This is a genomic window from Staphylococcus sp. HMSC063A07 (assembly GCF_001836955.1).
Taxonomy (GTDB): Bacteria; Bacillota; Bacilli; order Staphylococcales; family Staphylococcaceae; genus Staphylococcus; species Staphylococcus lugdunensis.
Genome location: NZ_KV830932.1, coordinates 345189 through 388676, shown reverse-complemented (window position 1 = coordinate 388676; position 43488 = coordinate 345189). Strand labels below are relative to the sequence as shown.

At 32.5% G+C, this 43488-nt stretch carries 48 protein-coding genes and 1 riboswitch; of the genes, 40 read left to right on the top strand and 8 right to left on the bottom strand.

Translation table 11 applies throughout. From position 1 onward, the window contains the following. Nucleotides 1-233 precede the first annotated feature (233 nt). Both lnsA and tsaT read right to left on the bottom strand, forming a co-directional pair. Nucleotides 234-797: a lipoprotein N-acylation protein LnsA gene (gene lnsA / locus HMPREF2597_RS11820; RefSeq protein WP_002479309.1), complete on the bottom strand. Its 564-nt coding sequence runs from the start codon at nt 795-797 to the stop codon at nt 234-236. A gap of 246 nt (nt 798-1043) precedes the next feature. Next, the gene (gene tsaT, locus HMPREF2597_RS11815) at nt 1044-1232 is read right to left on the bottom strand and encodes a type II toxin-antitoxin system toxin TsaT (protein ID WP_002459666.1); all 189 of its coding nucleotides are present in this window, start codon (nt 1230-1232) and stop codon (nt 1044-1046) included. 447 nt (nt 1233-1679) lie between these two features. Here tsaT and HMPREF2597_RS11810 point away from each other — a divergent pair, with 447 nt between their 5' ends. After that, nucleotides 1680-1883, top strand: a complete 204-nt coding sequence (locus HMPREF2597_RS11810; protein ID WP_002459665.1) for a YozE family protein — start codon at nt 1680-1682, stop codon at nt 1881-1883. Here HMPREF2597_RS11810 and HMPREF2597_RS11805 read toward each other — a convergent pair. Beyond that, on the bottom strand, nt 1875-2117 hold the full coding sequence (locus HMPREF2597_RS11805; protein ID WP_002459664.1) for a hypothetical protein: 243 nt from the start codon (nt 2115-2117) through the stop codon (nt 1875-1877). The genes HMPREF2597_RS11810 and HMPREF2597_RS11805 overlap by 9 nt on opposite strands. A gap of 235 nt (nt 2118-2352) precedes the next feature. Here HMPREF2597_RS11805 and HMPREF2597_RS11800 point away from each other — a divergent pair, with 235 nt between their 5' ends. Then, nucleotides 2353-2937, top strand: coding sequence for a histidine phosphatase family protein (locus HMPREF2597_RS11800; protein WP_070817310.1), 585 nt, complete (start codon nt 2353-2355; stop codon nt 2935-2937). 225 nt (nt 2938-3162) lie between these two features. On the opposite strand, the gene HMPREF2597_RS11795 is transcribed toward HMPREF2597_RS11800, so the two are convergent. Both HMPREF2597_RS11795 and HMPREF2597_RS11790 read right to left on the bottom strand, forming a co-directional pair. Further along, nucleotides 3163-3672 carry a GNAT family N-acetyltransferase gene (locus HMPREF2597_RS11795; RefSeq protein ID WP_002479307.1) on the bottom strand — a complete coding sequence of 170 codons (510 nt, stop codon included), beginning with the start codon at nt 3670-3672 and terminating at the stop codon, nt 3163-3165. A gap of 307 nt (nt 3673-3979) precedes the next feature. Then, nucleotides 3980-4402, bottom strand: coding sequence for an organic hydroperoxide resistance protein (locus tag HMPREF2597_RS11790; protein WP_002459661.1), 423 nt, complete (start codon nt 4400-4402; stop codon nt 3980-3982). Nucleotides 4403-4544: 142 nt separating this feature from the next. Here HMPREF2597_RS11790 and aroD point away from each other — a divergent pair, with 142 nt between their 5' ends. Next, the gene (aroD, locus tag HMPREF2597_RS11785; protein WP_002459660.1) at nt 4545-5276 is read left to right on the top strand and encodes a type I 3-dehydroquinate dehydratase; all 732 of its coding nucleotides are present in this window, start codon (nt 4545-4547) and stop codon (nt 5274-5276) included. Nucleotides 5277-5338: 62 nt separating this feature from the next. Beyond that, on the top strand, nt 5339-5878 hold the full coding sequence (locus tag HMPREF2597_RS11780) for a nitroreductase family protein (protein ID WP_002479306.1): 540 nt from the start codon (nt 5339-5341) through the stop codon (nt 5876-5878). A 52-nt stretch (nt 5879-5930) separates the two neighbouring features. On the opposite strand, the gene HMPREF2597_RS11775 is transcribed toward HMPREF2597_RS11780, so the two are convergent. Beyond that, a complete protein-coding gene (locus HMPREF2597_RS11775; protein WP_002459658.1) occupies nt 5931-6254 on the bottom strand; it encodes a thioredoxin family protein in 324 nt (107 codons plus the stop codon). Between the two features lie 142 nt (nt 6255-6396). On the opposite strand from HMPREF2597_RS11775, the gene HMPREF2597_RS11770 reads away from it, so the two are divergent. From HMPREF2597_RS11770 to HMPREF2597_RS11730, 9 genes are all read left to right on the top strand, one after another. Next, on the top strand, nt 6397-6753 hold the full coding sequence (locus tag HMPREF2597_RS11770; protein WP_002479305.1) for an arsenate reductase family protein: 357 nt from the start codon (nt 6397-6399) through the stop codon (nt 6751-6753). A 124-nt stretch (nt 6754-6877) separates the two neighbouring features. Then, complete coding sequence (gene gcvH, locus HMPREF2597_RS11765) at nt 6878-7258, top strand: glycine cleavage system protein GcvH (protein WP_002459656.1); 381 nt, start codon at nt 6878-6880, stop codon at nt 7256-7258. A 222-nt stretch (nt 7259-7480) separates the two neighbouring features. After that, on the top strand, nt 7481-7867 hold the full coding sequence (locus HMPREF2597_RS11760) for a toprim domain-containing protein (protein WP_002479304.1): 387 nt from the start codon (nt 7481-7483) through the stop codon (nt 7865-7867). Continuing rightward, nucleotides 7860-8159, top strand: a complete 300-nt coding sequence (locus HMPREF2597_RS11755; RefSeq protein WP_002459654.1) for a thioredoxin family protein — start codon at nt 7860-7862, stop codon at nt 8157-8159. The genes HMPREF2597_RS11760 and HMPREF2597_RS11755 overlap by 8 nt, the downstream gene beginning before the upstream one ends. Nucleotides 8160-8213: 54 nt before the next feature. Beyond that, nucleotides 8214-8322: riboswitch (SAM riboswitch) on the top strand. Between the two features lie 85 nt (nt 8323-8407). Then, nucleotides 8408-9433, top strand: a complete 1026-nt coding sequence (locus HMPREF2597_RS11750; RefSeq protein ID WP_002479303.1) for a methionine ABC transporter ATP-binding protein — start codon at nt 8408-8410, stop codon at nt 9431-9433. After that, the gene (locus tag HMPREF2597_RS11745) at nt 9426-10121 is read left to right on the top strand and encodes a methionine ABC transporter permease (RefSeq protein ID WP_002479302.1); all 696 of its coding nucleotides are present in this window, start codon (nt 9426-9428) and stop codon (nt 10119-10121) included. Before HMPREF2597_RS11750 ends, HMPREF2597_RS11745 begins: the two co-directional genes overlap by 8 nt. A gap of 21 nt (nt 10122-10142) precedes the next feature. Then, nucleotides 10143-10955 (top strand): MetQ/NlpA family ABC transporter substrate-binding protein, encoded by an 813-nt coding sequence (locus tag HMPREF2597_RS11740; RefSeq protein WP_002459651.1) that lies wholly within the window; start codon nt 10143-10145, stop codon nt 10953-10955. A gap of 189 nt (nt 10956-11144) precedes the next feature. Beyond that, the gene (locus tag HMPREF2597_RS11735; RefSeq protein ID WP_070817309.1) at nt 11145-12062 is read left to right on the top strand and encodes a metal ABC transporter solute-binding protein, Zn/Mn family; all 918 of its coding nucleotides are present in this window, start codon (nt 11145-11147) and stop codon (nt 12060-12062) included. 467 nt (nt 12063-12529) lie between these two features. Next, nucleotides 12530-12733 (top strand): CsbD family protein, encoded by a 204-nt coding sequence (locus HMPREF2597_RS11730; RefSeq protein ID WP_002459629.1) that lies wholly within the window; start codon nt 12530-12532, stop codon nt 12731-12733. A gap of 30 nt (nt 12734-12763) precedes the next feature. Here HMPREF2597_RS11730 and HMPREF2597_RS11725 read toward each other — a convergent pair whose 3' ends face one another. Further along, the gene (locus HMPREF2597_RS11725; protein WP_002479300.1) at nt 12764-13651 is read right to left on the bottom strand and encodes a polyprenyl-phosphate transporter PopT; all 888 of its coding nucleotides are present in this window, start codon (nt 13649-13651) and stop codon (nt 12764-12766) included. Between the two features lie 314 nt (nt 13652-13965). Between HMPREF2597_RS11725 and sufC the strand changes: the two genes are divergently transcribed. The 9 genes from sufC to HMPREF2597_RS11685 all read left to right on the top strand — a co-directional run bounded on the left by sufC (nt 13966) and on the right by HMPREF2597_RS11685 (nt 21894). Beyond that, nucleotides 13966-14727, top strand: a complete 762-nt coding sequence (gene sufC / locus HMPREF2597_RS11720; RefSeq protein ID WP_002459627.1) for a Fe-S cluster assembly ATPase SufC — start codon at nt 13966-13968, stop codon at nt 14725-14727. Between the two features lie 117 nt (nt 14728-14844). Next, nucleotides 14845-16152, top strand: coding sequence for a Fe-S cluster assembly protein SufD (sufD, locus tag HMPREF2597_RS11715; RefSeq protein WP_002479299.1), 1308 nt, complete (start codon nt 14845-14847; stop codon nt 16150-16152). Nucleotides 16153-16281: 129 nt separating this feature from the next. Further along, a complete protein-coding gene (locus tag HMPREF2597_RS11710) occupies nt 16282-17523 on the top strand; it encodes a cysteine desulfurase (RefSeq protein WP_002459625.1) in 1242 nt (413 codons plus the stop codon). Next, a complete protein-coding gene (gene sufU / locus HMPREF2597_RS11705) occupies nt 17513-17977 on the top strand; it encodes a Fe-S cluster assembly sulfur transfer protein SufU (RefSeq protein WP_002459624.1) in 465 nt (154 codons plus the stop codon). The genes HMPREF2597_RS11710 and sufU overlap by 11 nt, the downstream gene beginning before the upstream one ends. 127 nt (nt 17978-18104) lie before the next feature. Beyond that, nucleotides 18105-19502: a Fe-S cluster assembly protein SufB gene (gene sufB, locus HMPREF2597_RS11700; RefSeq protein WP_002459623.1), complete on the top strand. Its 1398-nt coding sequence runs from the start codon at nt 18105-18107 to the stop codon at nt 19500-19502. A 316-nt stretch (nt 19503-19818) separates the two neighbouring features. Continuing rightward, the gene (locus tag HMPREF2597_RS13040) at nt 19819-19920 is read left to right on the top strand and encodes a DUF5083 family protein (RefSeq protein ID WP_158309368.1); all 102 of its coding nucleotides are present in this window, start codon (nt 19819-19821) and stop codon (nt 19918-19920) included. A 37-nt stretch (nt 19921-19957) separates the two neighbouring features. After that, on the top strand, nt 19958-20377 hold the full coding sequence (locus tag HMPREF2597_RS11695; protein ID WP_002459622.1) for a cystatin-like fold lipoprotein: 420 nt from the start codon (nt 19958-19960) through the stop codon (nt 20375-20377). A 14-nt stretch (nt 20378-20391) separates the two neighbouring features. Next, a complete protein-coding gene (locus tag HMPREF2597_RS11690; RefSeq protein WP_002459621.1) occupies nt 20392-20805 on the top strand; it encodes a DUF4064 domain-containing protein in 414 nt (137 codons plus the stop codon). Nucleotides 20806-21084: 279 nt separating this feature from the next. Then, nucleotides 21085-21894, top strand: a complete 810-nt coding sequence (locus HMPREF2597_RS11685) for a DUF5084 family protein (protein ID WP_002479298.1) — start codon at nt 21085-21087, stop codon at nt 21892-21894. A 229-nt stretch (nt 21895-22123) separates the two neighbouring features. Here the strand turns inward: HMPREF2597_RS11685 and HMPREF2597_RS11680 are convergent, their stop codons facing one another. Continuing rightward, nucleotides 22124-23038, bottom strand: a complete 915-nt coding sequence (locus tag HMPREF2597_RS11680; protein WP_002479297.1) for a CHAP domain-containing protein — start codon at nt 23036-23038, stop codon at nt 22124-22126. A 229-nt stretch (nt 23039-23267) separates the two neighbouring features. Between HMPREF2597_RS11680 and HMPREF2597_RS11675 the strand changes: the two genes are divergently transcribed. From HMPREF2597_RS11675 to HMPREF2597_RS11585, 18 genes are all read left to right on the top strand, one after another. After that, entirely contained in the window at nt 23268-23561 is a 294-nt protein-coding gene (locus tag HMPREF2597_RS11675) for a WXG100 family type VII secretion target (protein WP_002459618.1), read from the top strand. Between the two features lie 80 nt (nt 23562-23641). After that, entirely contained in the window at nt 23642-26662 is a 3021-nt protein-coding gene (esaA, locus tag HMPREF2597_RS11670; protein WP_002479296.1) for a type VII secretion protein EsaA, read from the top strand. After that, entirely contained in the window at nt 26662-27096 is a 435-nt protein-coding gene (gene essA / locus HMPREF2597_RS11665; protein ID WP_002459616.1) for a type VII secretion protein EssA, read from the top strand. Before esaA ends, essA begins: the two co-directional genes overlap by 1 nt. Next, nucleotides 27093-27335, top strand: a complete 243-nt coding sequence (locus HMPREF2597_RS11660) for an EsaB/YukD family protein (RefSeq protein ID WP_002459615.1) — start codon at nt 27093-27095, stop codon at nt 27333-27335. The genes essA and HMPREF2597_RS11660 overlap by 4 nt, the downstream gene beginning before the upstream one ends. A 13-nt stretch (nt 27336-27348) precedes the next feature. Further along, complete coding sequence (gene essB / locus HMPREF2597_RS11655) at nt 27349-28662, top strand: type VII secretion protein EssB (protein ID WP_002459614.1); 1314 nt, start codon at nt 27349-27351, stop codon at nt 28660-28662. A gap of 21 nt (nt 28663-28683) precedes the next feature. Further along, on the top strand, nt 28684-33114 hold the full coding sequence (gene essC / locus HMPREF2597_RS11650; RefSeq protein ID WP_002479295.1) for a type VII secretion protein EssC: 4431 nt from the start codon (nt 28684-28686) through the stop codon (nt 33112-33114). Nucleotides 33115-33126: 12 nt separating this feature from the next. Then, nucleotides 33127-34209 carry a hypothetical protein gene (locus HMPREF2597_RS11645; RefSeq protein ID WP_002479294.1) on the top strand — a complete coding sequence of 361 codons (1083 nt, stop codon included), beginning with the start codon at nt 33127-33129 and terminating at the stop codon, nt 34207-34209. Between the two features lie 3 nt (nt 34210-34212). Next, complete coding sequence (locus tag HMPREF2597_RS11640; protein WP_002479293.1) at nt 34213-34503, top strand: hypothetical protein; 291 nt, start codon at nt 34213-34215, stop codon at nt 34501-34503. Between the two features lie 11 nt (nt 34504-34514). Continuing rightward, nucleotides 34515-35777, top strand: coding sequence for a T7SS effector LXG polymorphic toxin (locus tag HMPREF2597_RS11635; RefSeq protein WP_002479292.1), 1263 nt, complete (start codon nt 34515-34517; stop codon nt 35775-35777). Between the two features lie 13 nt (nt 35778-35790). Continuing rightward, complete coding sequence (locus HMPREF2597_RS11630) at nt 35791-36204, top strand: YwqH-like family protein (RefSeq protein WP_002479291.1); 414 nt, start codon at nt 35791-35793, stop codon at nt 36202-36204. 296 nt (nt 36205-36500) lie between these two features. After that, nucleotides 36501-36884 (top strand): cystatin-like fold lipoprotein, encoded by a 384-nt coding sequence (locus HMPREF2597_RS11625; protein ID WP_002479290.1) that lies wholly within the window; start codon nt 36501-36503, stop codon nt 36882-36884. Nucleotides 36885-36895: 11 nt separating this feature from the next. Then, the gene (locus tag HMPREF2597_RS11620; protein WP_002479289.1) at nt 36896-37693 is read left to right on the top strand and encodes a DUF5084 family protein; all 798 of its coding nucleotides are present in this window, start codon (nt 36896-36898) and stop codon (nt 37691-37693) included. A gap of 250 nt (nt 37694-37943) precedes the next feature. Beyond that, nucleotides 37944-38438: a TIGR01741 family protein gene (locus tag HMPREF2597_RS11615; RefSeq protein WP_002479288.1), complete on the top strand. Its 495-nt coding sequence runs from the start codon at nt 37944-37946 to the stop codon at nt 38436-38438. 701 nt (nt 38439-39139) lie between these two features. Further along, entirely contained in the window at nt 39140-40156 is a 1017-nt protein-coding gene (locus tag HMPREF2597_RS12495) for a TIGR01741 family protein (RefSeq protein ID WP_012990911.1), read from the top strand. A gap of 54 nt (nt 40157-40210) precedes the next feature. Further along, complete coding sequence (locus HMPREF2597_RS11600; RefSeq protein ID WP_002478481.1) at nt 40211-41422, top strand: DUF5080 family protein; 1212 nt, start codon at nt 40211-40213, stop codon at nt 41420-41422. A gap of 221 nt (nt 41423-41643) precedes the next feature. Beyond that, complete coding sequence (locus HMPREF2597_RS11595) at nt 41644-42015, top strand: cystatin-like fold lipoprotein (protein ID WP_002459601.1); 372 nt, start codon at nt 41644-41646, stop codon at nt 42013-42015. Nucleotides 42016-42100: 85 nt separating this feature from the next. Beyond that, complete coding sequence (locus HMPREF2597_RS11590) at nt 42101-42307, top strand: hypothetical protein (RefSeq protein WP_002459600.1); 207 nt, start codon at nt 42101-42103, stop codon at nt 42305-42307. 596 nt (nt 42308-42903) lie between these two features. After that, nucleotides 42904-43368, top strand: coding sequence for an LptM family lipoprotein (locus HMPREF2597_RS11585; protein ID WP_002478480.1), 465 nt, complete (start codon nt 42904-42906; stop codon nt 43366-43368). The last annotated feature ends 120 nt before the right edge of the window (nt 43369-43488 follow it).

The window sequence follows — 43488 nt, the reverse complement described above, 5'->3', positions numbered from 1 at the left end:
GATTGAAAATACGCTTATATCAAGCTTTTTTCATCCATTTTTCGGCTGTTTTATATGTAAAATGTAAATATATATTAAAAGAAAAAGAACTTAAATACAAGATATATACGGGTAATATAGGAGTGATATCTTGAACGTTAATTTAATGTATATGATTATGTAAAGCATATGAATACTGCAAACTAGCTTTAATGTATCGCCATTATATCACTAAAAATATGCCTTTATATTTTTTAATAATCATAAACGAGTTTCAAGCGATAGTCTTTGGAAAAATTGTCTACAAGTGCATAAGGGGAAATAATTTTTAAGCCTTGGTCATTAATTGCATTGTCACTAACACCATATTTATAAGCTTGATAGATAATTTTGGTACAATATGTATAATTTTCACTCTTCAAGTTTAATGTTACGAGATAGGTTTTATCGCTGTCTTTGTAATGCGCTTTTGCCCATTGTGCTGCTTTGATACCAGCGCCTGGTTTAACACTACGATAAACCTTTATCCAGTCATTTTTTCCGTCGCCAAACCGATGTTTAAATGATTCAAAAGATTCCACAATTGGTTTGTCACCAGGTCCTTCAATCTGGAGTACAGTATCATGGTCTATGGCAATACTTGAATGTCCAAAAAAGCCGAATAAAACAGGACCTTTTGTTAAAATAATATCGCCTGGCTGCAGCTTGAAATCTTTATTGTGTATACGAGTGTTTTGAGTCTCAGTAGCTGGTATTAAGCTGACAAAAAACAAAATAACACCAACAATAATAAATATATTTAATCTTCTTAAAACCAACTCAACAAACACCTTCTATCTATCTAATAGTTTACCCAATTATAGCAAACAATCGACGGGCCCCCAAGCACAGAATAACTGGCTAAAATAGTTTTTTAACAAAACAAGCTGGGGTGGTTGAAGCTGTCTTCTAAACAAGCGAGCTTAAATATATAAAGAAGCACAAAGATGACTTATTTTAAACCATCTTTGTGCTATTATTTTGGGAATGATGTCCCAGTTTGTTTTGTTCATACAATAGAGCTTCTATAATACGCCAAATATTAAAACATATATGAGAAGTGCAATACCAAATATATAGAACACCACTGTAAAGCCAAGATATGATTCTTTTTTTGAACCAGCTTTTGTTCGAAGCAATTTAAATAGTATCAAAGATGCAGCAACGACAAAAATGATGCCTAACCATAATAAAATTGTTAAATGTGTGCTCATCTTAGCCACCTCCTATAGACAATTAACTTTATACATTATTCTATGATTAATTTTAATTCATTATAACACTTAATAGAAAGATGTATAAAAGCCAAAGCTAAACTAATGATGGAAAGAATCACTCTTGAAAATATAGTCGTTCTATCATAGCAATTGCAATGAAATATTTTATTTCACAATTTAGACACATTTATCAAAATATAATTAATTTTGTGAAAAAATATACTTTTAAAGGTGATTAATGTCGATATATGTGGATTAGTAAAGCCATTGATGATGTGAAATTATTTTCACCTTTACTAAGAACAATGATATAAGCGCACAACACTATTAAAATTGTATGAAAATAACATGCATAATCTTTAGTAATCTGCTAAGATATAATAAAATAAGAAAGTAAGTTTTAATAAACCTAATAATCAAAAGAAATTAAGGGGAGGTATAACGATGACATTTTATGACTTTATCATCGATTTTAGTAATGATGATACGCCATTAGGCTATTTAGCAAACTATATTTTGAATGATTGCGAATTCCCAAAAGATGAAAAAAATAACAAAATTATTCGCGAATATGTGATATCAAAATATGCCAATCAGCAACTGATTGAAAGTACTAATAGAGCCATTAGCTTGTATAAATTAGTTTGATTGTGTGTAGTACCAATTCTGTTCATGTAAAGCTTGCCATACATCCCGTGTTTTAAAGTTAATTTCATTCCCTTTAATGGAATATGGTTGGATGATTTCATTATCAATCCAACTGCTAATGAGTTCATGTGGTACGCCGTCAAGCACCATGTCACTCTTGCTAACAATTAAACATTCCCATTCTAATGAGAGATTATTAGGATTAACATACTTGTATTCACTTTTAGTAGTCATCACAAACACTCCTTAGAAATTGTAAATCCAATGTTAAGTTATACCCGTATATATTTAAGTCAAACACAACCTAGTCATTTTTATTGTGATAGTAAGCAAGCTGCAATGATAATAAAGTGCTAAGATAATTAATGATACATGTGGAATCGTGATAAAATAGAACTATAGACCTAAACCGTTACGTTGATGTGACGGTTTTTATTACATCATATGTTGCAGGGTTAGGAGTGTTTTTATGGAAAAAATATTATATTTAATGCGACATGGACAAACATTATTTAATTTAAAAGGTAGAATCCAAGGTTCAAGCGATTCGCCATTAACTGACTTAGGTGTACAACAAGCACAAGCAGCGGGTCATTATTTCACGCAACATCAAATTAAATTTGATAGCGCAGTGTCATCTACACAAGAACGTGCATCGGATACATTAGAACATGCAATTCCTGGGCAACCATATACGCGACTTAAAGGGTTAAAAGAATGGTCATTTGGTTTATTTGAAGGGGAGAGTATTCAATTACTACGCAAAATTAAACAGCCAGGTGTACTATATGGAGATTATGTTGTACCGTTTGGTGGTGAGGCAAGACAAGCAGTACAGACGCGTATGATAGAGACATTAACACAGGTGATGGAACATTATAGCCAAGGATGTACATTAGCAGTGAGTCATGGGAGCACAATTGGGGTCTTTTTAGATTATTGGGTTGAACGCGAGCAGTTTTTCGAAGCGGGAAATTGCCATATCTTAAAATTTTCATATAAAGATGGCGCATTTAAGTTTATTGAAGTGATAAATCCTATTAATGATAATTGAAAAATTAACAATATGTTGAGGTATTATTACTAGAGAAATTAGAAAGTGGGACAGAATTTATTTTGAATTTGTATTCTCGCCTTAGCAAAATTGACTAGGATTGAAACAAGCTTGGTATAAGCGTATTTTCAGTCCTTGTCAGCTACTGCTAATAAAGTAGGAGAACTTGTTGACAGTTTAAAGCTGCACTAGCAAATCGCTAGAGCAGCTTTATTTTAAACATTTTTAATCATTCTTTTGTTTTGCACGTTTAGTATGGTAAATAAGCCAATGAACATCTTGATATTCATCGTTAATTTTATAGGCATCTTCTTCATAGCCTAAAGTCTCAAATCCTATGGAGCTATACATAATCTTATCACTTATGTTATTAGAAATAATAGACGTCATAACTTTTTCAATTTGATGATCTTCGGCATATTGCAAGATATGACGAATCAAAGCTTTGCTGTAATCATGGTTATTTTCTTTAACAAACAGGTCTTCAAAGTTTGCTTTATGCTCTCTACCGACAAACTGAATTTGATAATATGTGGCTGCCGCTACAAGTTCATTTTGATCAAACATCCCAAAGATATAAGCATAAGTCATATCTGGAGATAATAGTAGATTTAAATTTTCTTCAGTGATATGAGTTAAATAAATTTTATCCCAATTAAAGGCATGGTCTCCGGTTTCTAATAACGCTTTATATTGTGCTAAGTCATCCAACGTCAATATTCTAATATCACTCATAGCGTCCTCCATTAATAAAAAATAAAGTCTTGTATTAAGATGATAATAAAATAAATAAACTAACAATGCAATATGCTAAGGTTTGAAATTTATATATTTATTTCATTCTTTTTTAAAAAAGGTATTATTACAATGGTATTTTGTTAGAAAAGTGGCGTATTTGTACGGTGCTAAAATCTAGGGAAAACGCATGAGAGCGTAGAGATTTGAAGAAATGAAAAGACGGAATCGCAGCCATTGCTGACTGATCAATTCCGTCATAAAAAAGACATAAAATTTATTTTTAGATGATATGAGTTAACTATCATTAGTCGACGACTTCGACACTTAAATCAACATCGATATTACCTCGTGTTGCTTTTGAATAAGGGCAAAATTCGTGAGCATCTTGTAAATATTTTTCCGCATCTTCTTGAGATAATACATTTTTAACTTTTGCATGGATGTCTACAGATAATTTCGGACTTTCTGACTCTGAATCATCCTCTAAGCGCACCGTTAATGTAACTTCTGGTTGTGCATCTCTTACTTTATTTTGTTTTAAAATTAAATCAAATGCACCATTAAAGCATGAGGCGTATCCAGCAGCAAATAATTGTTCTGGATTTGTCGCATTCCCATCAGCTTGTTGAGGTGGTAATACATCTACATTTATCGCTTTATCGTCTGTTTGAACGTGTCCTTTACGGCCACCAACGTTTGTTGCTTTTGTTTCATATTGTACTGCCATGAATAAAGACCTCCTAAAAATGTTTGTACTCATGCTATACCCACTGCAATTTGTTTCAATCATCGAACACCAACATTTGTCATAGTTAGTCGTTGTCACTTAAAATATAATTAATAAGCGAATTTAAAAGTGAGGGATCACCATGACTAAAGTAAACATAGCAGCAACGATTGCACCTAAAGGCCGTTTAGATCACACGTTATTAGCAAAGATAGAACGTGATCATCATGCTATTGATATTATAGAGCTTAGAATTGATCAATGGCAAACGGATATAGATCGTTTACTACAAGATAATTTGGAACAACTGGCAACATTGTCTTTCAAACCTCAAATCTTAGTGACGTATCGTACAGAATCACAAGGGGGTCAAGGAGTTTTAGATGAGCAAAATTATCTCGCGTTACTAAAACGATTGGCTAAAGTTCAAGGCATTGATATGGTCGATGTGGAATGGCATAATCATTTACCATTTGATATTTATCATCAATGTATATCACATTTGAAAGCACAACATAAAGCGGTTATCTTATCACATCATAATTTTCAACATACACCGGAGAGTGAAGCATTACATTTTATCTTTTATAAAATGAGTCAATTTCCAGCTGACTATTTGAAATTAGCAGTGATGCCTGAAAATCAAAGTGATGTACTAAGATTATTAGATGTATTGTCGATTACAGCGCAATCAGTTGATCAACAGGTCATTGGTATTTCGATGTCATCACTTGGTGTGATTTCCCGTACGGCTCAGGGGCTATTTGGAGGTACAATGTCTTATGGCTGTATTGACACACCTAAAGCGCCTGGTCAAATACAAGTTACGCAATTACATGACATCATCAATTTCTATCAAAAATACGATAATTGAATAATCTCATAAACTCGCATATAATTGATAATAGTTATCAACGAAAAAGGGAGAGATACGTCGTGGAATTACAAGAAGCGATTGCAAATAGAAGAAGTATTAAGAAATTTAAACATGATGTCGAAATCGATGATAAAGCATTATATCAAGCGATTGAACAAGCAGCAGATGCACCAAACCATGGCATGCGAGAACCTTGGCGCATGATTCACATTACAAAGGATAGACTAGGGGATATGAGTGAAGCAATCACGCCTTATGCATTCCCAGATAGTGCGGATAAACAGCAAGATCATTATCAAACGGTAACGCGTTTAGGCGGTATATTGGTATTGGTTGTGAAAACAGATCCACGCCAACGTCAAAATAGAGAGAATTTCTTTGCTTTGGGTGCTTATGCTCAAAACTTAATGTTATTATTACATGAAGCAGGAATTGGCACTTGTTGGAAAACACCACCTTATATTTTTGAACCTAAAGTACGTAAAATCTTTGGTATCGCTGGTGATGAAGCCATTGCAGGATTGCTATATCTTACAGACTTATCAGTTGATATGCCACATGTTCAACGTAAAAACAAAAATCTTATAGAAAAATTCTAATAAATAAAGCATGAAGTTACGACTGGTTATGTCGGAACTTCATGCTTTTGCTTTATGCTTGAAATGTTTCAGCTAAAAAAGTTTCAACCTGTTCGGGTGATTTAGCATTTGCTGAATGTAAGTGTGCTAATTTTTCACCATTTTTAAAGATTAATAAACTAGGAATGCCCATTACATCATGATTTGCAGCAACATCTTCTAACTCATCTCGATTGACTGAATACCATTGATAGGCATTGTATTTTTCAATTATAGGGTCAATCCATAAATCCATTGCTTTACAATCTGGGCACCAACCCGCTTCAAATTTTATGATGACAGGCTGATCACTTTGAATAATCTTATTAAAATTTTCAGTTGTTTGTATACTTTCCATATTGATGCGCTCCTTTAGTCAATGTCGTAATCGTATTATAACTAAATTTACTTTTTTAATAAAAAATTCAGCTTAAAAAATAGAGCGTTTTCATTTAATATCTGTTATATTAAACGTAACTACTATAGGAGGTTACAACTGAATGATAAAATTTTATCAATATTCTAATTGTACAACTTGTAAAAAGGCTGCAAAGTTTCTAAAAGATTATGGCGTTAGCTTTGAACCAATCGATATTGTGCAACATACACCAACTAAAAAAGAATTTGAACAAATCATTAAGAAAACAGGTGTGGAAGTTAATAAACTATTTAATACACACGGTGCTAAATATCGTGAATTAGGGCTTAAAGATAAGTTGAAAGACTTAACGCAAGATGAAAAATTAGAGTTATTAGCTGGCGATGGTATGTTGGTAAAACGTCCACTTGCAATCTCAGGAGATAGAATCACACTTGGATTTAAAGAAGACCAATATAAAGAAACGTGGTTAGCATAATATAATACAGTTTACATATATTATTATATGTGCAGAAATTATTCAAAGTTTTATGAATAATAGTTGAATGAATGCAGACGGTATGGCATCATTAAACTGTAATTATTTTTAGGAGGGGATTTTCGTGACAGTACCGAGCGAATTAAAATATTCTAAGGAACATGAATGGGTGAAAGTTGACGGAAATGTTGTAACAATTGGTATTACTGAATACGCGCAAGGCGAATTAGGTGATATTGTATTCGTTGAACTACCAGACGTTGATGATGAAATTAACGAAGGGGATACATTTGGTAGTGTTGAATCTGTTAAAACAGTGTCAGAACTTTATGCACCTGTTTCTGGAAAAATCATTGAAACAAATGAAGAGCTCGAAGATAGTCCTGAATTTGTGAATGAATCACCATTCGAAAAGGCTTGGATGGTTAAAGTTGAATTAGATGATGAAAGCCAATTAGATGAATTATTATCTGCAGAACAATATGCTGAAATGATTGGCGAATAAAAGCGATGAACTCCTTGATATACGTATCTTGGAGTTTTTTCTATCATCAGTTATAAACAAAGGTATATGACCAGTTTATTGGTAATATAACATTTTGTTAACATGATTAATCTAAACGCAACAAAATAATAATTATTTTTACAGCATTTCAATGTTTAGAGACACGCGTTTTTGTATAGAAGTAACTGTCTTATAATATGTAACTGTAGAAGGTGGATGAACATGACACTTGTAAATAAAGTTATTATTGTAGAAGGTAAATCAGATAAGAAAAGGGTACAACAAGTGATTGCTGAGCCCGTTCACATTATTTGTACACACGGTACAATGAGTATAGATAAGATAGATGATATGATAGAATCACTTTATGGCAAACAGGTTTTTATCCTGGCAGATTCAGATGATGAAGGCGCCAATATTCGTAAATGGTTTAAACGCTATTTGAGTGAAAGTGAACATATTTATATAGATAGAACATATTGCGAAGTTGCGCGCTGCCCTAAGAAATATTTAGCCAAAGTACTGCACAAGCATGGGTTCATGGTTCGACAAGAACAACAGCTCATGCCTCATTTAAACATGGAAAGGTTCGTCTTAGCGAATGACTAAAGATATCAACATCTCTGAAATAACAGAGCATGCACAACAACCACGTCACCTTATCTTTGGTTATACACCAATGTGCGGAACGTGTAAAATATCTGAACGTATGTTAGATATTGCTAATGAAATGTTACAACTACCAGTAACCAAGCTTGATTTGAATTTCTATCCGGAATTTAGTGAACATTATCAAATTCAATCAGTCCCTGTGTTACTGCTAATGAATCAAACACAAGAGTTGAAACGAATCTATGCATTTCAATCGGTGCCTTATTTGTTAGAAAATTTAAAAAAGTAGTTGACGAAATATTACCATAATGGTAGGATTAAAATTAATTAAATAATGCGAAAACTCTTATCGAGAGAGGTGGAGGGATGTGCCCTGCGAAGCCCGGCAACCGTCTATATTAGAAATAGAAATGGTGCCAATTCACATAAAGTTAAACTTTAGAAGATGAGAGAAAGGATATATAAATGCTTTCTCAAACATCTAAAGTTTGAGGAAGCATTTTTAATTAGATACAGCTACATAAGGAGGCACTTAACGTGATTGAATTAAAACAAGTTGTTAAACGTTATCACACAAAGAAAAAAGATGTTCTCGCAGTTGATCACGTTGATTTAAATATACCAACTGGTTCGGTTTACGGTGTGATTGGATTTTCTGGCGCCGGTAAAAGCACATTAATCAGAATGTTCAATCAACTCGAGTCCCCAACGTCAGGAGATATCATCATCGATGGTGATAACATGAGTCAGTTATCTAAGTCAGAACTGCGTTTAAAACGCCAAAAGGTAAGCATGGTTTTTCAACATTTTAATTTATTATGGTCAAGAACCGTATTAAACAATATTAAATTTCCCCTTGAAATTGCAGGCGTTCCGTCAGGACTTGCTGTCAAACGTGCGCTTGAGTTAGTTGAATTAGTGGGTTTAAAAGGTAGAGAACATGCGTATCCTTCTGAATTATCTGGTGGACAGAAGCAAAGAGTAGGCATTGCGCGTGCACTTGCGAATGACCCTGATGTTCTACTATGCGATGAAGCGACAAGTGCCCTTGATCCGCAAACAACAGATGAAATTTTAGATTTGTTATTAAAAATTAAAAAAAGTCAGAGCTTAACGATTGTGTTAATTACACACGAAATGCACGTCATTCGACGCGTGTGTGATCAAGTTGCTGTCATGGAGAATGGCCGTGTGATTGAGCAAGGTAAAGTAAGTGATGTCTTTGAAAATCCGCAACATGAAGTGACACGTCGTTTCGTAAAAGATGATTTAAATAACGATTTTGAGGAATCATTAGATCAACTCGAGCCACTAGCACACGATGCTTATGTCGTGCGTCTAAACTTTAACGGTGATAACACGACACAACCTATCGTGTCTTATATTACGAAAACACATAACATAGACGTTAATATTCTTGAGGCAGATATTAAGAATACGCGCAATGGCACAATAGGATTTTTAGTGATTCATATACCACATATTTCAGAAGTAGACTTTGATCATTTTACTGAAGGATTACATAAAAAAGGTGTCAATGTGGAGGTGCTAAGACATGGGTAAATCATATAGCGAAATCTTCCATGAGATGGTGACAATGCCAAATGTGCAATGGCCAGAAGTTTGGACAGCGATTTACGAGACACTCTACATGACTATTATATCAACCATTTTTGCGTTTATTTTTGGCTTGATTTTAGGTGTGCTTTTATTCCTATCAGCGAAAAGTAATTCAGTAGGTGCACGTATTTTCTATAGTATTGTGTCATTTGTAGTCAATTTATTTAGAGCGATACCATTTATTATTTTAATCTTGCTGCTAATTCCATTTACAAGCATTGTCTTAGGTACGATTAGTGGACCAACGGGAGCCTTGCCAGCACTTATCATTGGTGCTTCACCATTTTATGCAAGATTAGTTGAAATCGCCTTTAAAGAAATTGATAAAGGTGTCATTGAAGCTTCAATTTCAATGGGTGCTACCACGCTTACCATAGTAAGAAAGGTATTACTTCCTGAATCGATGCCAGCACTCGTTTCCGGCATTACAGTGACAGCAATTGCTTTAGTTGGTTCAACAGCTGTTGCCGGAGTTATTGGTGCAGGTGGTTTAGGTAACCTAGCTTACCTTACTGGTTTCACTCGTAACCAAAATGATGTCATTTTAGTTTCGACGGTATTTATTTTAATTATTGTATTTATAATTCAATTTATTGGGGATTGGATTACAAATAAATTAGACAAACGATAAGAAGGAAAGAGGAATGATTAGATGAAGAAGATTTTAACTTTAGTTGCAGTATTCGTATTAACGATCGCATTAGCGGCTTGTGGTAAGGGAGACAGTGAAGATAAAACTATTAAAGTCGGCGCTTCACCTGCACCACATGCTGAAATTTTAGAAAAAGCTAAACCATTATTAGAGAAAAAAGGATATGACTTAAAGATTCAATCAATCAATGACTATACAACGCCAAACAAATTATTAGATAAAGGTGAACTCGATGCCAATTACTTCCAACACACACCTTATTTAAAAACAGAAAGTAAAGAAAAAGGTTATAAAATTGAATCAGCTGGTAACGTACACTTAGAACCAATGGCTGTTTACTCTAAAAAATATAAAAGTTTAAAAGATTTACCAAATGGTGCAACAGTTTATGTTTCAAATAACCCAGCTGAACAAGGTCGATTCTTAAAATTCTTTGTGGATGCAGATTTAATTAAAATTAAAAAAGGCGTAAAAATTGAAGATGCGAAGTTCAGTGACATTGTAGAAAATAAGAAAAATATTAAATTTAATAACAAACAATCGGCAGAATTTTTACCTAAAATCTACCAAAACCAAGATGTAGATGCAGCAATTATCAATTCAAACTATGCAATTGATCAAAAATTAAGTCCTAAAAAAGACTCAATCGTTCTTGAAAAAGCAACAAACAACCCATATGCGAATTTAATTGCAGTAAGAAAAGGCCATAAAGATGATAAAAAAATTAAAGCTTTAATCGAAGTATTACAATCTAAAGAGATTAAAGACTTCATTAATAAAAAATATGACGGTGCAGTAGTACCAGCCAAATAATAGCTAAAAACCCGAGAAGGTCAATTTAATTGAGTATCTCGGGTTTTCTGCATGTATAAAGATATTTTGTGAGATTACTAATATAAGAAATTTTATATTAACATCAAAAAATTTGTTTAAGGGCTTGATTTATTTAGAAACTAGGTATATAGTTTTAAGCGTAATAATTACGATTTAGAGGAGTAGGTTATGAAGAAGTTATTAGTAGGTATATTAACCATTATTTTAACGATAACACTTACAGCATGTGGTGGTGGTAAGAGCGAGGACAATAAAAAAGTAAGTGCGGATAATAAGCTAAATGTTTATACGACCGTCTTTGCGTTCCAAAGCTTTATTGAGCAAATTGGTGGTAAATATGTCAATGTGAAATCAATCTATCCGAAAGGCACGGATATACATAGTTATGAGCCAACGCAAAAGGAAATGACAAATATTGCTAAGAGTGATTTATTTGTTTATTCTAGCGATGATATGGATCCAGTTGCCAAAAAAATTGGCAAAGCCATCAATAAACATGATAAGAAATTACAATTAACTAAAGATATGGCTAAAAAAGACATAATTAAAGCAGATGAAGATGAGGACACACAACATGACCCACATGTATGGTTAGATCCTGTACTCAATAAAAAATTTGCTAAAGAAATCAAAGATGAACTTATTGCCAAAGATAGTAAGCATAAACAATATTATGAAGATAACTACAAAAAATTAATCAAAGATATCGACCATATTGATCAACAAATGAAAGATATCTCAAAAAATAAAAAACGAGACAAAGTCATTATCTCACATGATTCACTTGGATACTTGGCAAAACGCTATGATTTTGAACAAGAAGGCGTAAACGGTATGAATGATGACGAACCAAGTCAAAAGAAAGTCATGGATATCATCAAAGAAATCAAAAAATCAAAACAGCCGTATGTATTGTATGAACAAAATATTCCACACAAAACAACGGATGTCATTAAATCAGAAACAGATACGAAACCATTAAGTTTCCATAATATGGCTGTGCTAACAAAAGATGACAAAGATGCAACATATCAGTCATTGATGGCTAAAAATATTAAAACATTAAGACAAGCATTAACTGAATAATACAGATACAGTCATAATAGTGTGCAGATAAGAATTGTAGCTCAACAAGCATTTTAAGCATCATTCATGTCTGATTGTAAAAACAGTTTGGAACATCTTTATGTTTTAGGATAAGAACTATATATTGAAGTAGTTGACCTGGATTGAAAATACGCTGATACCAAGCTTGTTTTCATCCTAGTCAACCTCTCTAGGGCGGGACTACGAATTTATTATGAATTCTGTCCCGCTCCTATTTTGATATGAATGTGGTAATTATAAATCTTGTAGTGTAGTATTTTTCTGGGAAAGAGATATTTAACTTAAGCGTTAAACTCAAGCTGAACGTCAGCCGTGATTTAGCTCTGATTTTACAGCATGCAACCCAATAAGACCCATACTGTAGTGAATCTTTTTCGAAAAGATGTTTATGAATGTGGCCTACGGGTAAATAGAACTATATCAAAACAACCTAGGAGGAATACAAAATGGCTGAAGACAATAAATTTGAACAAGCAAAAGGGAATGTAAAAGAAACTGTAGGTAATGTGACAGACAATAAAGACTTAGAAAAAGAAGGTAAAGAAGATAAAGCTTCTGGTAAAGTGAAAGAAACAATCGATAATGTAAAAGACAAAGCAAAAGATTTTGTTGATAACATTAAAGACGGTAAAAATAGAGATACAAACTAATAAAGTAGAAAAAGCTCTTAGGCTGTGCGCTTAAGAGCTTTCTTTGTGTGATTTGCTTGATGTTGAAGCTTCATTTTTAGCGGTAATTTGGCCTAAAACGAAGCTAACGATAAAACCTAGTATAAGCGTAATAATCGATATCAACCATGATAGCAGCGTCATTGGCATTCCTGGGAAAACAGCAAAAACAGAGCCGATCACAAAGCCAATAATCAAGGCAAAGGTCAATGTAGGATAATGATGCAACGCATAATGGATGACTTTACTAGAACATATAAAGCCAGCTACGATGCCCAATCCAACAACGAATAATAAAGATATAGCTTGAAAATTAAATGACATAAGTTCAGAAATAGCAAACATTACTGTGCCATAAGCACCGAATACTAGTAACATAAATGAACCTGAAATGCCTGGTAAGAGCATTGCACTAGACGCACACATGCTAGCGATAAAATATTTAATAATAAGACTTGAATTTAATGTAAGTGACGTGTTGGCATGCGTGTCACCATGATTGAGCAATGTGATTATGACTAAGATAATGATACCTAAAGCAACTACAGCATAATGTTTAACTTGAAAGCGACTTTTGAAATGAGATATACGCAATAAATAGGGGATGATACCAATGATTAATCCTGTGAAGAAAAACATGGTTGGTACTTGATGGTTGGCCAATAAATAATTAAAAAGTTTACTTAAAAGGCCGATAGCTAACAACATGCCGGTTAAGATTGGTAATAAGAATTTAAGACTAGGCCAGAAACGTTTAGAAAATAGCCCACTGATAGCATGAATAAAATCATCATAAATGCCTAGTAACAAGGCAATTGTTCCACCACTAACACCAGGAACTAAATCACTTGTGCCCATACCAAAACCTTTCAAGACATTAATCCATCTAAAATGTTTCATAATGACTCCTTTCTAGTTAAATTGCAGTGAAACTGCATCATAGCAGAAATAGTGTTAATAAGGAAATAATATCTGTCGAAATTTTGGATATTGAGAACAGAGGGGCCAACATTATCAGTTAAGTGTAAAATAATACGATTATCAAAAATAATTATATTTAAATAATGACTCTAATTTAGCAGTTCAAACGGTTTATATTGCTACTTATTTGCGTTATAATGTAGTGGATTGAACATTTCAAAGTCTTTTTGACTACAAATTAAAATTACTATAAACTAGTTAAGAAAACTTTATATTTTACGGAGGGAATATAAATGTCATCAACATTAGAAATCAAAGACTTACATGTGTCTATTGAGGATAAAGAAATTTTAAAAGGTGTTAACCTTACGATTAATACTGACGAAGTACATGCAATTATGGGGCCAAATGGAACAGGTAAATCAACATTATCATCAGCAATTATGGGGCATCCTAGCTATGAAGTCACGCAAGGGGAAGTGTTATTAGACGGCGTGAATATCTTAGAATTAGAAGTTGATGAAAGAGCTAAAGCAGGATTGTTTTTAGCAATGCAATATCCATCTGAAATCACAGGCGTAACTAATGCGGATTTCATGCGTTCAGCAATTAATGCGAAACGTGAAGAAGGCCAAGAAATTAATTTAATGCAATTTATTAAGAAATTAGATAAAACTATGGCATTTTTAGATATTGATGAAAACATGGCACAACGTTATTTAAATGAAGGTTTCTCTGGTGGCGAAAAGAAACGTAATGAAATTCTACAATTAATGATGCTAGAACCAAAATTTGCTATTTTAGATGAAATCGATTCTGGTTTAGATATTGACGCATTAAAAGTAGTATCCAAAGGAATCAACAAAATGCGCGGTGAAAACTTTGGTGCACTCATTATTACGCACTATCAACGTTTATTAAACTACATTACGCCAGATCAAGTACATGTGATGTATGGAGGCAAAGTAGTGAAAACGGGTGGTCCAGAATTAGCTAAACGTCTTGAAGACGAAGGTTATGAATGGGTTAAAGAAGAGTTCGGTACTGAAGAATAATCAAGCATGCGTGTTTAAATGGCATTGCATAAATCGCAATCACGTATGGAGAAAATTCAAGTTTAGCTATGTGTTTAGCATCTAACTTAATATTTCATCAAGTAGGAGGAAAAAGTTATGACAACGGAAACTTTAAACATTTCTGAAGAACAACTTGTTGATTATTCAAAAGCACTCCATGAACCTTCTTGGATGACAGACAGTCGTAAAAAAGCTTTGAAATTAACGGAAACTTTAGAAATGCCTAAACCAGATAAGACCAAATTAAGAAAATGGGACTTTGATTCATTTCAACAACATCATGTTGATGGCGCAACATTCAAAGATTTATCAGAACTCCCAGAATCAATTAATAAAATCATTAATGTTGAGACATCTGAAAACTTAATCATTCAACATAATAATACGCTGGCCTACACACAAGTGTCAGACCAAGCAAAGCAAGATGGCGTCATTATCGAAGGATTATCTGAATCCCTTGTTAACCACGGAGACTTAGTTCAAAAGTATTTAATGACAGAAGCGGTTCAAGTAGACGAACATCGTTTAACAGCCTTACATGCTGCATTAATCAATGGTGGTGTCTTTGTTTATGTACCAAAAAATGTCGTGGTAGAACATCCAATACATTATGTTGTGTTACACGATGATGATAAAGCGAGCTTTTTCAATCATGTGATTTTAGTCACTGAAGAAAGTGCTGAAGTGACATATGTGGAAAACTACGTTTCAGATGCAAGTGGTGATGGTAACCAAATTAATATTATTTCCGAAGTAATTGCAGGTGCAAACTCAAGTATCACCTATGGCTCAGTTGATTATTTAGACAAAGGCTTCACGGGTTATATCATTCGTCGTGGACATACAGAAGCGGATGCCTCTATTAATTGGGCATTAGGCTTAATGAATGAAGGCAGCCAAATCATTGATAACACGACAAACCTTGTAGGAGATCGTTCAACAAGTGAACTTAAATCGGTTGTCGTAGGTACTGGAGATCAAAAAATCAATTTAACTTCTAAAATCGTACAGTATGGTAAAGAAACGAATGGCTATATTTTAAAACACGGGGTCATGAAAGAACATGCATCATCTGTCTTTAATGGTATTGGCCATATCAAACATGGTGGTACGAAATCAATTGCGAACCAAGAATCACGTGTTTTAATGTTATCTGAGCATTCACGTGGCGATGCGAACCCAATTCTCTTAATCGATGAAGACGATGTAGAAGCTGGACACGCAGCATCTGTAGGTCGTGTTGATCCAGAGCAGTTGTATTATTTAATGAGTCGTGGTATTTCACAACATGAAGCCGAACGCCTTGTTATTCATGGTTTCTTAGATCCGGTCGTGCGCGAATTACCAATTGAAGATGTTAAACGTCAACTTAGAGATGTCATTGAACTTAAAGTTTCTAAGTAAAATGAAATATAATATTAGCAGCATTCTAAAATAAATCATATAAGCGTGCTTCATAAGCACAAGCGTTGAGACACGTTATAAATTGAAGAAACAAATGAGATTTTTAATATAAGAAAGGTCGTGAAGTCAATGGCCGACACAACTTTAAATGTTGAAGACGTTATAAAAGATTTTCCGATTTTACAACAGCAAGTGAATGGCAAACGCTTAGCTTATTTAGATTCTACAGCAACAAGTCAAAAGCCTATACAAGTACTCAATGTATTAGATGACTATTACAAGCGCTATAATTCAAACGTTCACCGTGGCGTGCATACATTAGGTTCATTAGCCACTGATGGTTATGAAAGTGCACGCGAAACCGTGCGCCGTTTTATAAATGCGCACTATTTTGAAGAGGTTGTCTTTACACGTGGTACAACGGCATCTATCAACATGATTGCACACAGTTACGGCGACGCACATGTTGAAGCTGGTGATGAAATTGTAGTAACTGAAATGGAACATCATGCCAACATTGTGCCATGGCAACAATTGGCTAAACGTAAACAAGCGACACTTAAATTTATTCCGATGACCGCAGAAGGCGAATTACGTGTAGAAGATATTAAAGCGACAATTACCGATAAAACTAAAATTGTAGCGATTACACATGTATCCAATGTGTTAGGAACAATTAATGATGTGAAAATGATTGCTAAAATTGCGCATGAACACGGTGCGATAATAAGCGTTGATGGTGCACAATCAGCACCGCATATGCCAATTGATGTTCAAGATTTAGACTGTGATTTCTTTAGCTTTAGTGGTCACAAAATGCTAGGGCCAACAGGCATTGGTGTGTTATATGGTAAACGTGACTTATTAAATGACATGGAGCCGGTAGAATTTGGCGGCGATATGATTGATTTTGTCAGCAAGTATGATGCGACATGGGCAGACTTACCGACAAAATTTGAAGCAGGTACACCGCTCATTGCCCAAGCAATAGGCCTTGCAGAAGCCATTCGCTACATTGAAAATATTGGCTTTGAAGCGATCCATCGGCATGAGAGAGCGTTGACTGAATATGCATATGAGCAAATGTCAGCGATTGAAGGTATTGACATATATGGTCCGCCTAAAGATCGTCGTGCAGGTGTTATTACGTTTAACTTAAAAGACGTACATCCACATGATGTAGCGACAGCAGTTGATACAGAAGGTGTTGCTGTTCGTGCAGGCCATCATTGTGCACAACCCTTGATGTCATGGTTAAACGTATCTTCTACAGCACGTGCAAGCTTTTATATTTATAATACGCAACAAGATGTCGATCAATTAGTCAACGCATTGAAACAAACGAAGGAGTTTTTCTCGTATGAATTTTAATAATTTAGATCAATTATATCGATCTGTGATTATGGATCATTATAAAAACCCTAGAAATAAAGGCGTCTTAGACAACGGTTCAATGACTGTAGACATGAATAACCCAACCTGTGGTGATCGTATTCGACTTACATTTGATATTGAAGATGGCATCATTCATGATGCGAAATTTGAAGGTGAAGGCTGTTCTATTTCAATGTCCAGCGCATCTATGATGACGGAAGCAGTAAAAGGTCACTCATTGGCAGAAGCTATGCAAATGAGTCAAGAATTTACAAAGATGATGCTTGGTGAAGACTACGAAATTACTGAAGATATGGGTGATATTGAGGCGCTACAAGGCGTTTCTCAATTCCCAGCGCGTATCAAATGTGCCACTTTAGCATGGAAAGCGCTTGAAAAAGGTACGGTTCAAAAAGAAGGCAAAGCGGAAGGTTCTACTGAAGAAGACTAGCAGAGTGTGACAATTGAGAGGTCACACTTTTGATACAAAAAGTAACTTGTTACAATGGCAGTAGACTTTTCATAACATTAAAAATCTCACGCACGTCGTTTAAATATATTTTTAAGGAGTGATTGAAATGGCTAAAAAAGCACCTGATGTTGGGGATTATAAATATGGATTCCACGACGAAGATGTGTCCATTTTCAGATCAGAACGCGGTTTAACAGAAAATATCGTGACTGAAATTTCAAAAATGAAGGAAGAGCCTCAATGGATGCTCGACTTTAGATTAAAAGCACTTAAATTATTTTATAAAATGCCAATGCCTCAATGGGGCGGTGACTTGTCAGAATTAAACTTTGATGACATCACATATTACGTTAAACCTTCAGAACATACAGAACGTTCATGGGATGAAGTGCCAGAAGAAATTAAACGTACATTTGATAAATTAGGTATTCCAGAAGCAGAACAAAAATATTTAGCAGGTGTATCTGCACAATATGAATCAGAAGTGGTTTACCATAATATGGAAAAAGAACTTGAAGAAAAAGGCATTATCTTTAAAGATACAGATAGTGCGTTAAGAGAAAATGAAGATTTATTCCGTGAGTACTTTGCGTCAGTCATTCCAGCAGCAGATAATAAATTCGCTGCATTAAACTCAGCCGTGTGGTCAGGTGGTTCATTTATTTACGTACCTAAAAACGTTAAACTTGATACACCGCTGCAAGCTTATTTCCGTATAAACTCTGAAAATATGGGGCAATTTGAGCGTACATTAATCATTGCTGATGAAGGTGCTTCCGTAAATTATGTAGAAGGCTGTACAGCACCTGTATATACGACAAGTTCGTTACACTCAGCTGTCGTTGAAATCATTGTGCACAAAGATGCACATGTCCGTTATACAACGATTCAAAACTGGGCTAACAATGTCTACAACCTAGTAACCAAACGTACATTTGTGTATGAAAACGGTAATATGGAATGGGTTGATGGAAACCTAGGTTCTAAATTAACAATGAAATATCCAAACTGTGTACTGTTAGGAGAAGGTGCTAAAGGTAGCACACTATCCATTGCCTTTGCCGGTAAAGGACAAGTTCAAGATGCAGGTGCGAAAATGATTCACAAAGCACCAAACACATCATCAACTATTGTGTCAAAATCTATTTCTAAAAATGGTGGTAAAGTCATCTATCGTGGTATCGTTCATTTTGGACGTAAAGCAAAAGGTGCGCGTTCTAACATTGAATGTGATACGTTAATCTTAGATAACGAGTCAACATCAGACACAATTCCTTACAATGAAGTGTTTAATGACAATATTTCCTTAGAACATGAAGCAAAAGTGTCTAAAGTATCTGAAGAACAATTATTCTATCTCATGAGTCGTGGTATTTCCGAAGAAGAAGCCACTGAAATGATTGTTATGGGCTTCATTGAACCATTTACGAAAGAATTACCAATGGAATATGCCGTTGAAATGAACCGTTTAATCAAATTTGAAATGGAAGGTTCTATCGGTTAACTATCAATTAAATCAATGTTCATATACAGCCATCAATGGATTGTTTGCGTACAATGCCATTGGTGGCTTTTTTGACTATTCAAAAATGATAATAAGCAAACAAATTTACAAATAACTGTTTAAAAATATTATTATATAATTCATATTTACTTTTTTACCCAAGAGTGGAATAATATGAGTTGTAGAACGGGTTGTGTAGCAGTTGTAAGTGATTCATGTTGTAGACACAATCGGTTTGGCTTTATGACTTAGGGAGGTTAGATGGGATGGAACAGCCACAATAGTTCAGGCTTGCCTGACATTCCATAGATTTTAGATTTTACATATTCGCTCCTTGAGGAATAATAAAATTTCTGGGCAGTCCTCTTATTATTTTTGGAGATTTTTATTAAAAAGTATCATTAATGCCGAGAAATAACAGATTTTTCAAATATGTAAGAAAAAGGAGGAACATCATGAGAAAAATATTCATCGGTATGCTGGTTGCGGTGATTATTGTTGTCAGTGGTTGTAGTAAAGATAGTCATAATGATAAGCAAGCAGATAATAAACAACAAAGCACCAATAAGCAGAAAAATAATAAATACCAAAGCAAGATAGATGAAATATTATCAATTCAGCAAAAAACACATCAAGATATGGTGAAAAGTAGTGATAAAGTAAATCCAGAGTTTAAGAAAGAACGTGTGAATCGTTATGTTTATAACGATGGCAAGTTAATAATTATTAGTTATCCATTGTACAAAGGAAACAATAAGTTATTTTATGCAGCTTATGAATATAAAAATGACAAAATATACTATAAGCGTGGTTTTAACGCGAAAGCCTATGTTGAGCAGCATAAACCAGACTATAAAGATATTAAAGTTAAATAATAAAGGAGATTGTTATGACTAAAGCAATTAAAGTAACATCATTGATTGGCATAATTTTACAAGCTATCATTAGCGTTATATTATTACTCTTATTTTTAGCATCCGTAGCAGGCTTGTTACACCCTGAATTCAAAACAACGGTGAATGGTGAAGTGAAAATATACAGTCCGGAAGAAGCACAATCTATTTTTAATGGTATCTTTGGGGTGCTATTTATTATTAGTATTATTTCATTAGCCTTAGGACTTGTAGGATTAAAATTTATGTCTAAAAAAATGGCAATGAGTGCTACATTCTATATTATAGGCGCTATTTTAAGCTTTAATTTCATTACATTTGTGTCATGGATTGCATGTGGTGTATTAATCATCCAAAGAAAAAAAGAACTCAAAAATCCATTATCAGATGAACACCAATCAGTAGATTAATCGGTATTATTCATATTTAGAGCCGGTTAACGGTCTTTCAAAAATTTAGCCAGTAATGCATTGTCATTGTACAATTGTATTGCTGGCTTTTTGAGTTTAATAGAGCAAGTAATAAATAAGTGTTTAAAATTATTATTATATAATTCATATTTACTTTTTTACGTCACAATGAAATAATAAAAATCATAATACTGTTGACCGTGTAGCATGGTTGTGTTAACAACAGTTGTGCGCTACAAACTATTAACATACATAAAATCAAGCATAAGGGAGAACATGATGATTAAAACAATAAAAGTAACATCGCTGATTGGACTTATTCTAGAAGCATTTCTATCATTTCTATTTTTACTTTTTTTCGTAGGGTCAGTTTCAGGCATTTCTCATTCCGAGATTAGGACTACGATAAATGAGCAAACAACAACAAAAAGCACTGAAATGGCATCATTAATCTTTAATTGGATTTTTGGTGTGCTGATGGTTGCAAGTTTTATTTCATTTATTATAGGGTTTACAGCGTTAAAGTTAATGACGAAAAAAACGACGATGAGTGCAGTGTTCTATATCATTGGTGGTGTGGTCAGTCTTAATTTAATCACGATTGTTGCTTGGATGATTTGTGGCATATTAATTTTTAAAAATAAAGCAGCAGTTAAAGAGGCAGTTATTGAGAAAAATAAAATAGGCAATAGCTGGTGGATTATTTTAGCTGTTGCCGGCATTTTTAGTTTACTGAGTATACATGGATTTATTATAACCATAGGTGCATTTGGCATCTTAGCTTTGAATATTGTATGGTTAACCGTATATAAGCCAAAGAACAACGGTCAAGCTTTCGAAAGTACGGCTAAACCAACCATCTATTTATCTATCATCGGTCTATTTATTATGTCAGTTTTAATGAATATACTATTTTATATAGTATTGTATGATGATTTCTTTGATATTGGGTTGAAATTATATGGCGATAGCTTTCATTTTTTAGGAAAAACACTATTTTTCATTAGTATCCTTTTATTTGCAATAGGTACAATATTTGCTTTTCAAATACAAAAAGCACGTTTACAACATCAAAACAGCAAACAGTGATATATACGAAAACACCTTATTTTTTAAAAGTATGTTGATGTAAAACTACATATAAATACGACGTATTTTGGCGAGACTCTTGAGGGAACAGGACAAGCTGAAGACAGGGGCCCCAACAAAGAGAGCCAACAATACAAAGTATTGAATAAAAAGAAGCACTCAGATGAGTTGAATTCAATTCATCTGAGTGTTATTTTTCTGAGATTTATGTCCCAGGTGTTTGCTCTCTCTAATGTATATAGTTGTAGGACCCGGCTTCCATAGATGATATTGTACGTGTAGATGTAATGTATGGGGCGATCCAGTTCATTTCTGAAATAAAGACACTACCGTCAGCGTTAACGCGTTCAACAAAAGCAACATGTCCATATGGGCCATTACCAGTCTGTAGAATCGCACCTTTTTCAGGTTTGTGATCGACTTTAAAGCCGTCACCTGAAGCTTGACCAGCCCAATTGCGCGCATCTCCCCAAAATGTGCTAATCGTGTGGCCAGCTTGTGCACGTTTATCGAAGACATACCACGTACATTGACCTGCCGTATAGAGATTGTTCTTACTTGTAAATAATGGGTTTGAAATAATCTTACCATTGCCTAAAGCAAGTGGTTTACCATCGACTGTCATCGCCTTGTCGTTAAATTCACTTAACTTCAACTCATCATAAAGACCGTCGACATTAATGCTTGTAATCATACCGGAGTCATCTTTTTTATATACTTTATCAAAATCTGCTTGTTCATTTTGCGATTCTGCTGCTAATGATGCATCAGCTGCATATTGACGTGTCGCAATAGATGGTACTGGTTGACTTGGTTCTGGTGCTTTGACAGGACCGACATTTTGTTGCACGCCTAATGGAGATTGAGATGTGCTTCCTGGTGCTTGGCTTGTTCTTTGGCCTTGATTGGCACCAGCTTGGCCATGTGCATGACTTTGTGGTTTATGGTTATCATTAGAACCACGTCGCTGTTGGCCATAAGTATAGGTAAACGTGCCATCATTTGAATTGACATTAAATGAGGCATTTGGATGTGCCTTTTTAGCTTCTTGTAGTGAAGTATATGTTGCTGCATATGTCAGTTGGCTATTAACGATTGTAAATAATAATAAAGAAGACATTGTCGTAACTAGTGTTTTTTTCATACGGGTACATTAATCCTTTTTAATTATTGATATAAATTTAGTATACATAAAAAAGACTTACAAATGAATAGTAATAGGCAAATTAAATTTCCGCAATATATTTTACGTAAAATTTTAGTAAAAGTGTATACATGAACCTATTTTTTTTATATTATTTAATAAGATACGATTTTTCATAATCTATCTGTAATAGAAGTAACCAATTAAATTTTTTAGGAGGTTTCGTATTATGGCATTGATTAAAATGAGCCCAGAAGAAATAAGAGCTAAGTCACAATCTTATGGAAATGGTGCTGAGCAAATCCATCAAATTCTTTCTGATTTAACTAGAGCACAAGGTGAAATTGCTGCAAACTGGGAAGGTCAAGCATTTAATCGCTTTGAAGAGCAATTCCAACAATTAAGTCCAAAAGTTGACAAATTTGCTCAATTATTAGAAGAGATTAAACAACAATTAAACAGCACAGCTGATGCTGTTCAAGAACAAGACCAACAATTATCTAATAATTTCGGTTTACAGTAATAGTTATATATAGGTTGAGACATTTAATCGTGTCTCAGCCTGTTTTATCATTAATAAGTGTGGATTGAAAGGACAAAAAAATGAAAAAAGAATACTGGATCTATACTCTTATCTCAATTTTAATCGTCGCGATTGCCATTATAGGATTTTTTGTTTTTGTACATTTTAAATATGGTGACCAATCAGGACAAAGTCATAAGAGTGAAACAAAAAATTATGAAGATATACATATAGCGATTGTCAATGAAGACCAATCGACAACATATAACGGTAAGAAGATTACGCTAGGGGATACATTTGTTAAGAAATTATCTAGTCAAACGAACTATAATTTTGAGACGGTTACGCGTAATATTGCTGAAAATGGCTTAAAAGATGGTAAATATCAAGTCATGATCATTATCCCTGAAAACTTTTCTAAATTATCGATGCAATTAGACAAAAAGAAACCAGCCAATATGGCGATTCAATATAAAACAGCAGTTGGACAAAAAGAAGAAGTTGCGAAGAAAACTGAAAAAATCGTCGCAAGTATTTTAAATGATTTCAACAAAGATTTAATTAAAATCTATTTAACAAGTATTATCGACAATTTGCATAACGCTCAGAAAAATGTTGGCGCAATTATGACACGTGAACAAAACGTTAATCAAAACTTTGCCAATTATTTGTTGAATCCGCTCAACGATTTTCCAGAATTATTTACTGATACATTAGTCAATTCTATTAATGCGAACAATGATATTACGAAATGGTTACAAGGTTACAATAACTCTTTATTAAGTGCGAAGCCAGAAGCGTTTAGCATTCAATCTGATAATGATGTGTCATCTATCGTCGGCAAACAAGCAGAATATTTCAATGCGCATCAGTCTTTATTAGAGGATACACTTGATGATATGAAATCACGAGATAAAGATGTGAATATCTCAGATTATATTAATCAATTGAAACAAGTTGATAGTAAGTTAGACCAACAACATGAAGCGCAACAACGTACGAAAGATGACTACCAAAAATCATATCAAGACGCTTTAAATAAAGTGAAAGATGAAGTGAAAGCACAAGAATCACCATTTACGGAAGATATGATTAGAGACTATCGTCAAAAATTGACTGCCTCATTACAAGAACAATTGAAGAATAATCAAGATTTAAACGATATCGTGGATCAAATGAAACAAGACCAACAAAAAATACAAGATACGATGGCTAATCAATTGAGAAACGCTATTGAAAACGACCAGTCTGGTCAAGATGAATTTTATATTAGAAAGTTAACAAACAAAGATATCGCAGACGCTGGATTATCTGAGAAAGCTACTAAAGAATACCAAGAAATTTTAAAAGAAGTAAATCAATATAGAACAAGCTACAATGTGAAGCATCTTGATAATCCAATTAAACAAGAAGATTATCACGGTGAAATTAGTGCCACAGATACATCGAAATTAGAAACTGAAGGTACGACGTTTGAACGTCAAGAGGATATCAAATCTAAAGATATTAACCATTTAACAGTATCAACAGATCCTAACTTTGATTTTAGCGGTGATATTTATATCAACGGTAAGAAATACGATATTAAAGATCAAAATGTCAAACTGGATACGACAGTTAAAACATACCATGTTAAAGTCAAAGGTGTGGCCAAACTTAAAGCTGATGCACAACATAAAGAAGATTTCCTTAAAAATAAAACGATGAAGCTACAATTGTTATTCGGCCAAGCCGATAATGATAAAGATGAACCAAAAGCGAATGTCGTTGATTTATCTATCAACAATCATTTAGATGGCAAATTAATCAGTGGCGATTTAAATCAACAACTCCGTTCACTTGATCAATTCAAATCTAAATATGACATCTATAAAGACGTTGCAATCAATCCAAATGATATCAAGATTGATAATAAAGCAATTGTCGATATGATGGTTAATCAAGTTATTAAAGATATGGAAAGCTTTAAAAATGATAAATCAGCATTACTAAATCAATTAGATCAATTAAATCAACAGTCTGATAAATTTATTGATGATGTCATCAATAATCAAGACCAAGTTGCACAGAATAAAAAAGACATCAGCACGTTACTTGATGATTTATCAAAAGCTGAAAAATTATTAAGTGATGAACCTGAAACACCAAAAATCAATGAAGAAAAAGGTAAAGAATTTACAACGATATCAACCGATTTAGATAAACAAATTAGTGATTTATCTGAGCGTAGTACGAAGTTACTTTCAGATAGTCAAAATTCTAAATCAACTGCTGATGACATTAGTGGTGAATTAAACAAACTTGATGACAATGTTGGCAAGCTTCATGCTAGCGGACGTGCATTAGGTGTTAGAGCTAACAACTTAAATGAAGTGATGAATAAAAACGATAAAGAAAATCGTCTCTTCGCTAAAGACTTTGAAAACGTCTTGAAAAACTCTAAAGAAGGCGATCGTCAAAACGAAGTGTTAAAAGACTTTATGAGTAATCCAATTCAGAAGAAAAATCTGGAAAATGTGTTAGCAAATAGCGACAATCACAACACATTCTCACCAACAATTCTAGTATTGCTCATGTACTTAGTTTCATTAATGACGGCATACCTATTCTATAGTTATGAACGCCATAAAGGCCAAGTGAACTTTGTTAAAGATGAATTCAGCAAACATAATCACTGGTGGAATAAAGGTATTGGTGCAGGTATTGTTACTGTTGCTGGTTTAGCAGAAGGTCTCATTATCGGTTTGATTGCCATGAATCAATATGAAGTTATGGCAGGATACCGTGCGAAGTTTGTCGGTTTAATTATCTTGACAATGATTGTCTTTGTACTCCTCAATACGTACTTATTGAGACAATTAAAATCCATCGGTATGTTTATCATCATTGTCATACTTGCCTTATACTTTATTGACATGAATCGCAATAACGCAATACTTGCAGCGATTTCACCATTATCACATATAGATAAAGTGTTCTATAACTACTTGAATGCAGAACATCCAGTTGGCATGGCAATGTTAATCCTTGCAGTACTTGCCATTATTGGATTCATCTTAAATATGTTTATTAAGCACTTTAAGAAAGAGAGGCTCATTTAATGCTCATTGAAGGCTTAACCATGATGACGCTATTAACTGCCAATCCACATCAAGGTGATTTAGATATAAGAGTCGATGATGAAGATCAACAAAATGTGAATAAAGATATCAAAGAATACGATACAACGCTCTTTGATGATGAAAGTAAAAAAATAAATCAACGCATTAAAGAACAACAACAGAATAAAGATTCAAATATAAAAAATAATTTGTTTCAAAAACAAGCGGGCAATAAGTCCCGCTTGGATGAAACAAAGCATGTATTGTTTTCAAACAAGAATTTGAACAAAACAGCGGAGAGTGATAAAAGCCCTTATTTACAAGACAAACAAAAGAAAAATTTCTTTCCATATATCTTGTTAAGTATAGGGGCTTTTTTAACTATAGGATTTATGGTATTTACCATCCAACGAGGGAGAAGGGTTAAACGATGAGCCAGCATAAAAAAGTGACATTTGATTTTTCAAACTATCAACACGGAAGCTTTGATTTAGCAGTTCCCATATTTATTCCTATCAAACAGCTAATACCACTGATTATAGAAAGTTTAGATTTAGAAATATATGATTATAAAAATCAAATAAAAGTGACCACTAAGGATCGCTTATTACTAGAAAATGACCGACTCGTGGACGGCAAAATTGCAGATGGAGATATTCTGAAAATATTGTAGGGAGAATCAAAAGATGGCAAAAAACAAAGCTGAAGAACGAAATGAGCAAGACGTAATTAAAGAAACAAAGCATGAACGCGAAGATATGCGAGAGATTCCTAAATCCTCGATTAAAGATGAACATTATCATTTGATGTATTTATTAGAACAGCAAGACAATGCATTTTTAAATGCGAGGCTGACTGAATTAAGAGATAGTTATCAAATTCATTATGATTTGTCACAACATCACACGCCATTTTCAGAAATAAAGACCTTCCCTAAAAATGAAAAAATGCGTTATTTGTTAAACATTGCCAAGCTCGAAGATGTGCTGAAAACACGTTACACCTTCATCTTATCGCCACAAGAATTATTCTTTACGAAAGATGGATTACCATTATTAAAGACACGTGGTTTGAAAAATATTGTCGAACCCCTTGCCTTATCGGATGAAGAGTTTCTTACGCGTTACAAAGCACTGATTATCACGGCATTTAATGACAAAGTCACATTCGATTCTTTAGTAGAAGGTAATCTTGAATTACATAAAGGCACACCGTTTGAAAAGAAAATCATTGATATTGCGACGTTAGATGAATTAAAAGCCTTTTTAGTTGAACAATTTGATAAACAACAATCAGATTATCGTCGTAACTTCTCATATGTGAAGAGAAGAAACTTTACGATTTTCAAAGCTATTGCCATTACAATGAGCGTAATTGGTGTTATTTTACTAGCAATACTTGCTTATCTGTACTTTTCAGTAATGAAAAATAATGCTCAGATTGAAAAAGGTTATAAATCATATGTGAAATCGAATTACACACAAGTGCTCAATGATTACGATGATTTAAATGGTAAAAATTTAGATAAAGAAGCGTTATACATCTATGCAAAAAGCTATGTTGAAACAAATAAACAAGGCTTGGAAAAAGATAAAAAAGAGAACTTATTAAACAATATTACACCAAATTCGAATAAAGATTATTTACTTTATTGGATGGAATTAGGTCAAGGTGACTATGACGAAGCACTTAATATTGCCACATATTTAGATGATAACGATATTACTAAATTAGCTTTAATCAATAAATTAAATTCAATCAAAAATAATGCTAACTTATCAAACGATAAACGTTCAGAAGAAACGAAAAAATATAACGATAAATTACAAGATATTTTAGAAAAAGAAAAACAAGCTAAAGAAGAATCTTCCAAAGAAAAAGAAGAAGCAGCTAAGAAAAAAGATGAAAAAATAAAACAACAAGAAGAAAATGAGAAGAAACAAAAAGAACAAGCGCAAAAAGATAAACAAAAACGTCAAGAAGCAGAACGGAAAAAATAGTATAGGATTGAGGGCAGAATGATGCATAAATTGATAATACAATATAATGACCAATTAAAAATGCTAAATCTCCAAGATGATAAAACTTATACTATCAGTTCGGATGACAAAGCAGATATCACGCTAAAGCATTTGCCAGAGGCCATTCATATTGAACAAAATGAATTTGGCGCTTGGCAAGCCAATCATACGACCTTGTTTAAAACATTGGTGCGTAAAGTTGCAGATGGAGAAGTGACATTAAAACTTTATGGTCAAGAACATTTACATTCATTCATGTATCCATCACTTAAAGAAGTGATGACGATAGGTAACCATGCATACGATGACTTAAAGATAAGTGGCGCGACCAATGTCATTATTTTAAAGGATATTCATCGCATTAAAGAACAACACTATATTAAAATCATTCATGATAACGCAGCTGAAGTCTTTATCAATTACGATAAACAACATAATAAAGTGGATAGAGCTTATGTCGGCGATCACTTGTTTATTGACGACATGTGGATTGAAATTAGAGAAGATGGTATCAACATCTTGTCACATGATGATATTGAGACGGAACTTATTCGCAGAAATAGCGATAAGTTTGAAAATTATACGATAGAATCAAATGATTACCATCGTTCACCGAGAATTATTCATCGTGAACCGACAGATACCATTAAGATAGAGCGCCCACCTCAACCAATTCAGAAGAATAACTCTATGATTTGGCGCTCCATCATTCCGCCATTAGTGATGATTGCCTTGACGGTTGTAATCTTTTTAGTACGACCTTTAGGTGTCTATATTTTAATGATGATTGGTATGAGTACAGTAACCATCATCTTCGGTATTACGACATACTTTTCAGAAAAGAAAAAGTATAAGGAAGAAGTTAAGAAGCGGGAGAAAGACTATAAAGCCTATTTGGATGAAAAATCAACAGCGATTAACCATGCCATTAAAGATCAACGCTTTAGCTTGAACTTTCACTATCCAACGTTGGCAGAAATTAAAGAGATTGTTGACAGCAAAGCACCAAGAATTTATGAAAAATCACCACAACATCACGATTATCTTTACTATAAATTAGGGATTGCAGATATTCAAAAGTCGTTCAAAGTGGATTACTCGGAGGAAGAATTTAATCAGCGCCGTGACGAACTGTTTGACGATGCGAAACGCCTGTATGAATTCTATGAAAATGTCGAACAAGCACCATTAACTAACGACTTAACCCATGGGCCTATTGCCTACATTGGGACACGCCGTCTAATCTTAGAAGAACTTGAAAAAATGATGCTGCAACTTGCGACATTTCATAGCTATCATGATTTAGAATTCTTATTAGTGACGCGTGAAGATGAATATAAGAAGTTGAATTGGTCACGTTGGTTACCACATACAACATTAAAAGCACTGAACATTAGAGGTTTCGTCTATAATCAACGTACACGCGACCAAATATTGACATCCATTTACAGCATGATTAAAGAGCGCATTCAAACCGTCAGAGAACGTAGTAGAAGCAATGAACAAATTATTTTTAAACCGAATTTAGTATTTATTATTACGGATATGTCATTAATTATTGATCACGTTATTCTTGAATACGTCAACCAAGATTTATCAGATTACGGCATTTCACTTATCTTTGTTGAAGACGTGATTGAAAGTTTACCAGAACATGTAGAGACGATTATCGATATTAAATCTCATACAGAAGGCGAACTCATCATGAAAGAAAAAGAATTAGTGAAAACGCCATTTGTACCTGAAAGTATGGAAGGTATTGATAAAGAATATATCGCACGACGCATTGCCAACTTAAATCATGTTGAGCATATGAAAAATGCCATTCCAGACAGTATTACATTTCTACAAATGTATCAAGTCAAGGATGTGGATCAACTCAATATTGTACAGCGTTGGCAACAAAATGAAACATTTAAGACGATGGCAGTGCCCCTCGGTGTACGTGGGCAAGATGACATTCTAGAGCTGAACCTACATGAAAAAGCACACGGGCCACATGGTTTAATTGCAGGTACAACAGGGTCAGGTAAGTCAGAAATCATCCAATCTTACATTCTGTCACTCGCAGTGAACTTCCACCCACATGAAGTGGCGTTCTTATTAATTGACTACAAAGGTGGGGGAATGGCGAACCTATTTAAAAACTTAAAACATCTTGTGGGAACGATTACCAACTTAGATGGAGACGAAGCCATGCGTGCACTAGAGTCCATCAAAGCCGAATTGCGCAAACGTCAACGTTTATTTGGGGAGTTTGATGTTAACCACATTAACCAATATCACAAGTTATTTAAAGAAGGCGTTGCGACAGAACCGATGCCGCATTTATTCCTGATTTCCGATGAATTTGCGGAATTAAAATCAGAACAACCAGATTTCATGAAAGAATTAGTATCAACTGCACGTATCGGTCGGTCATTAGGGATTCACTTAATCTTGGCCACACAAAAGCCATCCGGTGTGGTTGACGATCAAATATGGTCGAACTCTAAATTCAAATTAGCCTTAAAAGTACAAGACCGTCAAGATAGTAACGAAATATTAAAGACACCAGATGCTGCAGATATTACGTTGCCAGGTCGTGCATACTTACAAGTAGGGAATAACGAAATTTATGAACTATTCCAATCCGCATGGAGCGGTGCAGTGTATGACACTGAAGAAAATGTTATCGAGACAGAAGATAAAACGATTTATGCTATCAATGAATATGGCCAGCTCCAAGCCATCAATAAAGACTTAAGTGGTTTAACCGATGCTGAAGCGCAACCAACACAAACCGAACTGGAAGCGGTCATTGCCCATATTGAAGAAATTACAGAACGCTTAAACATTACAGAAGTGAAACGTCCATGGTTACCACCATTACCAGAAAATGTATATCAAGATGAGTTAATGACGACAGACTTTAAAGCGCTATGGAATGATCAACCAGGCGATGTTGAATTAACTCTTGGTTTAAAAGACGTGCCAGAAGAACAATTCCAAGGGCCATTAACCCTAAAATTAAAAGCATCAGGACATATTGCCTTAATCGGAAGTCCAGGATACGGCCGCACGACATTCTTACACAACATTATTTTCGATATTGCACGTCATTTTAGACCAGATCAAGCCCATATGTATTTATTCGATTTCGGTACAAACGGCTTAATGCCAGTATCCGATATCCCACATGTGGCGGACTTATTCACGATAGACCAAGAAGATAAAATCACAAAAGCCTTAAAACGCATTAACGAACTCGTATCAGAACGTAAACGCTTATTAAGTCAACAACGCGTCGTTAATATCGAACAATATAAACGCGAAACACAAGACAATGTACCAAACGTCTTTATCATGATTGATAACTACGACGCCGTTAAAGAATCACCATTAATGGAAGCCTATGAAGATATGATGATGAAAGTCACACGTGAAGGTTTAGCGTTAGGCATATACATTATCCTAACAGGTTCACGCTCAAGTGCGATTAAATCCGCAATCTTCACCAACATTAAGACGCGCGTTGCCCTATATCTATTCGATAACAATGAGTTAACCAACATCATTGGTTCATACAAAAAAGGCGTTAAAGATATGAAAGGCCGTGCAGCCATCAATGATGATAACTTCACCCAATTCCAAATTGCACAGCCATTCAAACTAGCAGAAGGTGAAACGTACAATAACCGCATCAAAGACGAGATCGCTCAAATGAACGAACACTATGTTGGCGATTATCCAAGTCATATTCCAATGATGCCAGAAAAAGTATATTTTGATAAACAGTTGAATACATTTGACTTTAATAAGATAATATTAGAAGAAAAGATAATACCAATGGGATTAGAATTTGATGAAGTACAGCCAATCGGTTTCGATCTCCAAAAATCTAATATATTTACTTCGGTTAAGCCAGTTGATATTGATAACGGTTTTAATATATTAGAAAAGCAATTAAAAATTGTTTCAAAGGAATATGAAATTGCTATATTAGATACAACAGGTAGATTGAAAAATTCTGAATACGAAAATTATTTATACTGTCAAGAAAAAAAGGATATAATTGCTTTTAAAAATGAATTAGTTAACTTTATAAAGAACATTGAACCACAAAAAAAATGGATTGTAATCATTTCTAACTTCAAAGAATTTATAAATGTTGCAGCACCTACAAATAATGAAATAGAATCAATATTTTTAGATGGACCAAAAAATAATGTGTATCCTATAGTTTTTGGACTTTATCAAGAAACTATTGGGGGTATAAGCTCACAAGCTAGATTATTAAAAGAGATTGTAAATAATGCATTTGTCGGTATGAGCATTAGCGAACAAGATTTGATAAAAGTACGCTATAACTCTAACGAAAAAATTCTTAAGCGTAATGAAATGTATTATATTTGTGACTACGAGTATAAAAGAATTAAATTATTTGAATAGGGAGGCAAAATAATGAAATTTGACTTGAATAGCAAAAATGGAATAGCTGATGAAGATAATATTTTGACTAGCTTTATTATCGGTACTGGCGTTGGGCATTCAATAGTGAAATTTGAAGATGAAAGAGAAATCTTTTTTTCAAATGCAACTACAATCGTATTCGCACAATATATGAAAGACGTGTTAGCAAAGAAAAATATAAAAATAGACATTAATAATTACATGAATAGTACAGTTTTATCCTTCGAATATGATATAAAAAACGGGTCAAATGAAGGCTATATAAGTACTTTTAATGAAATAGTCGAGAAATTATTAGATATTAATATAGATAATGATAGTTTTGATGCAGCAATTGATAATGCAAAAAAAGATATGGAATCCAATTTCAAAATAAATGAGTATAGAGCTACAATGAAATTTATGGAAATGTTTAGTGATTACTATAATTTCAATTTGAAAAGTTTGATTAATGATATATGGAACTTTGATGTTAAAGATTTACTAACATTTAAAAAAGAAATGATCTTTTACGAAAACTGCATCATTAACATTAATAAAGATATAGACAATAAAGAGAAACTGTTGAATTTTAGTAAGCTAAACCATAAATTTTCATATTTAGTAAATGAAAATGATGAAAATGATGTTACGATTGAAGAAGAAGCAAGACATGCTAGTAATTATATAGGATATCATTTCAATCACCTCATTAAAAATGATTTCAATTACAATTACGCAAATGTATTAATTTTGGGGTATCATATATTTAATTCAAATTTTCAAGTTCAAATTTCAAGAAAAGAAATAGGTATATTAGGACAAGCAGATCTTAGACAAAATGATGAAAAATCAGTATCAGATATTACTGATGATAAAGTTATCAAATACAAAGAAATATTGATTAATAGTATTAATAACATGTATCACAGTGGTAGTGAAGAATTTAATTCAATTTTAGCCAAATTATTTGGAGATAATTTGAGTATTTCAAGAATTTTGGATTACTTAAAAAATATCACTCTCAATGATTTTAAAGAATTCTTTGAGAATATGCATCTGAATGTATTTGAAATTAACTTTAAGGAGGCGTAATAAATGGGAAAAGAGATTTATTTAGATCCAATAGAATTTCAGAATCAACTATCTAGTTTTGGTGAGGGTTCAGAAGAAATTAGTGGCGTGAATATTTCAGAAATAAAGGATGCCAAAAAGGAAACAAAACTTGATAGCATAGACAAACTAGATGGTTTAATTGATGAGTTATCTAATGCCATGAAAAAATACGCCCAAATGATAAGTACAGATAAAGATGCTATGGATAAGATAGCTGCAACGATTCAAAAAAATGACCAAGAAAATGCAGATAAAATATCGAATAAACATTGAGGTGAAAAAATATGACACGTTTAATTAATTCGGAATTAGAAGACTATTTAGAGAATACAAGTGACATGAAAAGTCAATTAAATGAAGCATTATATAATCATTACACTCAATGTAATACTTTATCTAAAACAGGGAGCATTAAGGGAGATGCTGGAGATAGTATTAAAAAATATGTTAGTTCAGCACATATTGGTACAATTTCGAGAGCTATAAACGTAATCTCTAATTTTGAAACAGCAGTGCAAAAATTAAAAGATTTAGGACATGAATGTGATAGTGATTCAAATGCTAAAATTGATTCAGATACTTTAGATGATACAAAAAAAGATGTTGATGATAAGAAAAAAGAATTTATTGATATAACTAGTGATTCTTCAAGTTTATTATCTGATGCATCAGAATTTATTGATACAGTTCCTTTAGGTAAAGATAAAGTTGAAAGTGGTTATGATGACAGTGAAAAAAATATAAATGATACTAATACCAAACTTGAAAACATGGATAAAGAAGGTCAAAGTTCTCTATCTTCAATTACAAGTGAAATACAGGGATTAGTTACACAAATTAATAAATTGAGTAGTGAATACCATGATAAACATGGAATTATTGCTTCGAAGATTAATTCAATTACAAAAGAGCCTTGGTATAAGAGCGAAGTAAATTCTGGTGAGTTTAAAAAGATGAAAGCTGAAAGTCCTGTAGAATATGCTGAAGGAGAAAAAGTTAACTATAGAAAGCAATTATATTCTAAAGATGGTAAAACTGTCGGTACTTTTCAAAGGGGAAGTATACATGGTAAATCGTATGTAACAAAGGATTCACTTGGTGCAGAAGGAGACATGTCGGTTCTTAATTCTAACGTAAAAACAAAAGATAAATATTCTGAAAGTCAGGCTGGAGTCGAGGTTATAAGTGCTAAAGGAAATGTTGATGTTGATAGTAAACACATTAAGGCAAATGCAAATGCACAACTTTTTGATGCTGGACTTGAAACGAGATTGGGTTCAGAGGATTATAATTTCCATGGCAAAACAAATGTAGAAGTAGCATCAGCTAGTGCTGGATTGACTGCTGGAATAGATGGAGTTGGACTTGAAGCTGAAGCTGTTGGGGCAAAAGCAGAAGTCGATGGTGGATTTACTATTGGTGGAATTAACTTTGATGTTGGAGGTAGTGTTGGCGCACAAGCTGGAGGTAAGGTTGAAGCAAGTGCAAGAGGAATTGAAGTAGATGCTAAATTCTTATTCGGAGCTAAAATTAAAATAACTTGGTAGGCAGGTGAAATATATGTCGAAAACACAATTAATTGCTGAAAAAAATAGTAAAACTAGAGAATCTGCTGCAACAAAAGCAAAGATTGCTGACTTAAATGCTAAAATTGAAAAAGCTAAAAGAATCAAAAGTAAACTTGAAGATCTAAAAAAAGATGTGACAGTACATAAATATAGCGCATCTTTTATACTTAAAGAATATAACTATTGGAAAGGCGATAATAACTCAAAGTGGGTTGACAAAAGTAAATCCGATTTAATTGATGGTTCATTAAGGGACTGTATAAATAATATAGATGATAATATAGATAGATTAATTGATAAAATAACTGAAATGGAAAACGAAGTTAACGATTTAGAAGGAACTCTATCTTGGTTAAAAAATGCAATAAATTCATTAATAGCAGCCATTGAAAAAATAGCTAATTGATTAATAGGAGATAAAAAGCAGCTAATAAATTTTTAAAACTTACTTTACAGTTTTACACTTATTGTTTATTATAAAAACAATAAAACAATAATTATATCTTCGCTTTTATATTAAATTATAATTATTAATGTTTTTAAATTAAATGCAACATTGTGCTATATTTTGTTTGAAAAATTTTAGTAAAAGTGAATGAAGTATTTGACAATGGGTAAAACGATATTGGCTATTTTGTTATGTATGAGAGATAGTCAATATAGCTAAATTTCTAAAAAAAGAGATAAAGAATGGAGAAATTTATGAAAAAAATAATTGTAGGAGTGTTGATTATAATGATGACTATAATAAACGGTTGTAGCAAAGAGGATGATAACAATAATGACAACCAATATCAAAATAAAATAAACCAAATTTTAAATATTCAACAAAAGACACATCAAGATATGGCAAAACAAAGTGATAAAGTAAATCCTAAATTTAATAAAGATGAAGTAAATCGCTATGTTTATAATAATGGTAAAATGATTATTATTAGCTATCCGTTGTATAAAGAAAATAAAAAGTTATTCTATGCTGCTTATGAGTTTAAAAATGACAAAATTTACTATAAACAAGGGTTTAATGCGAAAGAATATGTCAACCAAAATGAAGCAGATTTTAAAGATATAAAAAATGAACAATAAAGGTGAATACTATGATTAAAACAATTAAAGTGACATCCCTTATCGGACTTATTTTGGAAGGATTTTTATCGTTAATGTTCGCCCTTTTTTTCGCAATGTCAGTTTCAGGTTTGTCTCATTCAGAGATTCAAACTACAGTTAATGGTGAAACAACGATGCAAAGTGCTGAAACGTCATCATTAATCTACAATTGGATTTTTGGCGTACTTATGACTGTAAGTATCATTTCATTTATTATTGGTATTATAGCTTTAAAAATAATGACTAAAAAAACCACGATGAGTGCAGTGCTTTATATTATTGGTGGTTTTGTAAGTCTTAACTTGATTGCGATTTTTGCATGGACATTTTGTGGCGTATTGTTGTTAAAAAATAAAGAAGCACTTAAAGGAATAGTCATTGAGAAAAATAATATAGGTAATGCATGGTGGATTATTTTAGCAGTTGCCGGTATTCTAGGTTTGTTGAGTGTTCATGGGTATTTAATTGGATTTGGCGCACTAATCATTTTAGTTTTGAATATTATTTGGTTAACTGTGTATACGCCAAAGAATAATACTCAAGCTTTCGAAAGTACGGCTAAACCAACGATATACGCATCTATCATAGGTATTTTTGTAATACTTGTTTTAATGAACATACTTGACTACGTGGTGTTGGATGATGGAAATTCAGATATAGGAATAAAATTATATGGTAATACATTTAATATAATAAATATGCCAATGCTTATATTGAGTTTGTTATTTTTTGCGATTGGTACATATTTTGTTTTTCAAATTCAGCGAAAGCGATTAAATAGTAAATAATGAAATAAAGAAAATTTTAAAGTGTGTTATATTGGTTTTATGTTAAATAGGACTATTAAGCCTAATTTGAGAGGTTAGACAATTTTGTTTAATCTCTTTTTTTAAAAACTTAATTATATTTACTGAGATCTAAATTATATTGAATACTATAACAATCTGTTTTATATTAATATTGACATGACAATCAAGCATGAAAAATCTAACACTGAAAAATATAATTGTATTACAGATCAATTAGGAGTGATTGATAGTGAGTATTGAAACAAAGTTAAATAAACAATACAATAAAATAGCGAACCACGTAAGTGATATGATTCCTGGCCCATGGGAGAAAGTATATTTAGTTGCATATATGGAAGAATATGCTAGTGAAGTGTTTTTCTTTTTTACAGTTCCACAGAAAGATGAACTTTATTATTCACAACATATACCAAAAGATTTTGGTGTGTCTAAGAAAGAATATGTGAACAGAGCTTTTCGATTATGTGATTTGTTTGATGATTTAAACGCTATTTTTGTTAAATATGGTCAAGAACAGTTTGGCACGTGTGAATTTGACTTTACAATTGAAGGTAACTTAAATGTCTCTTTTGAGTACATAGATTGGAAAGCATCAAAATTTGGACCTGGTGGAAAATTTGATTATTACCGATATAAAAAGTTTGGTATTTTGCCTGAAATGGAATACGCAATTAAAAGAATGCATGAAGTTGAACAATATGTAAAAGAAAGCCAAGAGAAATAATAAAATTAGATAAATTAATAAAAAGGAGATTAGACAAATGACACTTGTTTAATCTCTTTTTTTAAGTTTAATTCTAATTATTGTTATCTAGATGATATTATAAGTGTTATTTTTATTAATATTGCTATGCCAGTTAAATTTAAAAACCTAAAATAAACGTATTAAATATAAATAGCAGTGGGTATAAATGAGTTTTAAATCAAAGTTAAATGACGGAGGCGCTGTAAAATAATAAATATAGATAGAATAAATCAATGATGATTATATTTTTTTTACTAAATAGTATATGTCAATTTTAGAAATTAATATATAATCAATATTGTATATAGTCATTTCAAAAGCATAACTATTAGTTAAAATGAGAATTAAACTGTTTTTACAATTTAAAGCTTAAAAGAAAATATACGTCAATATGGTTTAGAGATTTATTTAATAAATATAAAGAACTACAAAAATCAAACGCCGACTGTAAAATAGCTATTTCAATTTATAAATAAAAGAGGATGGTGTTTCAAAGAATAAAAGTATATTTGAAATTACCAGGTTGGAAATATATGAAAATTATTGAAGTCATGCAAGACGGATTAAGATAAAATGAAATATGGTACATCATCCAGAATACTACTTTAATCATTTGATATCTGAATACTAAAAATTATTGCAAAAATATTTACATAATGAATGGGAGGATGTGACTAATCATGAATTTTGAAGCGCAATTAGATGAATTATATATTGAAATTACTAATCATATCAGTGACATGATTCCAGAAAGATGGGAAAACGTGTGTCTAAATGCGTTTATTGGGGACAATAAGAGGTATGTGTACTTCCATTATATGGTCCCAGGTGAAGATGATCCTCAACTGTCAATGGATATTACCTGGAGTTTTGATGTATCAGAAGAAGTATTTGATCAGCAGTTTGAAACGTTATGTGAATTATTAATGAAGTTGCGGCATCTGTTTGTTGTAAATGGCAGACCGCCATTTGGTACATGTGTTATTGAGTTTAATCATAAGGGACAAAAGCAAGCTGTATATGAAAATACAGATTGGGATGCGGTAGATTTTAGATCTAAACATATGAAAAACTATTATTTTTATAAGAATTTTGGTCACTTACCAAAACAAAAATATGACATTGAACAAATGTATGCCATTCATAGGTATGCCAAAACAATTGACGATAAAAATGAAATTGTAACTATGGAATTTAAAGAAAAGATAAATTATTTATATCGATATATTGGACAGCATATCATGAATATGATTCCAGTATCGTGGGAGAATGTATATGCAGTTGCATATATGACTGATGGCGGAGGATCAGTGTACTTTTACTATACTGTACCGGATAGTGATGAACTGTTTTATTCAATGGATATCCCTAAGAATTGTCATACGTCAAATGATGAATTCAGTCATCAAACCGATGGATTATATGATTTGTTTGAAGAATTACGTTATGAATTTATTAGAAATAAACACAAAGCCTGGAGTACATGTGAATTTGATTTTACGATTAAAGGTAAATTAAACGTATTGTATCAATTTATAGATTGGGATGCTACAGAATTTGGATCAAGTGCTTATTTTAATTATTATCGTTATAAAAAATTTGGTATATTACCTAAATTAGACTATGAGCTTAAAGAATTGTATGCACTCGAACGTTATATGAAAGAATATCAAAAACAGCAGGATACATCAATTTAGATAAAAGTCAGCAAAGCATGTTATAAACAATTTGATATAGTCAGGAGAAATGTTTTGGTTATTTTAGGTTTGATTTCAATTATTTTACTTATTATTTTAGCGATTTTTACAAGTATGTTAAAAGCTCAAAGAATCCCAATTTTCGGTTATTTTGTCGATATTGTTATCTTAGCACTACTGATGACAATTTACTTTGTTGGTGGAGGTTTAAATCATAGTGGGTTGATTGCATATGTGGTGTTTCTGCATATAAGTTCATTGATATATATTTATTTGGCACTGAAAAATTACTTTATCAAATTAAATAAACATAAATATAATTATGCTAAGAAAAATCAATTTAATGACAAAATCGCAAAGGATAAAGCTTATGATTTTCGCTTTACTCGCAGACAAGCTGTATATCATTTTCTTATTGCCATCGCCTTGATTGCTATTGCTAAACTAAGACTTACACCAGAAATAGAGCAAGATGTTTTATTATTTGAGTTTGGTTACGCATACCGTTTCATTATAATTGGGCTTGCAGTTATAGTTCTTACGTTCCTCATTGAGTGCTATCGTATGGAAAAATATGGCGCAAATTTAGTTAGAATAATTGTGCCACTAGGTGTTGCATTATGGGCAGTTATCTCCATGTTGTTGCTAGTAAAAGACGTATGGATAATTGTATTATTAGCCATTGTTGTTTTTGGTTTTTATTACGTACTTTGTAGTACAGCAGAAATGTGGTTTAATCATTCTATTATTTTACCGATAATTTTATATAGTATAAGTGGCATTTTATTTGGCATTCCATTTCTATTTATGCAGCACAATCAGAAATTAATCAACAATGGTTTATTTATACTCATACTTGGCATTCTTATATATGGATTGGTAGTGATAAATGCATTATGGAAGAGACCACTACGACATCAATTAAAGATATTAATGAAATATAATAATACGTTGATATCAGCTAAAATTTATAATCAAACTAAAAAGTGTATGACAAGTTTGAGATTATCAAAATATAAATTTTACATTGCTATGGTAGCATTAATCATATTATTTACTGCAACTAAAATACTAGTCACACCGGCTATGAAAGATATCGCCGGCAAAGATATTGTAGCATTAATGATGCTATTATTTTTTATAACTGTGGTATTTTTGGTAATAGACATTATTTCATGGCTGAAAAGAAAACAATTTGTCTTCATCACTATAAAACCTTTATTTGTTTTTGGGTTATACATTCTTTTATTCATATGGTTGCCTTAATTATCAAGCGTTAATATGAAATGCTCGAAGTAAAGATAATGATACTTTTTTGATTGCGTATGTTGTAACAGATATTTTGTTTTGGATTAAAAATAAAAAAATTATATTCATTTCGATTAATTCACGATTTCTTATGGTATTATTAATTGTGTTAGCTTGGTGTTTATTTTAAAATAAAAAGATAATATCAATCTAAATAAAAAAGATTAAGGGGTAAACAAATGAAAAGAATTATTACTGTGTTATTACTGTTTGCGATTGTGTTAGCGGGTTGTGGTAAAGGAGATAAGTACGACAAAGATATCGATAAGGTTTATAAAAAGCAAGAAGAAACAAATAAAATGTTACCAGCATTTGGCTTAAAAGTAGATAAAAAAGTAGATAGAAATGATAGTAATACATATGTTTATAAAGACGGAAAAGTATTTGTGATTGGTGTACAACTTAGTAAAAAAGTTGAAGAATTAAATTACTTTACTTATAAAATGAAAAACGGCAAACCAGAATTAGATATGGATGAAAACCCACTTAAATACAAGAAAAGCCATAAAGCAGATTATGAAGAAGAAAATGTAGAAGTAAAAGAAAAATAGGGACATACTTGTATTATTTGTGCGAAAATATTATAAAATAATTATATAACATTTTATTGTTTTATTTATAAAGAGGAGTATTGATATGGAAGAAACCGGGAAGGCATTAAAAATATGGACATGGGTATTTATGGTCTTATCTCTAGTAGTTTTTCTATTTGGTATCGGTTCAATCATCTGTAGCTATAAATATAAACAATATAATGAAGAAAAAGGCGCCAAATTATTACAAACCGCAATTATTGTAACCGTTGTTACAACTACTATGACAATTTGTAAATTCTTTGTTTAATGAACAATACATTTTAGTTCGATGTCAATAATAATTATAAGGGATTAGGCAAATAGCACTTGTTTAATCCCTATTTTTAAAAAATACAATATATGGCATAACGTTTAATTGTATGTTAAATATACAAAAAAGTTAGTATTTATTTAATGAATATCTAACACTAATTGGTATAACTATAGCTAAGATTAGTTGACAGTTTTAAAGCAATATCAATGTTTGAAAAAGGAGAGAGTCCATGAAACCTAAAGAAATGCAAGTTATGTGTATAAACAACATAAAGAATTCATATTTAATCGCCTTTGCTTTTAGTTAATCAAATGGTTAGGAATTAACACTATAATACTTTCAACTATTGGATTAATATACTTTTCATTGATTATTCCCGTTGACTCTGAAGAAAATAGAACAATTTGGGTAGGGATATTATTTATGATAGCAGTGCATATTTTAGTTGCACGATCTTTCTTCTATTTAGGATTGCTAAATAGTTCAATCAAAGAAGATGAACTACAGTTGTAGTAAGAAATGAAAATATCGAAATGTTTAAAATAATTAAGTTTACATAAATTCATTTAATTGATTTGAGAGGAAAAGAAATGAAAAACATGATGAAAGCTGTGTTGATGTTAAGTCTATTAGTTACATTAACTGCTTGTGGTAATGATAGTAAAGATAGTAATCATGATACAGATACGTTTAAAAAAGAAAAAAAGACAAATGAAACTAAAAGTCAAGATGATGTTGAATCTTTAAATATCAAGGATTTACCAAAAAGTACTGAAATGAATATGAAGAAAGATATTAAAATCAAAGACGAACAAAACAAAATAATTATAAAAAAAGATTCAATCAAATATGATAAAGATAAAAAGCAATTATCTATGGATATTATTTATAAACCTCATTATGTATTTGAACCAGAACGAATTGGTAGGTCACTAACAATATTTTACACTAATGACGACAATGTACAGCGTGTAAGATATAGATATAAAGTCCATGGAGAAAATCATGACCACACAGTAGTTAAACATGGCTCGGATTTTAAACTAGAAGAATAATGTCATTACTATTTTTTATTTTTAGAGCTTAATTGAGAACTAACTAGCTTAAAAAGACTTCATTTATAGAGGAGAGATGGATAGTGGAAAAAGAAATAACAAAAGAGGAAATTGCTCATA

Coding starts and splice junctions, on each gene's coding strand:
- tsaT (WP_002459666.1), bottom strand. CDS start 1,232: ATGAGCACACATTTAACAATTTTATTATGGTTAGGCATCATTTTTGTC.
- HMPREF2597_RS11810 (WP_002459665.1), top strand. CDS start 1,680: ATGACATTTTATGACTTTATCATCGATTTTAGTAATGATGATACGCCA.
- HMPREF2597_RS11805 (WP_002459664.1), bottom strand. CDS start 2,117: ATGACTACTAAAAGTGAATACAAGTATGTTAATCCTAATAATCTCTCA.
- HMPREF2597_RS11800 (WP_070817310.1), top strand. CDS start 2,353: ATGGAAAAAATATTATATTTAATGCGACATGGACAAACATTATTTAAT.
- HMPREF2597_RS11795 (WP_002479307.1), bottom strand. CDS start 3,672: ATGAGTGATATTAGAATATTGACGTTGGATGACTTAGCACAATATAAA.
- HMPREF2597_RS11790 (WP_002459661.1), bottom strand. CDS start 4,402: ATGGCAGTACAATATGAAACAAAAGCAACAAACGTTGGTGGCCGTAAA.
- aroD (WP_002459660.1), top strand. CDS start 4,545: ATGACTAAAGTAAACATAGCAGCAACGATTGCACCTAAAGGCCGTTTA.
- HMPREF2597_RS11775 (WP_002459658.1), bottom strand. CDS start 6,254: ATGGAAAGTATACAAACAACTGAAAATTTTAATAAGATTATTCAAAGT.
- HMPREF2597_RS11770 (WP_002479305.1), top strand. CDS start 6,397: ATGATAAAATTTTATCAATATTCTAATTGTACAACTTGTAAAAAGGCT.
- HMPREF2597_RS11760 (WP_002479304.1), top strand. CDS start 7,481: ATGACACTTGTAAATAAAGTTATTATTGTAGAAGGTAAATCAGATAAG.
- HMPREF2597_RS11755 (WP_002459654.1), top strand. CDS start 7,860: ATGACTAAAGATATCAACATCTCTGAAATAACAGAGCATGCACAACAA.
- HMPREF2597_RS11745 (WP_002479302.1), top strand. CDS start 9,426: ATGGGTAAATCATATAGCGAAATCTTCCATGAGATGGTGACAATGCCA.
- HMPREF2597_RS11740 (WP_002459651.1), top strand. CDS start 10,143: ATGAAGAAGATTTTAACTTTAGTTGCAGTATTCGTATTAACGATCGCA.
- HMPREF2597_RS11735 (WP_070817309.1), top strand. CDS start 11,145: ATGAAGAAGTTATTAGTAGGTATATTAACCATTATTTTAACGATAACA.
- HMPREF2597_RS11730 (WP_002459629.1), top strand. CDS start 12,530: ATGGCTGAAGACAATAAATTTGAACAAGCAAAAGGGAATGTAAAAGAA.
- HMPREF2597_RS11725 (WP_002479300.1), bottom strand. CDS start 13,651: ATGAAACATTTTAGATGGATTAATGTCTTGAAAGGTTTTGGTATGGGC.
- sufC (WP_002459627.1), top strand. CDS start 13,966: ATGTCATCAACATTAGAAATCAAAGACTTACATGTGTCTATTGAGGAT.
- sufD (WP_002479299.1), top strand. CDS start 14,845: ATGACAACGGAAACTTTAAACATTTCTGAAGAACAACTTGTTGATTAT.
- HMPREF2597_RS11710 (WP_002459625.1), top strand. CDS start 16,282: ATGGCCGACACAACTTTAAATGTTGAAGACGTTATAAAAGATTTTCCG.
- sufU (WP_002459624.1), top strand. CDS start 17,513: ATGAATTTTAATAATTTAGATCAATTATATCGATCTGTGATTATGGAT.
- sufB (WP_002459623.1), top strand. CDS start 18,105: ATGGCTAAAAAAGCACCTGATGTTGGGGATTATAAATATGGATTCCAC.
- HMPREF2597_RS11695 (WP_002459622.1), top strand. CDS start 19,958: ATGAGAAAAATATTCATCGGTATGCTGGTTGCGGTGATTATTGTTGTC.
- HMPREF2597_RS11690 (WP_002459621.1), top strand. CDS start 20,392: ATGACTAAAGCAATTAAAGTAACATCATTGATTGGCATAATTTTACAA.
- HMPREF2597_RS11685 (WP_002479298.1), top strand. CDS start 21,085: ATGATTAAAACAATAAAAGTAACATCGCTGATTGGACTTATTCTAGAA.
- HMPREF2597_RS11680 (WP_002479297.1), bottom strand. CDS start 23,038: ATGAAAAAAACACTAGTTACGACAATGTCTTCTTTATTATTATTTACA.
- HMPREF2597_RS11675 (WP_002459618.1), top strand. CDS start 23,268: ATGGCATTGATTAAAATGAGCCCAGAAGAAATAAGAGCTAAGTCACAA.
- esaA (WP_002479296.1), top strand. CDS start 23,642: ATGAAAAAAGAATACTGGATCTATACTCTTATCTCAATTTTAATCGTC.
- essA (WP_002459616.1), top strand. CDS start 26,662: ATGCTCATTGAAGGCTTAACCATGATGACGCTATTAACTGCCAATCCA.
- HMPREF2597_RS11660 (WP_002459615.1), top strand. CDS start 27,093: ATGAGCCAGCATAAAAAAGTGACATTTGATTTTTCAAACTATCAACAC.
- essB (WP_002459614.1), top strand. CDS start 27,349: ATGGCAAAAAACAAAGCTGAAGAACGAAATGAGCAAGACGTAATTAAA.
- essC (WP_002479295.1), top strand. CDS start 28,684: ATGCATAAATTGATAATACAATATAATGACCAATTAAAAATGCTAAAT.
- HMPREF2597_RS11645 (WP_002479294.1), top strand. CDS start 33,127: ATGAAATTTGACTTGAATAGCAAAAATGGAATAGCTGATGAAGATAAT.
- HMPREF2597_RS11640 (WP_002479293.1), top strand. CDS start 34,213: ATGGGAAAAGAGATTTATTTAGATCCAATAGAATTTCAGAATCAACTA.
- HMPREF2597_RS11635 (WP_002479292.1), top strand. CDS start 34,515: ATGACACGTTTAATTAATTCGGAATTAGAAGACTATTTAGAGAATACA.
- HMPREF2597_RS11630 (WP_002479291.1), top strand. CDS start 35,791: ATGTCGAAAACACAATTAATTGCTGAAAAAAATAGTAAAACTAGAGAA.
- HMPREF2597_RS11625 (WP_002479290.1), top strand. CDS start 36,501: ATGAAAAAAATAATTGTAGGAGTGTTGATTATAATGATGACTATAATA.
- HMPREF2597_RS11620 (WP_002479289.1), top strand. CDS start 36,896: ATGATTAAAACAATTAAAGTGACATCCCTTATCGGACTTATTTTGGAA.
- HMPREF2597_RS12495 (WP_012990911.1), top strand. CDS start 39,140: ATGAATTTTGAAGCGCAATTAGATGAATTATATATTGAAATTACTAAT.
- HMPREF2597_RS11595 (WP_002459601.1), top strand. CDS start 41,644: ATGAAAAGAATTATTACTGTGTTATTACTGTTTGCGATTGTGTTAGCG.
- HMPREF2597_RS11590 (WP_002459600.1), top strand. CDS start 42,101: ATGGAAGAAACCGGGAAGGCATTAAAAATATGGACATGGGTATTTATG.
- HMPREF2597_RS11585 (WP_002478480.1), top strand. CDS start 42,904: ATGAAAAACATGATGAAAGCTGTGTTGATGTTAAGTCTATTAGTTACA.